This is a genomic window from Streptomyces sp. NPDC029138, assembly GCF_055564375.1.
The window spans coordinates 113851-171521 of the sequence record NZ_JBVHWM010000006.1 but is presented as its reverse complement, the minus strand read 5'-3'; the positions used below and the strand labels follow the sequence as shown (position 1 = coordinate 171521).

At 69.3% G+C, this 57671-nt stretch carries 49 protein-coding genes and 1 tRNA gene (2 of these 50 only partly in view); 27 read left to right on the top strand and 23 right to left on the bottom strand.

Annotation, left to right across the window (positions count from 1 at the left end):
- Positions 1-197: the end of an NUDIX domain-containing protein gene (locus tag ACZ4WH_RS09055; RefSeq protein WP_468178164.1), read on the top strand. Its footprint begins 286 nt before the window's first position; only the last 197 of its 483 coding nucleotides appear in the window; its start codon lies beyond the left edge, outside the window; it ends in the stop codon at positions 195-197.
- A gap of 6 nt (positions 198-203) precedes the next feature.
- Here the strand turns inward: ACZ4WH_RS09055 and ACZ4WH_RS09050 are convergent, their stop codons facing one another.
- Both ACZ4WH_RS09050 and ACZ4WH_RS09045 read right to left on the bottom strand, forming a co-directional pair.
- The gene (locus ACZ4WH_RS09050) at positions 204-1754 is read right to left on the bottom strand and encodes a globin domain-containing protein (protein WP_468178162.1); all 1551 of its coding nucleotides are present in this window, start codon (positions 1752-1754) and stop codon (positions 204-206) included.
- 55 nt (positions 1755-1809) lie between these two features.
- A complete protein-coding gene (locus tag ACZ4WH_RS09045; RefSeq protein ID WP_468178160.1) occupies positions 1810-2442 on the bottom strand; it encodes an HAD family hydrolase in 633 nt (210 codons plus the stop codon).
- Positions 2443-2590: 148 nt separating this feature from the next.
- On the opposite strand from ACZ4WH_RS09045, the gene ACZ4WH_RS09040 reads away from it, so the two are divergent.
- Positions 2591-3457: a GNAT family N-acetyltransferase gene (locus ACZ4WH_RS09040; protein ID WP_468178158.1), complete on the top strand. Its 867-nt coding sequence runs from the start codon at positions 2591-2593 to the stop codon at positions 3455-3457.
- Between the two features lie 72 nt (positions 3458-3529).
- Here the strand turns inward: ACZ4WH_RS09040 and ACZ4WH_RS09035 are convergent, their stop codons facing one another.
- On the bottom strand, positions 3530-3949 hold the full coding sequence (locus ACZ4WH_RS09035; protein WP_468178156.1) for a GlcG/HbpS family heme-binding protein: 420 nt from the start codon (positions 3947-3949) through the stop codon (positions 3530-3532).
- A gap of 101 nt (positions 3950-4050) precedes the next feature.
- A complete protein-coding gene (locus ACZ4WH_RS09030) occupies positions 4051-5259 on the bottom strand; it encodes an MFS transporter (RefSeq protein ID WP_468178154.1) in 1209 nt (402 codons plus the stop codon).
- Positions 5260-5401: 142 nt separating this feature from the next.
- On the opposite strand from ACZ4WH_RS09030, the gene ACZ4WH_RS09025 reads away from it, so the two are divergent.
- Together ACZ4WH_RS09025 and ACZ4WH_RS09020 are read left to right on the top strand one after the other, a co-directional pair.
- On the top strand, positions 5402-5860 hold the full coding sequence (locus ACZ4WH_RS09025) for a MarR family winged helix-turn-helix transcriptional regulator (RefSeq protein ID WP_468178152.1): 459 nt from the start codon (positions 5402-5404) through the stop codon (positions 5858-5860).
- A gap of 9 nt (positions 5861-5869) precedes the next feature.
- Positions 5870-6322: a GNAT family N-acetyltransferase gene (locus ACZ4WH_RS09020; protein WP_468178150.1), complete on the top strand. Its 453-nt coding sequence runs from the start codon at positions 5870-5872 to the stop codon at positions 6320-6322.
- Positions 6323-6443: 121 nt separating this feature from the next.
- Here the strand turns inward: ACZ4WH_RS09020 and ACZ4WH_RS09015 are convergent, their stop codons facing one another.
- Positions 6444-7829, bottom strand: a complete 1386-nt coding sequence (locus tag ACZ4WH_RS09015; RefSeq protein WP_468178148.1) for a serine hydrolase domain-containing protein — start codon at positions 7827-7829, stop codon at positions 6444-6446.
- 106 nt (positions 7830-7935) lie between these two features.
- Positions 7936-9414, bottom strand: a complete 1479-nt coding sequence (gene dnaB / locus ACZ4WH_RS09010; RefSeq protein WP_468178146.1) for a replicative DNA helicase — start codon at positions 9412-9414, stop codon at positions 7936-7938.
- 481 nt (positions 9415-9895) lie between these two features.
- On the opposite strand from dnaB, the gene ACZ4WH_RS09005 reads away from it, so the two are divergent.
- The gene (locus ACZ4WH_RS09005) at positions 9896-11233 is read left to right on the top strand and encodes an MATE family efflux transporter (RefSeq protein ID WP_468178144.1); all 1338 of its coding nucleotides are present in this window, start codon (positions 9896-9898) and stop codon (positions 11231-11233) included.
- Between the two features lie 120 nt (positions 11234-11353).
- Here the strand turns inward: ACZ4WH_RS09005 and rplI are convergent, their stop codons facing one another.
- The 4 genes from rplI to rpsF form a co-directional block, all read right to left on the bottom strand.
- On the bottom strand, positions 11354-11800 hold the full coding sequence (gene rplI / locus ACZ4WH_RS09000; protein WP_030640106.1) for a 50S ribosomal protein L9: 447 nt from the start codon (positions 11798-11800) through the stop codon (positions 11354-11356).
- A 17-nt stretch (positions 11801-11817) separates the two neighbouring features.
- Positions 11818-12054: a 30S ribosomal protein S18 gene (gene rpsR, locus ACZ4WH_RS08995; protein ID WP_003949403.1), complete on the bottom strand. Its 237-nt coding sequence runs from the start codon at positions 12052-12054 to the stop codon at positions 11818-11820.
- Between the two features lie 81 nt (positions 12055-12135).
- Complete coding sequence (locus tag ACZ4WH_RS08990; RefSeq protein WP_468178142.1) at positions 12136-12717, bottom strand: single-stranded DNA-binding protein; 582 nt, start codon at positions 12715-12717, stop codon at positions 12136-12138.
- An 80-nt stretch (positions 12718-12797) separates the two neighbouring features.
- Positions 12798-13088, bottom strand: coding sequence for a 30S ribosomal protein S6 (gene rpsF / locus ACZ4WH_RS08985; protein WP_070028831.1), 291 nt, complete (start codon positions 13086-13088; stop codon positions 12798-12800).
- Between the two features lie 273 nt (positions 13089-13361).
- Between rpsF and ACZ4WH_RS08980 the strand changes: the two genes are divergently transcribed.
- From ACZ4WH_RS08980 to ACZ4WH_RS08970, 3 genes are all read left to right on the top strand, one after another.
- The gene (locus tag ACZ4WH_RS08980; RefSeq protein ID WP_468178140.1) at positions 13362-13676 is read left to right on the top strand and encodes a hypothetical protein; all 315 of its coding nucleotides are present in this window, start codon (positions 13362-13364) and stop codon (positions 13674-13676) included.
- Positions 13677-13796: 120 nt separating this feature from the next.
- On the top strand, positions 13797-14915 hold the full coding sequence (locus ACZ4WH_RS08975) for a lipid II:glycine glycyltransferase FemX (protein WP_468178138.1): 1119 nt from the start codon (positions 13797-13799) through the stop codon (positions 14913-14915).
- 85 nt (positions 14916-15000) lie between these two features.
- Positions 15001-16032 carry an alanine racemase gene (locus ACZ4WH_RS08970; protein WP_468178136.1) on the top strand — a complete coding sequence of 344 codons (1032 nt, stop codon included), beginning with the start codon at positions 15001-15003 and terminating at the stop codon, positions 16030-16032.
- A gap of 123 nt (positions 16033-16155) precedes the next feature.
- On the opposite strand, the gene ACZ4WH_RS08965 is transcribed toward ACZ4WH_RS08970, so the two are convergent.
- Together ACZ4WH_RS08965 and ACZ4WH_RS08960 are read right to left on the bottom strand one after the other, a co-directional pair.
- Positions 16156-17709, bottom strand: a complete 1554-nt coding sequence (locus ACZ4WH_RS08965) for a glycosyltransferase family 87 protein (RefSeq protein ID WP_468178133.1) — start codon at positions 17707-17709, stop codon at positions 16156-16158.
- A 129-nt stretch (positions 17710-17838) separates the two neighbouring features.
- Entirely contained in the window at positions 17839-20520 is a 2682-nt protein-coding gene (locus tag ACZ4WH_RS08960; RefSeq protein ID WP_468178131.1) for a transglycosylase domain-containing protein, read from the bottom strand.
- 396 nt (positions 20521-20916) lie between these two features.
- Between ACZ4WH_RS08960 and ACZ4WH_RS08955 the strand changes: the two genes are divergently transcribed.
- The 3 genes from ACZ4WH_RS08955 to ACZ4WH_RS08945 all read left to right on the top strand — a co-directional run bounded on the left by ACZ4WH_RS08955 (position 20917) and on the right by ACZ4WH_RS08945 (position 24089).
- A complete protein-coding gene (locus ACZ4WH_RS08955; RefSeq protein ID WP_468178129.1) occupies positions 20917-21600 on the top strand; it encodes a PadR family transcriptional regulator in 684 nt (227 codons plus the stop codon).
- A 43-nt stretch (positions 21601-21643) separates the two neighbouring features.
- On the top strand, positions 21644-22726 hold the full coding sequence (locus ACZ4WH_RS08950) for an inositol-3-phosphate synthase (RefSeq protein ID WP_468178127.1): 1083 nt from the start codon (positions 21644-21646) through the stop codon (positions 22724-22726).
- Positions 22727-22826: 100 nt separating this feature from the next.
- On the top strand, positions 22827-24089 hold the full coding sequence (locus ACZ4WH_RS08945) for an MFS transporter (protein WP_468178125.1): 1263 nt from the start codon (positions 22827-22829) through the stop codon (positions 24087-24089).
- A 93-nt stretch (positions 24090-24182) separates the two neighbouring features.
- Here the strand turns inward: ACZ4WH_RS08945 and ACZ4WH_RS08940 are convergent, their stop codons facing one another.
- Entirely contained in the window at positions 24183-25625 is a 1443-nt protein-coding gene (locus tag ACZ4WH_RS08940) for a CCA tRNA nucleotidyltransferase (RefSeq protein ID WP_468178123.1), read from the bottom strand.
- A gap of 257 nt (positions 25626-25882) precedes the next feature.
- On the opposite strand from ACZ4WH_RS08940, the gene ACZ4WH_RS08935 reads away from it, so the two are divergent.
- The 7 genes from ACZ4WH_RS08935 to trxA all read left to right on the top strand — a co-directional run bounded on the left by ACZ4WH_RS08935 (position 25883) and on the right by trxA (position 35721).
- Entirely contained in the window at positions 25883-28255 is a 2373-nt protein-coding gene (locus ACZ4WH_RS08935; RefSeq protein WP_468178121.1) for a DUF6049 family protein, read from the top strand.
- A gap of 45 nt (positions 28256-28300) precedes the next feature.
- Positions 28301-30676 (top strand): murein biosynthesis integral membrane protein MurJ, encoded by a 2376-nt coding sequence (gene murJ, locus ACZ4WH_RS08930; protein ID WP_468178118.1) that lies wholly within the window; start codon positions 28301-28303, stop codon positions 30674-30676.
- 118 nt (positions 30677-30794) lie between these two features.
- Positions 30795-32516 (top strand): serine/threonine protein kinase, encoded by a 1722-nt coding sequence (locus ACZ4WH_RS08925; RefSeq protein WP_468178116.1) that lies wholly within the window; start codon positions 30795-30797, stop codon positions 32514-32516.
- Between the two features lie 26 nt (positions 32517-32542).
- The gene (sigM, locus tag ACZ4WH_RS08920) at positions 32543-33292 is read left to right on the top strand and encodes an RNA polymerase sigma factor SigM (protein WP_468178114.1); all 750 of its coding nucleotides are present in this window, start codon (positions 32543-32545) and stop codon (positions 33290-33292) included.
- Complete coding sequence (locus ACZ4WH_RS08915; protein ID WP_468178112.1) at positions 33289-34218, top strand: anti-sigma factor family protein; 930 nt, start codon at positions 33289-33291, stop codon at positions 34216-34218. Before sigM ends, ACZ4WH_RS08915 begins: the two co-directional genes overlap by 4 nt.
- A 153-nt stretch (positions 34219-34371) precedes the next feature.
- Positions 34372-35340 (top strand): thioredoxin-disulfide reductase, encoded by a 969-nt coding sequence (gene trxB / locus ACZ4WH_RS08910; RefSeq protein ID WP_468178110.1) that lies wholly within the window; start codon positions 34372-34374, stop codon positions 35338-35340.
- Between the two features lie 48 nt (positions 35341-35388).
- Positions 35389-35721 (top strand): thioredoxin, encoded by a 333-nt coding sequence (gene trxA / locus ACZ4WH_RS08905; RefSeq protein ID WP_468178108.1) that lies wholly within the window; start codon positions 35389-35391, stop codon positions 35719-35721.
- 67 nt (positions 35722-35788) lie between these two features.
- Here trxA and ACZ4WH_RS08900 read toward each other — a convergent pair whose 3' ends face one another.
- The 9 genes from ACZ4WH_RS08900 to rpmH all read right to left on the bottom strand — a co-directional run bounded on the left by ACZ4WH_RS08900 (position 35789) and on the right by rpmH (position 42641).
- Positions 35789-36406 carry a GNAT family N-acetyltransferase gene (locus ACZ4WH_RS08900; protein WP_468178106.1) on the bottom strand — a complete coding sequence of 206 codons (618 nt, stop codon included), beginning with the start codon at positions 36404-36406 and terminating at the stop codon, positions 35789-35791.
- 206 nt (positions 36407-36612) lie between these two features.
- Entirely contained in the window at positions 36613-37713 is a 1101-nt protein-coding gene (locus ACZ4WH_RS08895) for a ParB/RepB/Spo0J family partition protein (protein ID WP_468178104.1), read from the bottom strand.
- A complete protein-coding gene (locus ACZ4WH_RS08890) occupies positions 37710-38783 on the bottom strand; it encodes a ParA family protein (RefSeq protein WP_468178311.1) in 1074 nt (357 codons plus the stop codon). The genes ACZ4WH_RS08895 and ACZ4WH_RS08890 overlap by 4 nt, the downstream gene beginning before the upstream one ends.
- A gap of 319 nt (positions 38784-39102) precedes the next feature.
- Positions 39103-39819, bottom strand: a complete 717-nt coding sequence (gene rsmG, locus ACZ4WH_RS08885) for a 16S rRNA (guanine(527)-N(7))-methyltransferase RsmG (protein ID WP_468178102.1) — start codon at positions 39817-39819, stop codon at positions 39103-39105.
- A gap of 117 nt (positions 39820-39936) precedes the next feature.
- Positions 39937-40449: a Jag family protein gene (locus ACZ4WH_RS08880; RefSeq protein WP_030786398.1), complete on the bottom strand. Its 513-nt coding sequence runs from the start codon at positions 40447-40449 to the stop codon at positions 39937-39939.
- Between the two features lie 15 nt (positions 40450-40464).
- Positions 40465-41736 (bottom strand): membrane protein insertase YidC, encoded by a 1272-nt coding sequence (yidC, locus tag ACZ4WH_RS08875; protein WP_468178099.1) that lies wholly within the window; start codon positions 41734-41736, stop codon positions 40465-40467.
- Positions 41737-41739: 3 nt separating this feature from the next.
- Positions 41740-42114 (bottom strand): membrane protein insertion efficiency factor YidD, encoded by a 375-nt coding sequence (gene yidD, locus ACZ4WH_RS08870; RefSeq protein WP_468178097.1) that lies wholly within the window; start codon positions 42112-42114, stop codon positions 41740-41742.
- A complete protein-coding gene (rnpA, locus tag ACZ4WH_RS08865) occupies positions 42111-42482 on the bottom strand; it encodes a ribonuclease P protein component (RefSeq protein ID WP_078611778.1) in 372 nt (123 codons plus the stop codon). Before rnpA ends, yidD begins: the two co-directional genes overlap by 4 nt.
- A gap of 21 nt (positions 42483-42503) precedes the next feature.
- On the bottom strand, positions 42504-42641 hold the full coding sequence (rpmH, locus tag ACZ4WH_RS08860; RefSeq protein ID WP_003956500.1) for a 50S ribosomal protein L34: 138 nt from the start codon (positions 42639-42641) through the stop codon (positions 42504-42506).
- A gap of 374 nt (positions 42642-43015) precedes the next feature.
- Between rpmH and dnaA the strand changes: the two genes are divergently transcribed.
- From dnaA to ACZ4WH_RS08815, 9 genes are all read left to right on the top strand, one after another.
- Positions 43016-44923: a chromosomal replication initiator protein DnaA gene (gene dnaA / locus ACZ4WH_RS08855; protein WP_468178095.1), complete on the top strand. Its 1908-nt coding sequence runs from the start codon at positions 43016-43018 to the stop codon at positions 44921-44923.
- Positions 44924-45953: 1030 nt separating this feature from the next.
- Positions 45954-47084, top strand: a complete 1131-nt coding sequence (dnaN, locus tag ACZ4WH_RS08850) for a DNA polymerase III subunit beta (protein ID WP_468178093.1) — start codon at positions 45954-45956, stop codon at positions 47082-47084.
- Between the two features lie 230 nt (positions 47085-47314).
- Positions 47315-48190 carry a phosphogluconate dehydrogenase (NAD(+)-dependent, decarboxylating) gene (gnd, locus tag ACZ4WH_RS08845; protein ID WP_468178091.1) on the top strand — a complete coding sequence of 292 codons (876 nt, stop codon included), beginning with the start codon at positions 47315-47317 and terminating at the stop codon, positions 48188-48190.
- A gap of 83 nt (positions 48191-48273) precedes the next feature.
- Entirely contained in the window at positions 48274-49431 is a 1158-nt protein-coding gene (gene recF / locus ACZ4WH_RS08840) for a DNA replication/repair protein RecF (protein WP_468178089.1), read from the top strand.
- Positions 49428-50015, top strand: coding sequence for a DciA family protein (locus ACZ4WH_RS08835; protein WP_468178087.1), 588 nt, complete (start codon positions 49428-49430; stop codon positions 50013-50015). Before recF ends, ACZ4WH_RS08835 begins: the two co-directional genes overlap by 4 nt.
- Positions 50016-50411: 396 nt before the next feature.
- On the top strand, positions 50412-52493 hold the full coding sequence (gyrB, locus tag ACZ4WH_RS08830; RefSeq protein ID WP_468178085.1) for a DNA topoisomerase (ATP-hydrolyzing) subunit B: 2082 nt from the start codon (positions 50412-50414) through the stop codon (positions 52491-52493).
- 42 nt (positions 52494-52535) lie between these two features.
- A complete protein-coding gene (gene gyrA / locus ACZ4WH_RS08825) occupies positions 52536-55130 on the top strand; it encodes a DNA gyrase subunit A (protein ID WP_468178083.1) in 2595 nt (864 codons plus the stop codon).
- 18 nt (positions 55131-55148) lie between these two features.
- Positions 55149-55898, top strand: coding sequence for a DUF3566 domain-containing protein (locus tag ACZ4WH_RS08820; RefSeq protein ID WP_468178081.1), 750 nt, complete (start codon positions 55149-55151; stop codon positions 55896-55898).
- Between the two features lie 112 nt (positions 55899-56010).
- Positions 56011-56087: transfer RNA gene (locus tag ACZ4WH_RS08815), tRNA-Ile, on the top strand.
- Between the two features lie 188 nt (positions 56088-56275).
- Here the strand turns inward: ACZ4WH_RS08815 and ACZ4WH_RS08810 are convergent.
- Positions 56276-57671: the end of an nSTAND1 domain-containing NTPase gene (locus tag ACZ4WH_RS08810; protein ID WP_468178079.1), read on the bottom strand. Its footprint extends 3239 nt past the window's final position; the window shows 1396 of its 4635 coding nt (coding positions 3240-4635); the start codon falls outside the window, past its right edge; it ends in the stop codon at positions 56276-56278.

Below are 57671 nucleotides of genomic sequence, written 5' to 3'. Positions count from 1 at the left end.
GTCGACTGGAGTCCATGGACCCTGCCCTGCGTCACGGCCCCGAAGTGGACGAGCCGACCGGTGAGTACGAGATCGTCCGCGTGCCGTTCACCCGCGTCGGCATCGCTTCCGTCCATCTCGTCCCGCTGTCCCTGCGCCACTACCTGGACGGCAACATCGAGGGGGTACGGGCCATGCACGCCCCCGACCTCGGGTAGGCACGGTCAGCCCGCGCCGATGAGCAGTTCCTCCACCGAGTCGTGCCGTATGCGGCTCGTCGGGACGCCGATGTCCCGAAGCGTGTGGATGCCGCTGCGGATCATTCCGGGCGGGCCCGAGAGATAGGCCTCGTACTCGGTCCACGGTCCATAGGCGCGTATGGCGTCAGGCAGCTGGAGATGGGCCCGCTGGTCTATGACCGCCCGGACCGACAGCCAGGGGTGGCTCTGCTGGAGCCTGAGCAGCGTGTCGATGTCGTACAGGTCGTGATCGGTCCGTGCCCCGTAGAACACCTCGACCGGGCGGCGTTCGCCGCGCTCGGCGACGTCCTCCACCAGGGCCTTGATGGGCGCTATGCCGGTGCCGCCGCCCAGGCAGAGCAGCCCGCTGTCGGTGGTGTGGTCGACGGTCATCGAGCCGGCCGGCGGGCCGAGGCGTATGACGTCTCCGGGCCGGGCACGGTGCACCAGCGCGTTGGACACCCATCCGGCCGGGACGGCCTTCACATGGAACGTCAGCAGTCCGTCCGAGCGGGGCGCGGACGCGAAGGAGTAGTGCCGCCACACCCGGGGCCACCAGGGTGTTTCCACGCTCGTGTACTGGCCGGCGAGGAAGGGATAGGGCTGGTCGGGGCGGACGGTGAGGATCGCGACGTCCGGGGTCCGCAGATCGTGCGCAACGATCTCCGCCTGCCACCAGGCCGGGGCACGCAGTTCATCGGCCGCCGCCGCGTCGATCATGACTTGGGACATCGTCGTGTAGGCCCGCACCCAGGCAGCCTCCGTCTCCGGGTTCCAGACGGTGGTGGCGTACTTGCTCAACGCGCCGATGAGGCATTCGCCCACGGCCGGATAGTGCTCGGCGCGTGTTCCGTACTTGCGGTGTCCACGGCCCAGGTTCCGCAGGTAGTCGACGAGGACCGGGGTGTTGTCCAAGTGCTCGGCCGCCGTGAGCAGCGCCTTGAGCAGGCGGTCCCGCTGGGTGTCCATCGCGGCCGGAAACAGGGACCGCAGTTCTGGGTGGCGGACGAAGAGCAGAGCGTAGAAGTAGGAGGTGACCTTGTCGGCGACGGGGGCGATCTCGGTCATCGTGCGGCGGATGCGGAGCGCGTCCGGTGACCCCTCCTCGGCGGCCGGGGCCGACCGCTGCACGGGCACACGCAACGGCTTCTCGGGCGCCTCCTGATCACCGTGCGGCGGCGGAGCCGATGACGCCTCGCGCGGCATGAACCAGCCGCCCCCGCCCGGCATGTCGTTCTTCCCCGACGTGGTGGCCGGAGCGTCCATGGTGTGCCCTCGCCTCGAACATCTTTCGGTCGGTCTGCGCACCCTCCTCCTCGGAAGGCGCATGCTTTCCCCCGGCGGGCGGCCAGCCGTAGCGCTTGCTCCGCAGCTTCTCATCTCGGTCGCTGCCACGGTCGAGAACCCGGAAACGCGGTTCTTCGGCCTCTCCGCACCATTAGGCTGCGTCCCCTGCTCTCGGCCCGCACGGGATGCCTGCGCTCCATCCCGGACGTGAACCGGAGTCGACCCTACCGGCCGTCGGCGCCCACACAAGTCCCTCCTTGCTCCGTCACGAGGAGAGCACGGTGCGAACGGTGACGTCCGTCAACTACCGGGCCGGTCCGACCAATTCATAGGCACCCCACAGATCCCGTCCCGTGTACGAGTGCGTCGCCAGTCCGGCCAGGTGCGCGTCGGCATTGACGGCCACGGAAACCGGTACGACAGCAAACAACTCCGCGTCCGACGACGAGTCGCCGTACGCCACGCAGTCGGCTCGTGCCACCCCGAACTCGGCGCAGAGCCGGTCCGCGATGGTCACCTTGGCCGCCGCGCTGAGCACCCTGGACGGATCGACAGGCTCGGTGAACGGCACGGCCGGGAAACGCGATCCATGCGCCGCGTGGGCACCCCAGTCGAGGAGGCGTTCCACGAAGAAGGAGGGCGAGAGAGACACCACCGCGCAGTACTCGCCCGCGGTTCTGATCTCCGCCCAGACCTCGCGGATCCGGGCCAGCCAGGGAGCCGCCTCGAACGCGGCTCGCACATGCTCCTCGGTCAGGTCCGCCCACAAGTCGTACACCTGCGCCGCGTACTCCGGCGGACCGATCCGGCCCTGCGCGATCGCACGGTCCAGCGCCACCGTCTCTGCCTCCAGGCCGAGCTGGCGTGAAATCTCCACTGGGGCGGTCGTTCCGTGCAGCAAGGTGCCGTCGAGATCGAAGAGATGAAGTCTCGCCATGGCCCGAGGCTAGTGGGCTGTCGACGTTTCACGTGAAACACGCAGAGCTGTCGCTGGGCTGTGCGCAGGGCCACGAGATGGCCAAAAGCACGTGCGTCTCATCGAAACGGGTGGACGGCGGGGGTGCCGGTCGGACAGCCTGACCTGCGTGCCAACTCCTTCCCTCACCGCTCTGCCCATTCGCCGCCTGACGCCTCGCGATCTCACTGCCTGCGCCGACCTGTCCGAGGACCGGGGGTGGCCACGCGAGGAACACAAGTGGGGCTTCCTCCTCACAGCCGGGAAGGGCTTCGGCATCGACGACCCCGAGGGCGGCCTCGTCGCCGCGTGCGTGGTCACGGAGTACGGCGCGTGGGGGCGGCCGGATCTCGGCGCTATCGGCATGGTTCTGGTGGCCGAACGCCATGCCCGCCGGGGCGTCGGGCGTCGCCTGATGCGGCATGTCGTGTCGAGCATGGGGACCACTCCGCTGACCCTGCACGCCACGCCGTACGGACGCCCCCTCTATGAGGAGCTGGGCTTCAAGGTGACGGGCCGGGCGGAGATGCTGATGGGCCGTTTCACCCCCAGTGGCCCGGAATCCGGGGTCGTGACGCGTGCCGCCACCGCAGAGGATCTGCCGGCGATCCTGCGCCTCGACGAGGAGGTGTTCGGCACCGATCGCACCCCTCTCATCACCCGCCTGCCCGCCTTCGCCGATCAGCTGCGGGTGGCCGAGGAGGACGGACGGCTCATCGGCTACACCGCCGCGTGGCCCAACATGGACACCCATGTCGTCGGCCCGCTGATCGCCCGGGACACGGAGACCGCCAAGGCGCTGATCGCCTCGCTGGCGGCCCGTACGGACCGTCCGCTGCGGACCGACATCGATGTGCGCCATGAGGAGCTGCTGGCCTGGGCGAGGGAGCGGGGCCTGGCCTCCGTGGCCTTCAACTCGGTGATGACCTATGGCATCACGGACCTGCCGGGGGACTGGACCCGGCGGTTCGCACCGCTGACCGTCGCCGCGGGCTGAATCCTCGCACGACGCACGCCGGCCCCGCCGCTCGAAGCGGCGGGGCCGGCGTCATGAGGTCCGGGTTGTGGCTCAGACGAGCGCCTGCACGGCGGCGGTGGCGAAGCCGTGGTCCTGGTCCGGAGCACCGCCGCCGACACCGATCGCACCGATCAGCCGGCCGTCCCGGTGGACCGGGATACCGCCCGCGATGAACAGCAGGGGCCGGTCGAGGGCCGTGGGCAGCGTGTGGAAGAGGCCGCCGGGCTGGACGGCGTCGACGAGGTCGGCGGTGGGCGCGTTCAGCTGGAGGGCCGTGTAGGCCTTCCGGGTGCTGGTCTCGCCGGAGATCAGCACGGCGCGGTCGTCCCGGCGGAAGGCCAGCAGGTGGCCCCCGGCGTCCAGGACGGTGACGCTGACGGCGACTCCGGTGTCCTCGGCCGCCCGGCGGGCGGTGGCGACCAGCAGCTCGGCGTCCTCGATGGTGAGTGGGGCGACGGCGGTGGTGGTCATGGAGATGTCTCCTCGGATGGTGCTGTGGTGGGTGCTGCCGTAGCGGGAGGGTCCCCGGTACGGACGTCTGTGGGTGGTGCGGCGTCCGGGATGCGGGCGGCTCAGTGGTGGACCGGCGTCCGCTGCTCCGCCGGCGTGCCGGAGGCGGTCACGCTGCCGTGGGCGCCGTCACGGCGCTCCAGGGCAGCCGAGAGGAAGGCGAGGACCAGGGCGGCAGCGGCGAGGGCGGCACCGACCCAGTTGGGGGACGTGTAGCCGAAGCCGGCCGCGATCACGAGGCCGCCGAGCCAGGCGGACAGGGCGTTGCCCAGGTTGAAAGCGCCGATGTTGACGGCCGAGGCGAGCGTCGGGGCGCCGTGCGCCTGGTCGAGGACGCGCTTCTGGAGCGGCGGCACGGTGGCGAAGCCGAGGGCGCCGATCAAGGCGATGGTCACCGCGGCCGCGATCTTGTTGTGCGCGGTGAGCGTGAAGAGAGCCAGGACGACGGCCAAGGCGCCCAGGGAGACGTACAGCATCGGCATCAGGGCGCGGTCGGCGAACCTGCCGCCGATGAGGTTGCCGCCGACCATGCCGAGGCCGAACAGGACCAGCAACCAGGTGACGGAGCCGTCGGCGAAGCCGGCGATGTGGGTCATCATCGGGGCGATGTAGGTGATGGCCGCGAAGACACCGCCGAAGCCGAGGACGGTCATCGCCATGGCCAGCAGGACCTGGGCGTTCTTGAAGGCGGCCAGCTCGTGGCGCAGGTGTACGCCCTCCGGCCGCGGCAGCTCGGGAACGAGCTTGGCGATGCCGACGAGGCCGACGACACCGAGGGCGGCGACGATGCCGAAGGTGACGCGCCAGCCGGCGCTCTGCCCGATGAACGTGCCGAGCGGGACGCCGACGACATTGGCGATGGTCAGACCGGTGAACATCATGGCGATGGCGCCGGCCTTCTTTTCGGGAGCGACCAGCTCGGCCGCGACGACCGAGCCGATGCCGAAGAAGGCACCGTGGGCGAGCGAGGCGACCACTCGTCCGATCAGCATGACCGCGAAGGCCGGGGCTACGGCCGAGAGCAGGTTCCCGGCGATGAACAGGCCCATCAGCAGCATCAGCATGCGCTTGCGCGGGACCTTGGTGCCGAGCACGGTCATGATCGGGGCGCCGATGACCACGCCGAGCGCATAGCCGGTCACGAGCAGACCCGCCGTGGGGATGGAGACCCCGAAGTCGCCCGCGACCTCGGGCAACAAGCCCATGATCACGAACTCGGTCGTTCCGATTCCGAAGGCCCCGATCGCGAGGGCCAGAAGCGCGAGAGGCATGGGGGTAACCTTCCCAGAAGATTGCAGGAGCGCTTTGCGTTCGTCCACAATAGTTGCAGACGCGGGCTATACGCAAGCGACGACTATTGCGGTGGTGCTCTACTCTTGTGATGCAGCCACTCCGGGACGGAGGAAAACGCCAATGACAGCGACGGACCCCGCGCTCACCGCCCTCGCACAGGGCTGGTGCGCCCTTTCTGCGCTGCACGGACGGATCGAGGCGCACATCGAGCGCGCTCTACAGGCCAAGCACGACCTGAGCGTCCGCGAGTACTCACTGCTGGACGTCCTCAGCAGACAGCACGAAGGCGAGGGCGGGCATCTCCAGATGAAGCAGGTCGCCGACGCGGTCGTGCTCAGCCAGAGCGCCACCACACGCTTGGTGACGCGCCTGGAGGACCGCGGCCTGCTGGAGCGCTATCTGTGCCCCACCGACCGGCGCGGCATCTACACCAACGTCACCCCGGCGGGCCTGCGCCTGCTGGAGGAGGCGCGACCCACCAATGACGCCGCCCTGCGCGAGGCCCTGGACGACGCCGCCAAGAACCCTGAACTAGCCCCGCTGGTGAGAGTGGTGGAGTCCCTGAACGTACCCGCATAGGGTGCGTCCATGGGAGATCTTGAGATACGTGCCGCGACCGCCGACGACCTCCCGGCGATCGTGGCGATGCTCGCCGACGACCCGCTCGGGGCCCAGCGCGAGTCGCCCGGCGATCTCACGCCGTACCGGAACGCGCTGGAGCGCCTCGCCGCCGACCCCCATCAGCATGTCGTCGTCGCCGTGCGCGAAGGACGCGTCGTCGGCACCCTCCAGCTCACGATCATCCCTGGGCTCTCGCACAAGGGAGCCACTCGTGCGCTCATCGAGGCCGTGCGCATTCACGCCGACGAGCGGGGCAGCGGACTGGGCAGCCGGCTGATCGAGTGGGCGATCGACACCTCCCGGCAGCTCGACTGCCGGATGGTGCAGCTCACGTCCGACAAGACACGGACCGACGCCCACCGCTTCTACGAGCGGCTGGGTTTCCGCGCTTCGCACGAGGGCTTCAAGCTGCGCCTTTGACTGCGTCCCGGAGGGCGGATCGGCCGCAGTTGCCGAATACCAGAACAGGACAGTGAGTGTGTTCGGGGACATGCACAAGGGGTGTGTTTCACGTGAAACACACCCCTTGTGCATGTCCGGGCTAGCCGATGCCCCGCCACCCCTCCGGGTCCACGCCACCGGGCACCGGGGCCTCGGGGTCGTACGGCTGCCGGGTGAACACGAACGAGCCGAGGTCGAGGTGGCTCACCGACCCGTCCGGGCGCCGTACGGGCCGCAGCAGCTCTCCGGCGTAGTAGCCCTCCAGCCCCGTCCAGGTGCCGTCGCCGTTCGCACGGAAGCGGGCCCTCCGTCCCCCGCCGGTCAGCGGTGCCAGCGCGATCAGGCCGTCGGCGGTCGCGCGCAGGCCGAAGGCGTGGGTGCCCCAGTACCACTGCCCCACCAGCTCCAGCACCGCCGGTTCGACCTCACGCAGCGGCCGCCAGGGCTCAGGGATGCGCGGCTCCGCCTCCGCGACGATCCGGACGAGGTCCGCTCCCACGGCACCCAGCAGCGGACCGCTGGTGCAGTTGGCGAGCACCACCGCCGCCACGTCGTCCTCCACGCTGATGGTGAGGTTCGCCAGAAAGCCCGGCAGGGAACCGGAGTGCCCGACGAGCAGCCGGCCGTCCCGGCGCTGGATCTGCATACCCAGGCCGTACGTGACCCCGTCCACCACGTCCGCGGCCTCGGCGGGCGCCGCCGGGGTACGCATCTCCCGTACCGACTCCGCACTCAGGACCCGGTCATCTCCCCGGGCCAGAAACGCGGCGAACCGCGCCAGGTCCCCGGTGGTCGACCAGAGCTGGCCGGCCGGCGCCATCCGGCCCAGGTCCTCCGTCGGTTCGGGGAGCATCGCGTCGGCCCAGGGGTGCACCGCCCATCCGCCCGCGTGCGGGGGTTCCGGCTGCGCGCTCGTCCGGTGCAGGCCCAGTGGCTCCAGGATCTCCTCGCGCAGCACCTCCTCCCAGGGGGCGCCGCGCAGTTCTTCCACCAGGGCACCGAGGACCGTGTAGCCGGGGTTGGAGTAGTGGTGCCGCCGGCCGACGGGATGCAGGAAGGGCTGTGACCCGAGCACATCGCTCAGTTCGGGCCGCAGAGAGCCGGGCGTCCGTTCCCACCAGGGCCCGGGTGATTCGGCCGCCAACCCCGCGGTGTGCGCGAGCAGTTCCGCGATCGTCGCCTCCCCCGCACCGGTGCCCGGCAGATGCTTCTCCAGCGGATCACCGAGATCGAGGACGCCCTCGTCGCGCAGCCGCATCACCAGTACGGCGGTGAAGGTCTTGGTGATGGACCCGATCCGGTACTGGACGGTCTCGTCCGGTCCGTGCCCGTCCACCGAGGTCCGCGCCCCGTGCCACACGGCCTGCCCGTCCCGCACGACGGCGGCGACCAGTGACGGAGCCCGTCCTTCGGCCTGCGCGACGGCGATCCGGTGCAACAGGGCACGGCGGGTGGCGGGGAGCAACGGTTCCTGAGTTGTCGTCATGGGCCCAGTCCACCTGCTGCGGAGGCGGGCGTCGAATGCATTTGCCGCGCCCTGCCCACCGTACCCGCCCGCACCCCTGTCCGTGGCCGCGGCCGTGCCCGGTGGATCAGGTCTGGGCCATGTCCACGAACCGGGAGTAGTGGCCCTGGAAAGCGACCGTGATGGTGGCCGTCGGACCGTTTCGGTGCTTGGCGACGATCAGGTCCGCCTCGCCCGCGCGCGGGGACTCCTTCTCGTACGCGTCCTCGCGGTGCAGCAGGATGACCATGTCCGCGTCCTGCTCGATGGAGCCGGACTCGCGCAGGTCGGAGACCATCGGCTTCTTGTCGGTGCGCTGCTCGGGGCCACGGTTGAGCTGCGAGAGCGCGATGACCGGGATCTCCAGCTCCTTCGCGAGCAGCTTGAGGTTACGGGACATGTCCGAGACCTCCTGCTGACGGCTCTCGGCGCGCTTGGAGCCACCGGACTGCATCAGCTGGAGGTAGTCGATGACGACCAGCTTCAGGTCGTTGCGCTGCTTCAGGCGCCGGCACTTGGCGCGGATCTCCATCATCGACAGGTTCGGGGAGTCGTCGATGTACAGCGGCGCGGCCGACACGTCCGGCATACGGCGGGCGAGCCGCGTCCAGTCCTCGTCGGTCATCGTGCCGGACCGCATGTGATGGAGGGCGACCCGGGCCTCGGCGGACAGCAGACGCATCGCGATCTCGTTACGGCCCATTTCGAGCGAGAAGATGACGCTCGGAAGGTTGTGCTTGATGGAGGCCGCCCGCGCGAAGTCCAGGGCGAGGGTCGACTTACCCATGGCGGGACGCGCCGCGATCACGATCATCTGGCCCGGATGGAGACCGTTCGTCAGCGAGTCGAAGTCGGTGAACCCGGTGGGCACGCCCGTCATCTCGCCGCTGCGCGAACCGATCGCCTCGATCTCGTCGAGGGCGCCTTCCATGATGTCGCCGAGCGGGAGGTAGTCCTCGCTGGTGCGCTGCTCGGTGACGGCGTAGATCTCGGCCTGGGCGCGGTTGACGATCTCGTCCACGTCTCCGTCGGCCGCGTATCCCATCTGCGTGATGCGCGTACCGGCTTCGACCAGCCGCCGCAGGACGGCCCGCTCGTGGACGATCTCCGCGTAGTACTCGGCGTTGGCCGCCGTCGGCACGGTCTGGACGAGGCTGTGCAGATACGCGGCGCCGCCGACCTTGTTGATCTCACCGCGCTTGGTGAGTTCGGCGGCGATGGTGATCGGGTCGGCCGGCTCACCCTTGGCGTAGACGTCCAGGATGGCCTGGTAGATCGTCTCGTGCGCGGGCTTGTAGAAGTCGTGGCCCTTGAGGATCTCGACCACATCGGCGATGGCGTCCTTGGACAGCAGCATGCCGCCCAGCACGGACTGCTCGGCGTCCAGATCCTGCGGCGGCACCCGCTCGAACGACGAACCCCCGCCGTCCCAGGCGCCGTTCTCCCGGCCCCGGTCGTGCTGTTCGTCACGACTCCGGCCGACGTCACCGCGCCGACGGGAGGCCGGCAGACGATCACTGGGCCCGCTGTCGGCCCACGGATCGTCCAAGGGCTCGGAAATGCTCACCGAGCCACCTCCTCCCGTCCGCACGGCGGACCTCGCCGTGCCCTCTTTTGTACGGCACGACACTGACAAATAAGACGCCCAACTCCGGTTCTGGCGCGTCGGATTTGTGACGGTTCCCGGGCCGGACGAAGGACGCTTGCCGGGCCCGGGGAAGGAGCGGGCGCCGGACCACCGTAGGCCCGTCGGCACCGTCAGCCAATCTGGTTATCCACAGGCCATGTGGACGACGGCCCGGATGCTGTGGAGAACTCGCCGAAACCTGTGCACGACCCGGTGGAAAGCCCTGTGAACAAGCCCTCGATCCCTTCGACAGGAAGCCTCTGACCTGCGCTTCTTCGATCCACCGGCTGTGCAGAGAAAAAACTTCCCCAGTCGGGCCAAGATCGCTTCGAACGGCGGGCGAAAGGACGCGCCCCGCACCCAAAAGTAAGGACCACTCGTCAGTTGCATCTCTTACCTGTGGACGATTAGATTGATGCTCATGACACAGGCTCCAGAGATCCCCAAGGCCACCCGGCGGCGGCACGACCGAGAAATCGTCGCGCTGGCCGTCCCGGCCTTCGGCGCCCTCGTCGCCGAGCCTCTCTTCGTCATGGCGGACAGTGCGATCGTCGGCCATCTCGGGACCGCTCAGCTCGCCGGTCTCGCGGTTGCCTCGGCCCTCCTCACCACCGCCGTGAGCGTGTTCGTCTTCCTCGCCTACGCCACCACGGCCGGCGTGGCCCGCCGCGTCGGCGCCGGTGATCTCCCGGCGGCCATCCGGCAGGGCATGGACGGCATCTGGCTGGCGCTGCTGCTCGGCATCGCCGTCATCGCCGTCGTTCTGCCCCTCGCCCCCGGCATCGTGGATCTCTTCGGCGCCTCCACCACCGCGGCCCCTTACGCCATCACCTATCTGCGCATCTCCGCGCTGGGCATCCCGGCCATGCTCATCGTCCTGGCCGCTACCGGGGTGCTGCGTGGCCTGCAAGACACAAGGACCCCGCTCTATGTCGCCGTCGCGGGATTCATCGCCAACGCCGCGCTGAACGCGGGGCTCGTCTACGGCGCCGGGCTCGGCATCGCCGGTTCGGCCTGGGGCACGGTCATCGCACAGTGCGGCATGGCCGCCGTCTATCTCACCGTCGTCGTCCGTGGCGCCCGTCGACATGGCGCGTCACTCCGGCCGGACGCCGCCGGTATCCGAGCCTCGGCTCAGGCCGGCGTCCCGCTGCTGGTCCGGACGCTGTCCCTGCGGGCGATCCTCATGATCGCCACGGCGGTCGCGGCCCGTCTCGGTGACGCCGACATCGCCGCACACCAGATCGTCCTGTCCCTGTGGAGCCTGCTGTCCTTCGCGCTCGACGCAATAGCGATCGCGGGACAGGCCATCATCGGCCGCTACCTCGGAGCGGACGACGCCCATGGAGCACGCGAAGCCTGCCGTCGCATGGTCCAGTGGGGCATCGCGACCGGTGTCGTACTGGGCCTCCTCGTGGTGGCCGCGCGACCGCTCTTCCTGCCGCTGTTCACCAGCGACTCCCTGGTGAAGGACGTTGCCCTGCCGGCCCTGCTGCTGGTGGCGCTGTCGCAGCCCGTCTGCGGGATCGTCTTCGTCTTGGACGGGGTCCTGATGGGCGCGGGGGACGGCCCGTATCTGGCCTGGGCCATGGTCGTCACCCTGGCGGTGTTCGCTCCGGCGGCCCTGCTCGTTCCCACGTTCGGCGGTGGCCTCACCGCCCTTTGGGGGGCGATGACGCTGATGATGACGATCCGCATGCTGACCCTGTGGCTGCGGACCCGTTCGGGCCGCTGGATCGTGACGGGCGCGACCCGCTGACCGTTTCACGTGAAACATGCCGTCCCGGTCACGGGAGCCCCGGCCATGTGAAAGGGGCCGCACCCCTGAAGGGTGCGGCCCCTTTCACCGGCTCAAGCGAGCACGGCGATCACGCGGCGATCAGGCCGCGACGACCTCGACGTTGACCTTGGCGGCCACCTCGGGGTGCAGACGCACGGACGTCTCGTGGGCGCCCAGGGTCTTGATCGGAGCGGACAGCTCGATGCGGCGCTTGTCGACCTCGGGGCCACCGGAAGCCTTGATCGCGGACGCGATGTCGGCCGGGGTGACGGAACCGAAGAGACGGCCGGCGTCGCCGGAGCGGACGGCCAGGCGGACCTTCACGCCCTCGAGCTGGGCCTTGACCTGGTTGGCCTGCTCGATGGTCTGGATCTCGTGGATCTTGCGAGCACGGCGGATCTGCTCGACGTCCTTCTCGCCACCCTTGGTCCAGCGGATAGCGAACTTCCGCGGGATCAGGTAGTTGCGAGCGTAACCGTCCTTGACGTCGACGACGTCGCCCGCGGCACCGAGGCCGGAGACCTCGTGGGTGAGGATGATCTTCATGAGTCGGTCACCCTCCCTTAGCGCGCGGTGGACGTGTAGGGCAGCAGCGCCATCTCACGGCTGTTCTTGACGGCCGTGGCGACGTCACGCTGGTGCTGCGTGCAGTTGCCGGTCACGCGGCGGGCACGGATCTTGCCGCGGTCGGAAATGAACTTCCGCAGCATGTTCGTGTCCTTGTAGTCCACGTACGTGACCTTGTCCTTGCAGAAAGCGCAGACCTTCTTCTTCGGCTTGCGCACAGGCGGCTTCGCCATGGTGATTCTCCTGTGTGATCAAGAAGTTGGGATACGACCCGCCCTCGACCCGGACCGGCCCAGAAGGCCTGGCCCGAAGGCTTAGAAGGGGGGTTCGTCCGAGTAGCCGCCACCGCCGCCGGAGCCTCCGCCCCAGCCGCCGCCACCCTGGTTGCTGCCACCGGCGGGAGCGCCGGTGGCCCACGGGTCGTCGGCCGGAGCGCCGCCGCCCTGCTGGCCGCCGCCGGGGCCACCGCCCCAGCCGCCGCCACCCTGGCCGCCACCGCCGCCGTAACCACCCTGGCCACCGCGCGCGCCACCGGCGGTCTTGGTGACCTTGGCCGTGGCGTTGCGCAGGCTGGGGCCGACTTCCTCGACGTCCAGCTCGTAGACCGTGCGCTTGACGCCCTCACGGTCCTCGTAGGACCGCTGCTTCAGCCGGCCCTGCACGATGACGCGCATGCCTCGCTGGAGCGACTCGGCGACGTTCTCCGCCGCCTGGCGCCAGACCGAGCAGGTCAGGAAGAGGCTTTCGCCGTCCTTCCACTCGTTCGTCTGGCGGTCGAAGGTGCGGGGAGTGGACGCGACGCGGAACTTCGCGACCGCCGCACCGGACGGGGTGAAGCGCAGCTCGGGGTCGTCGACAAGATTGCCGATGACCGTGATGACGGTCTCGCCTGCCATGGGGGAACCTCTCGGCGGGTTTGCTGCTCTGGCTGCTTGTTGCTGCTACTCGAATCCCGAGATCAGCTGAGCGGGAGAGCTCAGTGGGTCTCGGGGCGGAGGACCTTGGTCCGGAGGACCGACTCGTTCAGGTTCATCTGGCGGTCGAGCTCCTTGACGACCGCAGGCTCGGCCTGAAGGTCGATGACCGAGTAGATGCCCTCGGGCTTCTTCTTGATCTCGTAGGCGAGACGGCGACGGCCCCAGGTGTCGACCTTCTCAACCTTGCCGCCGCCGTCACGGACGACGGACATGAAGTTCTCGATCAGCGGGGAGACAGCGCGCTCCTCGAGATCGGGGTCGAGGATGACCATCACCTCGTAGTGACGCATGTGGAACCCACCTCCTTTGGACTCAGCGGCCACGGTCGTTCCGTGGCAGGAGGGTTGTGATGCGTACGCAACGGTATCGGCCACCACTGACAATCGGGGTTCCCTCAGGGAAGCCGGCAGTGTGACCTGGGCAGGTCTGGGCAGACACCAGTGCAGAGGGTACAGACTACCCGCACACACGCTTCCGGTTGAAATCCGGCCGTCGACACCGACAATCTGTACACATCGGGTGTGTACGGCGCTACCATGCGCCGCCTTCCGCAGGAGGTGCCCATGGCACAGGCATTGCGATCCAACACCGCCGGTTCCCTCTTCGCCACGGACGGCAAGCCCCATCCGCTTCAGGACGCCCTGATGGCGGTGACGCTCGTCCTGGGCCTGCTGTCCTTCATCACGTGCTTCTTCCACAGCCTTCACCTGCTGACGTCATGGGCGGGCCTGGTGGCACTGCTCACCGGCGTGTACGGACAGTGGATCTCGGTGACCACGCGGCAGCGGTTCGGCCTGATCCTGGGTCTCGGCGCCGCGGGCGTCGGCTTCCTGATCGGCATGGCACACGGCGGCCTGTTCGGCGGGCTCTTCAGCTGACCCTGCCGGGTTCAAAGGCCCCTACGCCCAGTCGGGGCGCTCGCAAGGCGCAGTAGGCTTCGGCGCGAGAGCCGGAGCCCCTGTACCCATGGGGACACACCAGCCCGAGGAGCGCCCCGAATGAGCCTGACCCTGAGGACCATCAGTCGCGAGCAGCATCTGGCCTTCATCCAGAGCCTGCCGGCGGCGAGCCACATGCAGGTCCCGGCATGGGCAGATGTGAAGGCGGAGTGGCGTTCGGAGAACCTCGGCTGGTTCGACCGGAGCGGCCAACTGGTCGGCGTGGGCCTGGTGCTCTACCGCCAGCTGCCCAAGATCAAGCGCTACCTCGCCTATCTGCCCGAGGGCCCGGTCATCAACTGGTACGCGCCCAACCTGGACGACTGGATCCAGCCGATGCTGGCGCACCTCAAGCAGCAGGGTGCCTTCTCGGTGAAGATGGGCCCGCCGGTGATCATCCGCCGCTGGAACGCGGACACCATCAAGAGGGGCATCCAGGACCCGGACGTCAAGCGACTGCGCGACCTGGAGGCCGACTTCATCGAGCCGCGCGCCTTCGAGGTGGCCGACAAGCTGCGCCGCATGGGCTGGCAGCAGGGCGAGGACGGCGGCGCCGGCTTCGGCGACGTGCAGCCCCGCTACGTCTACCAGGTGCCGCTGGCGAACCGCTCCCTGGAAGAGGTCCACAAGAACTTCAACCAGCTGTGGCGCCGCAACATCAAGAAGGCCGAGAAGGCCGGCGTCGAGGTCGTCCAGGGCGGCTACCAGGACCTGCCCGAGTGGCAGCGGCTGTACGAGATCACGGCCGTCCGTGACCACTTCCGGCCCCGCCCGCTGTCGTACTTCCAGCGCATGTGGACGGCCCTCAACACCGAGGACCCCAACCGGATGCGGCTGTACTTCGCCCGCCACAACGGCGTGAACCTTTCGGCAGCGACCATGCTGATCGTCGGCGGGCACGTCTGGTACTCCTACGGCGCCTCCGACAACATCGGCCGCGAGGTCCGGCCGTCCAACGCCATGCAGTGGCGGATGCTGCGCGACGCCTACGCGCTCGGCGCCACCGTCTACGACCTGCGTGGCATCTCCGACTCGCTGGACGAGACCGACCACCTCTTCGGCCTGATCCAGTTCAAGGTCGGCACGGGCGGCCAGGCCGCCGAGTACCTCGGCGAGTGGGACTTCCCGCTGAACAAGCTGCTCCACAAGGCGCTCGACATCTACATGTCGCGCCGCTGAGCCGCGCGGGCGTTTGATTCCATAGCCTTCACAGCTCTCACACCTCTGATCCACCGCAGCCACGAGAAAGGTTCCGGGTCCGGCCATGGCGCTCACGCTCTACGTCGACACCGCGCGCTGGCGGGCGCACCACAAGCACGTGCAGGAGCAGTTCCCGGGACTCGTCCCGGTCTGCAAGGGCAACGGCTACGGCTTCGGGCACGAACGGCTGTCGGAGGAGGCCACGCGGCTCGGTTCCGACCTGCTCGCCGTCGGCACGACCTACGAGGCCGCGCGCATCAAGGACTTCTTCGGCGGTGACCTGCTGGTGCTGACGCCGTACCGGCGCGGCGAGGAGCCGGTCCCGCTGCCCGACCGGGTCGTCCGCTCGGTGTCGTCCATCGACGGTGTGTACGGCCTCGTGGGCGCCCGTGTCGTCATCGAGGTGATGTCCTCGATGAAGCGGCACGGCATCAGCGAGCACGACCTGCCGCAGCTGCACCAGGCCATAGAGAACGTCCGGTTGGAGGGCTTCGCCATCCATCTGCCGCTGGACCGCACCGACGGCTCGGACGCCGTCGAGGAGGTCATCGGCTGGATGGACCGGCTGCGCGCGGCGCGCCTGCCGCTGCACACGATGTTCGTCAGCCATCTCAAGGCGGACGACCTGGCCCGGCTCCAGCAGCAGTTCCCGCAGACCCGGTTCCGCGCCCGTATCGGCACGCGGCTGTGGCTGGGGGACCACGATGCCACCGAGTACCGCGGCGCCGTCCTGGACGTCACACGCGTGACGAAGGGCGACCGGTTCGGCTACCGGCAGCAGAAGGCGGCCTCGGACGGCTTCCTGGTGGTCGTGGCGGGCGGAACGTCGCACGGGGTGGGTCTGGAGGCCCCGAAGGCCCTGCACGGCGTCATGCCGCGCGCCAAGGGCGTCGCCCGGGCCGGGCTCGCCACGGTCAACCGGAACCTCTCCCCGTTCGTCTGGGGCGGCAAGCAGCGCTGGTTCGCCGAGCCGCCGCACATGCAGGTGTCGATCCTGTTCGTGCCCTCGGACGCCCCCGAGCCGAAGGTCGGTGACGAGCTGGTGGCCCATCTGCGGCACACCACGACCCAGTTCGACCGTCTCGTGGACCGCTGAGCCGGTCCAGAACGCCGAGAAGGCCGTATCCGGGGCTCCCGGATACGGCCTTCTGCGTGCGCTGCCTCGTGCGGGACGGTCGGCTCGCCGTGCCGCGTGCCGACGAGGCGGGCGGGCGTTCGCTCAGAGCGAACGGTCGTCGTGGGACAGCGTCTCCGGTCGGCCCCAGTCCACCTGAGGTCCCTCGAAGTGGGCGGCGTGGCGCGGCGGATGGGCGCCCGTGCCGAGCACGAACGCGTCCTCGGCTCCGTCGAGCACCCCGCCCGACGGATCGTCGTCGCCGGGCCGGCGCACCACGTCCCGCTCCGGCATGAGGATGTCCCGTACGACGACGGCGCACAGGTACAGCGTGCCCAGCAGGTGAAGGACGATCGCCCAGTGGTAGCCCTGCGTCGGCAGGCCCTTGTGGGCGTCTCCGCTGGTCGTGTAAGCGAGGTACAGCCAGATGCCCAGGAAGTACGCCACCTCGCACGCCTGCCAGATCAGGAAGTCCCGCCACTTGGGCCGGGCGAGCACCGCCAGCGGCACCAGCCACAGGACGTACTGCGGGGAGTAGACCTTGTTGGTGAGGACGAAGGCGGCCACCATCAGGAAGGCCAGCTGGGCGAAGCGCGGCCGGCGCGGGGCGGTGAACGTCAGCGCGGCGATGCCGAGGGAGCAGAGCCCCACCAGCACCGTGGCGGCTGTGTTGACGAACTCGGTGGTGGGCGGATTGCTGGAGTTCTGTGCCCAGATCAGCCAGAAGGAGCCGAAGTCGACGCCGCGCTCCTGGCTGAAGGTGTAGAACTTCGCCCAGCCCTCACGGATGTGGAAGCCCGTGGCGTCGTGGGCGATCATCACGGGCAGGTTCACCACGAGCCAGGCGACCACCGCGCCGCAGACGGCCTTGAAGAACGCGCGCCACTTGCCGGCCCGCCAGCACAGCACCAGCAGCGGCCCGAGAAGCAGGACGGGATACAGCTTGGCGGCCGTGGCGAGCCCCAGGAGGACACCGAAGGCGAGGGCGCGGCCCCGGGACCACATCAGCATCGCGGCGGCCGTCAGCGCCACCGCCAGCAGGTCCCAGTTGATGGTCGCCGTCAGCGCGAAGGCGGGCGCCAGGGCGACCAGCAGGCCGTCCCAGGGACGTCGGCGGTGGGTACGGGCCACACACACGGCGATGACGGCGGCGCACACCATCAGCATCCCGGCGTTCACGAACCAGTACCACTGCTCCTGGTGCTGGATGCTGCCGCTGTGCGGGGTCAGCCAGGAGGCCACCTCCATGAACACGCCGGTGAGCACCGGGTATTCGAGGTAGTCCATGTCGCCGGGGAGCTTGTCGAAATACGGCACGAGATGGTCGGCGAACCCGCGGCCCTGGTAGAGGTGCGGGATGTCCGAGTAGCAGGCGTGCGTGTACTGGCTGCTCGCGCCGAAGAACCAGGCGCTGTCGTAGCAGGGCGCCTTCTGGACCAGGCCGAGGGCGAACATGCCGATCGCCACGAGCGCCACGACCCGTACGGGGGTCCACCAGGACGTCCCGAGCAGGGCGTGCCGCCCCAGGGGACCGCCGATCAGCTCACTGCCGGCGGCGGCGACCTCGTCCTCCCTGGCCGGCTGCACCGGTTCTGCCTCGGCGGTCCGCACGGGCTCGGGCTCGTGCACGCTCGCTGGCGTCATCTCTGCACTGGGCATGGGGCACATCCTGCCGTACCTGGCTAGGAAAACGCCGAGGGCCGCCGCACCCGGTGGGTGCGGCGGCCCATGTTTCACGTGAAACACCCCTGGCGGGCGATATGGCCGCCAATCGGTCAGATCACCGGGCTAGCCGGTCTGGCCTCCGAAGAAACCTCCGTTGCCGTTTCCTCGGGTGGTGCCGGTGCCTGTCGTGTCCGTGACCGTGGGCGACGGTGACTCGCCTCCGCCCCCGTCGACGCCGCCCGTGTCCACGCCCCCGCTGCCGTTGCCATTGCCGTTGCAGTTCGTGCCCCAGCCGAGCTGGCAGGACTCGCTCGCCGACGGAGACGGCGTGGTGGTCGTCTTGCTCGGCGTGGGGGTCGGAGTGTCGCTCGGCGTCGGGCTCGGCGTGATGGTGACGCTGGGGGTCGGGGAGGGGGCGCCTGCCTCGTTCTGGACCGTGCCGATCTCGGTGGCCTTCGGGAAGCCGAGGTCGTTCGCGCCCCTGAGTGCTTCCTTCATGTACTCGGTCCACACGAGCGTCGGGATGTCACCACCGTGGATCGAGTCCACACCGGCCGTGCCGTTCATGGACAGCAGCTTGTGGTCCTTGGGATTCTCACGGAACATCGCCACAGAGGTCGACAGCTGCTGGGTGTAGCCGACGAACCAGGCCGACTTGTTCTCGTCGGTGGTACCGGTCTTGCCCGCCGCCGTACGACCGAGGCTCTTGGCCTTCTGACCCGTACCGTTCTGGATGACGTTCTCCAGGACGTCCGTGACGTTGTTGGCGATGTTCGGGTCCATCGCGTCCTCGGGTGCCGGCTTCGGCTTGACGAAGCTGGGCGCATTCACGCCGTTGATCTTGACGGCGGTCACGGAGTACGGGTCCGTCTGTTTGCCGGAGGCGGCGAAGGTCGCGTAGGCGTCGGCCATACGGATCGCGCTCGGCGTGGACGTACCGATGGCGAAGGACGGATTGAGGTCCTGCGACATGCTCTGGTCGAGGATGCCGGCCTCCCTGGCCACGTCCCGGACGTGCGTCATACCCACGTCGACACCCAACTGCACGAACGGCGTGTTGACGGACTGCTCCATGGCCTTGCGCAGGGTGATGTAGCCCCAGGGGTGATCGCTCTCGTTGTTCTGGTAGAAGAACGAGTTGTCCTTGTTGAGGTAATACTCCCCGTTCGGCTTGCGGACCTTGAGATGGTCGTTGCCGTTGTACTTGCTCAGCGGAGAGACGCCCTCGCCCTCGGACTTGTACGTGCCGTACTCCATGGCGGCGGCGAGGACGAAGGGCTTCCAGGTCGAACCCACCGGGACACCCGAGGTGTCCGCGTTGTTGGTGAAGTGCCCGTTCTCGTAGCCGTCACCACCGTACAGCGCGACGATCGCCCCGTCCTTGGGCTTCACCGAGGCCGCACCGAACTGCACGTACTTGTCCAGCTCGCGGTGCTTCGGGTCGAGGCGATCCTTCTGGACGTTCTTCACGGCCTTCGCCAGGGCGTCGACCTTGCTCTTCTCGAAGGTCGTGTAGATCTGGTAGCCACCCTTGTCGAACTGCGCCTCCGTGATGTCGGAGTGGGCGAGGACGTACTTCTTCGCCGTGTCGGCCAGGTAGCTGATCTGCCCGGTCATGCCCTTGGTCGCCTTGCGGCCGTCAGGCATCGGGTACTTCTTGGTGGCCTCCTGGTACTGGGCGTCGGTGAGGTGCTTGTCCTTGTGCATCTCGCCGAGGATCCAGGCCCAGCGCTCCTTGGAGCGCTTCTCGTTGGCCTGCGGGGTCGCCGACTTGTCGAGGTCCTGATTGCCGGCCGGGTCGTAGTACGTCGGACCCTTGAGCAGGGCCGCGAGGACGGCGCACTCGCTCGGCTTGAGGTCGACCGCGTTCTTGCCGTAGTAGGTCTGCGCCGCGGCCTGGATGCCGTAGGCGCCCCGGCCGAAGTACGAGGTGTTCAGGTAGCCCTGAAGGATCTCGTTCTTGTCGAGCTTCGCGCCCACCTTTATGGAGATGAACATCTCCTTGAACTTGCGGGTGAGCGTCTGGTCCTGGCTCAGGTACGTGTTCTTCACGTACTGCTGGGTGATCGTCGAGCCACCCTGCGTCTGGCCGCCCCGCGCCATGTTGGCCACCGCGCGTGCGATACCCATGGGGTCGACACCCGAGTCCTGGTAGAACGACTTGTTCTCGGCGGAGATCACCGCGTACCGCATCGCCTCGGGGATCTGGTCGATGCTGACGTTCTGCCGGTTCACCCCGGTGCCCGTGGCCACCATCTGGCTGCCGTCGGCCCAGTAGTAGACGTTGTTCTGGGACTTGGCCGCGTCGTTCTCGTTCGGGATCGAGACCATCGCGTAGCCGACGCCGACCATCACCACCAAGCTGCCGACGAAGCCGATGAACAGCCCGCTCACCAGCTTCCAGGACGGCACCCAGCGTCGCCAGCCGTACTTGTCGGCCCTGGGGTAGTCGATGAACCGCTTCTTGCCGGGTGCGGTCGTCGCGCGGCCCTTGCCGCGCCCGGGACCGGTCGGCCCGCCCGGGCCGCCGCGCCGGCCGCCGGGGCCGGCGTTGTCGGCCGCTCTGCGTCGGCCGCCTCTCTGGGCAGCACGGCGGGCCTCGGCACGGCCGCCGTAGGAACGCTCCTCACCTCCCGGGTCAGTGGACTCCGACCCCGGGGAACGGGACCCATAGGAGTCGGCAGGGGACCCGGTGGCGCCTCGCGGTGCCGCACGGCGGCCGGAGGACGAGCCGGACTGGCCGCGTCGGGCCGCGGCACGTCCGCCTCCCTGCGGCTGCGGCGGTTTGCGACGGTGCTCGCTCATCGAACGATTACTCCTCGGGCAGGCGCACCCGTGCGCGCCTGGAACGGCGGCTGGTTTCCGGTCCCCCCGAAGTACGGATGTGGTCGGTCCTGCATTCACCCGTACTGCACCAGGGACGACGACGCTCCCCAGGCATCACGCGGTTCCCGGTGGTGTGCATGCCGCACAGACTACGCACCACCAAAACCCGCCGAGCCCCGAAGTTCACCCCAAAACAGGCAACTTGCCTCCTACGAATCGGTGATGTGATCCCGTTCACCACCGCCCCTCTTGTCGCATGGGGTAGGCCGTTCTATCGTCGTGATGTATCGAACCGATACATCAGCACGAGATAAAGACGCTGACAGGCAGTGCGAGACCTGCGGGGCTGACCTGCGGGACCGAGAGGAGGCGACGATGAGCCGGCGCTCCGGCATCCTTGAGTTCGCCGTGCTCGGCCTGCTCCGGGAGTCCCCGATGCACGGCTACGAGCTGCGCAAACGACTCAACACGTCACTGGGTGTCTTCCGTGCGTTCAGCTACGGGACGCTGTACCCCTGCCTCAAGGCGCTGGTCACCAACGGCTGGCTGATCGAGGAACCCGGAAACACCCACGACGACGCACTCGCCGCTCCCCTCGCCGGACGCCGCGCCAAGATCGTTTATCGGCTGACGGCGGAAGGCAAGGAGCACTTCGAGGAACTGCTTTCGCAGACCGGCCCCGACGCGTACGAGGACGAGCACTTCGCCGCACGGTTCGCCTTCTTCGGGCAGACCTCGCGCGATGTACGCATGCGCGTCCTGGAGGGCCGGCGCAGCCGCCTGGAGGAGCGCCTGGAGAAGATGCGCGCCTCGCTGGCGCGCACCCGGGAGCGCCTCGACGACTACACACTTGAGCTCCAGCGCCACGGGATGGAGTCCGTGGAGCGCGAAGTGCGCTGGCTGAACGAGCTCATCGAGAGCGAGCGGGCCGGACGGGACCTGAGGGGTTCCGCGTCCGGGGGGTCCGCTCAGCAGGACACCACCACTGGATCGACGGGCGGCCTGCCCCGTCCCGGGGACACCCCCCGGACGGATACGCCCGACGACACCGCCACGTGAGTCCCAGTCAGGGCCTCACTCGTACACACAGGGAGCAACCGGAATGGGTTCGGTTCGCGTAGCCATCGTCGGCGTGGGCAACTGCGCCGCGTCGCTGGTGCAGGGAGTCGAGTACTACAAGGACGCCGACCCGGCGTCCAAGGTCCCCGGCCTGATGCACGTGCAGTTCGGTGACTACCACGTCCGCGACATCGAGTTCGTCGCCGCGTTCGACGTCGACGCCAAGAAGGTCGGCCTCGACCTCGCGGACGCCATCGGCGCCTCCGAGAACAACACCATCAAGATCTGCGACGTGCCCACCACCGGTGTCACCGTCCAGCGCGGCCACACCCTCGACGGCCTCGGCAAGTACTACCGCGCCACCATCGAGGAGTCGGACGCCGAGCCGGTCGACGTCGTCCAGATCCTGAAGGACAAGCAGGTCGACGTCCTGGTCTGCTACCTGCCCGTCGGCTCCGAGGACGCGGCGAAGTTCTACGCCCAGTGCGCCATCGACGCCAAGGTCGCCTTCGTCAACGCCCTCCCGGTCTTCATCGCCGGCACCAAGGAGTGGGCGGACAAGTTCACCGAGGCCGGTGTGCCGATCGTCGGTGACGACATCAAGTCCCAGGTCGGCGCCACCATCACGCACCGCGTCATGGCGAAGCTGTTCGAGGACCGCGGCGTCGTCCTGGACCGCACGATGCAGCTGAACGTCGGCGGCAACATGGACTTCAAGAACATGCTCGAGCGCGAGCGCCTGGAGTCCAAGAAGATCTCCAAGACGCAGGCCGTCACCTCCCAGATCCCCGACCGGGACCTCGGCGAGAAGAACGTCCACATCGGCCCGTCCGACTACGTGGCCTGGCTGGACGACCGCAAGTGGGCCTACGTCCGCCTGGAGGGCCGCGCCTTCGGTGATGTCCCGCTGAACCTGGAGTACAAGCTGGAGGTCTGGGACTCCCCGAACTCCGCGGGTGTCATCATCGACGCCCTGCGCGCCGCGAAGATCGCCAAGGACCGCGGCATCGGCGGCCCGATCCTGTCGGCGTCCTCGTACTTCATGAAGTCCCCGCCGGTCCAGTACTTCGACGACGAGGCCCGCGAGAACGTCGAGAAGTTCATCCGTGGTGAGGTCGAGCGCTAAAGCGCCCGGCGCCGCTCGCACGAGAACGCTCCTGCCAGGGCTGTGAAGGTCCCCGGGTTCCGCGACCCGGGGACCTTCCGCATGTGTGAGGGTGTGATCCATGCCCGTCGTCAGTGACCTGCGCGTCCTGCTGCGCCTGGGGAACTTCCGGCGCCTGCTGTACGTGCGCCTCCTGTCCCAGGGCGCCGACGGCGTCTACCAGGTCGCACTCGCCGCGTACGTCGTCTTCTCCCCGGAGAAGCAGACCTCTGCCGCCGCGATCGCCTCGGCGATGGCGGTCCTGCTGCTCCCCTACTCACTGGTCGGCCCCTTCGCCGGTGTCCTGCTGGACCGCTGGCGCCGCCGGCAGGTCTTCGTGTACGGCAATCTGCTGCGCGCCCTGCTGGCTGCGGCCACCGCCGCGCTGATGCTCGGCCACGCCCCCGACTGGCTCTTCTACGTGTCCGCGCTGTGCGTCACGGCCGTCAACCGCTTCGTCCTCGCCGGGCTGTCCGCAGCCCTGCCACGAGTCGTCGACAGTGAGCGCCTGGTGCTGGCCAACTCACTCTCCCCGACCGCCGGCACCCTCGCCGCGACCGCCGGAGGAGGCCTGGCCTTCGGCGTGCGGGTCGTGGCGTCGGACTCCGACGCGGCGGTAGTGCTGCTCGGTGCCTTCCTCTACCTGTGCGCGAGCCTCGCGTCCCTCCGTCTGGCCCTCGATCTCCTCGGCCCCGATCGGCACCCGGCGCGCCCCCGCCTCGGTGCCGCGCTCGCCACAACGGCACGTGAGCTGCTCGCGGCCGTGCGACACCTGGCCGCACCCGGACGCAGGGAGGCGGCCTGGGCTCTGGGTGCGATGACGCTGATGCGCTTCTGCTACGGCGCCCTCCTCGTCCTGCTGCTCATGCTCTGTCGCTACGCCCTCGCCGACACCCCTGAGGAAGGGCTACGACTGCTCGGGCCGGCACTGGCACTGTCCGGCGCGGGATTCTTCGCGGCCGCCGTGGTGACGCCGTGGGCGGCGGGGCGGCTCGGCCCCGTGCGCTGGATCGTGGTCTGCTCCGGCACGGCCATGGTGCTGGAACCCGCCCTGGGTCTTCCCTTCGCCGCCGGACCGCTCCTGGTCGCGGCCTTCGTTCTGGGCCTGATCACCCAGGGCGCCAAGATCGCCACGGACACGATCGTCCAGTCCTGCGTCGAGGACGGCTTCCGCGGTCGGATCTTCTCCGTGTACGACGTGCTCTTCAACGTCGCTTTCGTAGGCGCGGCGGGAGTGGCGGCCCTGATGCTTCCGCCGGACGGCCGCTCCGCAGTCCTGGTGGTCCTCGTCGCCGTCATCTATGGCGTGATCTCCGCCGGGCTGGCCCGCTTCGCACGCCGGTAGACAGAGCGAGGGGCGATGTTTCACGTGAAACATCGCCCCTCGGTGTTCCTCGTCCCCGGCGGGTGTTTCACGTGAAACATCGCCTGGGCCGGCTCAGCTCTGCTCGGCCCACCACTCCTTGAGCGCCGCCACCGCGGCGTCGTGCTCCATCGGGCCGTTCTCCAGGCGCAGCTCCAGCATGTGCTTGTACGCCTTGCCGACGGCCGGGCCGGGACCGATCCCCAGGATCTCCATGATCTGGTTGCCGTCGAGGTCGGGGCGGATCGCGTCCAGCTCCTCCTGCTCCTGAAGCTGGGCGATGCGCTCCTCCAGGCCGTCGTAGGCCCGGGACAGCGCCACCGCCTTCCGCTTGTTGCGCGTCGTGCAGTCGGAGCGCGTCAGCTTGTGCAGGCGGCCCAGCAGTGGGCCCGCGTCACGGACGTACCGACGGACCGCCGAGTCCGTCCACTCCCCGGTTCCGTAGCCGTGGAAGCGCAGGTGAAGTTCGACCAGCCGTGAGACGTCCTTCACCAGCTCGTTGGAGTACTTCAAGGCAGTCATGCGCTTCTTGGTCATCTTGGCGCCGACCACCTCGTGGTGGTGGAAGGAGACCCGGCCGTCCTTCTCGAAGCGGCGGGTGCGCGGCTTGCCGATGTCGTGCAGCAGCGCGGCCAGGCGGAGGGTGAGGTCCGGGCCGTCCTCCTCCAGCGCGATCGCCTGCTCCAGGACGATCAACGTGTGCTCGTAGACGTCCTTGTGCCGGTGGTGCTCGTCCCTCTCCAGCCGCAGCGCCGGCAGCTCGGGCAGGACATGCCCGGCGAGCCCGGTGTCGACCAGCAGCGTCAGACCCGTGCGCGGCCGCGCGGAGAGGATGAGCTTGTTCAGCTCGTCCCGGACCCGCTCGGCCGAGACGATCTCGATGCGCCCGGCCATCTCCGTCATGGCGGTGACGACCTCGGGGGCGACCTCGAAGTCCAGCTGGGCGGCGAACCGGGCGGCCCGCATCATCCGCAGGGGGTCGTCCGAGAACGACTCCTCAGGAGTGCCCGGCGTCCGCAGGACACGCGCCGCGAGATCCTCCAGTCCGCCGTGCGGATCGATGAACTCCTTCTCCGGCAACGCCACAGCCATGGCGTTGACCGTGAAGTCGCGGCGAACCAGGTCCTCCTCGATGGAGTCGCCGTACGACACCTCCGGCTTGCGCGAGGTGCGGTCATAGGCCTCGGACCGGTAGGTGGTGATCTCGATCTGATAACCGCCCTTGTGCGCGCCGACCGTGCCGAAGGCGATTCCCACCTCCCAGACGGCGTCCGCCCAGGGCCGGACGATCTTCAGTACGTCCTCGGGGCGGGCGTCGGTGGTGAAGTCCAGGTCGTTGCCGAGCCGGCCGAGCAGCGCGTCGCGGACCGATCCGCCGACCAGGGCGAGCGAGAAGCCGGCCTCCTGGAATCGGCGGGCGAGGTCGTCGGCGACGGGCGCCACCCGCAGCAGCTCGGTGACCGCGCGCTGCTGCGCCTGGCTCAGGGCGGAGGGAGTGTCTTCGTTCGGGTTCGGCACAACAGAAGAGGGTACGTGCCCCGGGCGCCGAGGGGCGCCCCCATAAAACGGTACGGACAGCTCCCGGCATACCCGCCGCAAGCGCTGCTCTTGCGGCGTACGGCCGCTCTCCCCTCGATACTGGATATAGGGGACGGGTCACGGTTGTCCTTCGATCTTGTGGAGGAGACCGCGGCACTTCCCTTCAGCGCGCATCGTTACCATGCGTGGACGCACATTCCGACGACCACTGACGACGACGAGGGACGGGCGAGCGCGTGGCCGAGGCGGCTGACTTCCAGGGGACCAGTGCCTCACCTGCCCGCCGGTGGCTGCGGCGCGCCGGAGCACTGCTCGCCGGGGCACCACTGCTGGCCGGTCTGCTCCAGCTGCCCGCCGCCGGGCCCGCGCAGGCCGCCTCCAGCGGCACCGTGTCCGTCTCCCTGGACTCGCTCAGTCCCAGTGCCCCCACGGACGGCGACACGCTGACCGTGTCGGGCACGGTCACGAACACCGGCAAGCAGGCGGTCACCGACGCCCATGTGGGTCTGCGAGTGGGCCCCCAGCTGACTACTCGCTCGGAGATCGACTCCGTGGCCCGGCACTCCGACGAACCGCAGGGCAGCACCGGCGCCGAGGTCGGCGACAAGTACGAGGAGAAGTTCGACAAGCTGGCCCCGGGCGTCGCCGAGCACTTCACGATCTCCGTGCCCGTGGACAAGCTCGACCTCGGCGACGACGGCGTCTACGAGTTCGGGGTCACCCTGTCCGGCCAGACCTCCGCCCAGGCCTGGGACCAGGTGCTCGGCATCCAGCGGACGTTCCTGCCGTGGCAGCCGTCGGAAGCCGACACCAAGACGAAGACGACGTTTCTGTGGCCGCTGCTCTCCACGGTCCACATGACGGCCAAGACGGGTGCGGGCGAGCTCCAGACGCCGGAGTTCCTCGACGACGACCTGGCCAAGGAGCTGGCCCCCGGCGGCCGGCTGGCCCAGATGGTGGATCTCGGCAAGGACCTCGACGTCACCTGGGTGATCGACCCGGATCTGCTCGCCTCGGTCGACGCGATGGCAGCCGGAAACTACCGGCTCCAGGCCGCGGACGGCACCAGCACACCCGGCTCGCGGGAACACCAGGCGGTCGCCAAGCAGTGGCTGGCGGCCCTACAGAAGGCGGTGGCCGGCAAGGAGGTCGTCGCGCTGCCCTTCGCCGACCCGGACCTGGCCTCCCTGGCGCACAACGGCACCAGCGTCACCGGCTCGCTCAGCCACCTCAAGGACGCCACCGACGTCGCCGCGATCACCGTGAAGACCGTGCTCCATGTCACACCGAGCACCGACTTCGCCTGGCCGGTGGACGGCGCCGTGGACCGGTCGATCATGAAGGTCGCGACCTCCGCCGGCGCCGACCGGGTGATCGCCCGCAGCGACAGCCTCCAGGAGACCGGCGGGCTGCCGTACACGCCGTCCGCCGCCCGCCCGGTCGGCGGAGGCACGACGGCGGTGGTCGCCGACGCCCGGCTGTCCACGGCGTTCGAGGGCGACCTCACGAAGGCGGGCTCGGCCACTCTCGCCGTCCAGCGGTTCCTGGCCCAGAGCCTGGAACTGAACACGCAGACGGACAAGCAGCGCAGCATCGTCGTCGCCCCGCAGCGCATGCCCACGGCGAGCCAGGCGCAGGCGATGGCGGCGGCGCTGAACGCGCTCCAGGGCGGCACCTGGTCCCAGTTCCAGGACCTCACGGCGGCGGCCAAGGACAAGCCCGACCCGGGCGCCACCACGCGCATCCCGTCGACGTCCGCCTACCCCTCCTCGCTGCGCCGGCAGGAGCTGCCGAGGGCGGTCTTCGAGCAGATCGCCCGCACCCAGGACAAGCTCGACAACTTCCGGGTGATCCTCTCCGACCAGTCCCGCGTGGTCACGCCGTTCGGGCGGGCCATAAACCGCGAGATGTCCACGTCCTGGCGGGGCCGGGGCGCTCAGGCGGAGAGCTATCGCGACGGCGTCGAGGCCTGGATCGACGACCTGACCGAGCAGGTCAAGCTGATCGACAAGTCCGAGACCAAGCTCTCGGGCCGGAGCGCCACCATCCCGGTGACCGTCCAGAACAACCTGGTCCAGCCCGTGGACCACCTGGTGCTGCGCCTCACCTCGACCATGCCGACGCGCCTGAAGATCCATGGCAAGGCGTACGCAGAGCAGCCCGTGGAGGTCTCCGGCGGGCACAGCCAGTCGGTGAAGTTCACCACCTCGGCCAACGCCAACGGCCGGGTCACGGTCATCGCCCAGCTGTACACCGAGGACGGCCAGGAGTACGGCGACCCCGTCAGCTTCGACGTGAAGGTCACCGAGGTCACGCCCACCGTGATGCTGGTCATCGGCGGCGGCGTCCTGCTCCTGGTGCTCGCCGGCTTCCGGATGTACACCCAGCGCAAGCGCGCGGCCGCCCGGCAGGCCGACGAGGACGGCCCCGGCACGGCGGGGGAGGACGCGGGCGAGCCCGGGAACCCGGGAGCGCCCGGCGACCGTCTCCCGGAGGAGTCCGACTCCGCCTCCGGGGCAGACGACCCGGAGCACCCGAGTGACCCTGCGCCGGACACCGCACCGGAAAGCGCCGACCCGTCCGGGACGGGTGAGAGAGTGGACCGTTGAGCGATGTCGTGGCCGGTGGGCCCGGGACGATGAGGTGGGGTAAGCATGAACGCGCCGTACGACGGTGACCGCGGTCAGGGCGCGGCCGGCTCGGGCTACCCCGAGCCGCCGCCCGAGCCCGGCCAGGTGCCGCCGCAGCACGCGGCGGACATGTATCTCCAGGACGCCTACGAGCAGGACCCGTACCGGGCGCGCGACCTGGCCGCCCAGGACCCGGTCGCCGAGGCGCTGTACGACCGTGCCGCGCATCCGCCGCCGCCCCCGGGCACGTACGACCAGCAGCAGCCGCTGTACGCCCCGCCCGCCCAGTCGCCCTACGCCCCCGACCCGAACGTGTGGGCGCAGACCCCGGCGCCGGAGCCCGGGAGCGCGGCCCAGTACCTGCCGTACGGCGAAGACCCGCGCACGACCCAGTTCGTGGGCGTGGACGACCTGGTGTCGCACTCCGGCGAGGAGTACCACGAGCCGGACGCCTTCGCGCACCTCTTCAAGGACCAGCAGCACAGCGGCGGCCACGCGCCCATGGACCCCCCGGCGTTTCCCGGCCCCGCCGCCGCGCCGGGCGGTGGGCACGGCCCCGCCGGGCAGTACCCGCCGCCGCACGGCCACAGCCCGCAGCAGAGCCACCCGTACGCCGGCACCGGCTACCCGGCCGGTCCGTCCGCCACCGGATACCCGGCGCAGTCCCAGGTGCCCGCCCCGGCCGCCGCTCCCGACCCCGCCGGTCCGCCCGGGACCGTCGAGCCGGAGGCCACCACGGCCGGTGACACGGCCGCTCCCGCCAAGAAGGGCGGGCGGGCCGCCGGACTGCTGAAGTCCAGTGCGGTCATGGCGGCGGGCACGATGGTCTCCCGCCTCACCGGCTTCATCCGCTCCGCGCTGATCGCCGCCGCGCTGGGCCTCGGCTTCCTCGCCGACTCCTTCCAGGTGGCCTACCAGCTGCCGACGATGATCTACATCCTCACCGTCGGCGGCGGCCTGAACTCCGTGTTCGTGCCGCAGCTGGTGCGTTCCATGAAGGAGGACGAGGACGGCGGCGAGGCCTTCGCCAACCGGCTGCTGACCCTGGTGATGGTGGCTCTGGCCGCCCTGACCGGACTCGCGATGTTCGCCGCGCCGCTCCTGGTGCGGATGCTCGCCAACCCGGTGGCCAGCAACCCGGCGGCGAACGAGGTCGCGGTCACCTTCACCCGCTACTTCCTGCCCTCGATCTTCTTCATGGGCATCCACGTGGTGATGGGTCAGATCCTCAACGCGCGCGGCAAGTTCGGCGCGATGATGTGGACCCCGGTCCTGAACAACATCGTCATCATCGTGACGCTCGGCATGTTCATCTGGGTCTACGGCACCGCCGCCAACTCCCACATGGACGTCACCAGCATCCCGCCGGAGGGCCAGCGCCTGCTCGGCGTCGGCGTGCTGCTCGGCCTGGTCGTCCAGGCACTGGCGATGATCCCCTACCTGCGCGAGACCGGCTTCCGGGTCCGGTTGCGCTTCGACTGGAAGGGCCACGGCCTGGGCAAGGCCGCGATGCTCGCCAAGTGGACGGTCCTGTTCGTCCTCGCCAACCAGGCGGGCGCCATGGTCGTGACCCAGCTGTCCACCGCCGCCGGCAAGGACTCCGGCGTCAAGGGCACCGGTTTCGCCGCCTACGCCAACGCCCAGCTGATCTGGGGCCTGCCGCAGGCCATCATCACCGTCTCCCTGATGGCGGCCCTGCTGCCGCGCATCTCGCGCTCGGCCGCCGAGGGCGACGCGGGCGCCGTCCGCGACGACATCTCCCAGGGCCTGCGCACCACCGCGGTCGCCATCGTGCCGATCGCCTTCGGGTTCGTCTCGCTCGGCATCCCGATGTGCACGCTGATCTTCGGCTCCGCCGGCACCGGCGCGGCCACCAACATGGGCTTCATGCTGATGGCCTTCGCCCTCGGCCTGATTCCCTACTCCGTGCAGTACGTCGTCCTGCGCGCCTTCTACGCCTACGAGGACACCCGCACGCCCTTCTACAACACGGTCATCGTGGCGGTGGTCAACGCCGGCGCCTCGGTCCTCTGCTACTTCCTGCTGCCCCCGCGCTGGGCGGTCGCCGGCATGGCCGCCGCCTACGGCCTCGCCTACGCCATCGGGGTGGGCGTCGCCTGGCGCCGGCTGCGCAAGCGGCTGGGCGGGGACCTGGACGGCTCCCGGGTGCTGCGGACGTACGCACGGCTGGGTATCGCCTCGGTCCCGGCGGCCCTGCTCAGCGGCGCGGCCTGCTACGGCATCGGGCACACCCTCGGCCTGGGCGTCGTCGGTTCGTTCGCGGCGCTGGTCGCCGGCGGGGTCGTCCTGTTCGGCGTCTTCTTCGTCGCCGCCCGCCGGATGCGGATCGAGGAACTCAACTCGCTCGTGGGAATGGTGCGCGGGCGTCTGGGGCGTTGAGGCGGGGGTAGGCGCACAACCATCGTCCGCTGCTGTGTGTCGTGCATAGCGGCGGACTGTGGGCACAATTGGTTTCGGCGTCGGACAGCGTGCAACGGATGGGGAGGCAGGGACGACGGTGGCGGAACGGAGCACGGCTGCCGTCGACGTGGCAGACAACAGCGGTGAGCAACCGCTGACCGCCAAGGCGGACCAGTCCACGGCCGACGGGGTGGCCAAGAACCCGGAGCGGGACACGGACAGCGAAGAGGCACAGGGGAGCGGCGGAACCGAAGGTCCCGGACGGAAGGCCTCGCCTCCGGAGTTGCACAGCGGTCACAAGCTCGCCAGACGCTACCGGCTGGAGGAGTGCGTCACCCGTCTGGACGGATTCAGCAGTTGGCGTGCGGTCGACGAGAAACTCCGTCGTGCCGTCGGCGTCCATGTACTGCCCGCGGACCACGCCCGGGCCCGCTCCGTCCTCGCCGCCGCCCGGTCCTCCGCGCTTCTCGGCGATCCACGTTTCGTCCAGGTCCTCGACGCCGTTGAGGAGAACGACCTGGTCTACGTCGTCCACGAGTGGCTGCCCGACGCCACCGAACTGTCCACGCTGCTCGCCGGCGGCCCGCTGGAGCCGCACGACGCCTACCAGATGGTCAGTCAGGTCGCCTCCGCCATGGCCGCCGCCCACCGGGAGGGTCTCGCCCATCTGCGGCTGAACCCGAACGCCGTGCTGCGCGCCTCCACCGGACAGTGGCGCATCCGCGGCCTCGCCGTGAACGCCGCCCTGCGGGGCATCAGCTCCGCCACCCCGCAGCGCGCCGACACCGAGGCGATCGGCGCCCTCCTGTACGCCGCGCTGACCCAGCGCTGGCCCTACGAGAGCGACGCCTACGGGCTGTCCGGTCTCCCCAAGGACATCGGCCTCATCGCCCCGGACCAGGTGCGGGCCGGTGTGCACCGCGGCCTGTCCGAACTCGCCATGCGCGCTCTCGTCAACGACGGTGCCACGGCGTCCCGTCACGAGGCTCCGTGCACCACGCCGGAGGAGTTGGTGAAGGCGATCGGCGAGATGCCGCGCATCCGCCCGCCCGAGCCGGCGTTCACGGCCCCGCCGGAGTACCAGCGCACGACCTACCAGCAGGGCACCTACGGCCGCCCGGCCCCGCACCCCGGGGCCACACAGCCGATCGCTCCCCCGCCGCCCCCGTTGCAGAGCCGCACCGGAAAGGCCCTGAAGTGGGCGGTGTCGGCCCTGCTCATCGCCGCCCTGGGCCTGGGCAGCTGGCAGCTGGCGGACGCTCTGATGGACCGGGGCGACAAGTCGGACGACACCAACAAGAGCCAGACGACGGACGGCGGCGACAAGAACGCCGCAAAGCCGAAGCCGACTCCGATAAAGATCCAGAACGGCCAGGAGTTCGTGGCCAAGGGTGACGCCCAGAGCCCCGGCAACGTCCCCAAGACCTACGACGGCGACGCGTCGACGTACTGGAAGACCAAGAGCTTCAACGAGGGTCCGACGATCGCGCCGTTCAAGCCGGGCGTCGGCATCGTGTACGACCTCGGGTCGGCCAAGAAGCTCAGCGCGGCCACCATCGACCTCCGCTACGGCGGTGACCACACGACGGTCGAGCTGTACTCCGCGGACTCGCTGTCACCGGCCTCGCTGGACTCCATGACGAAGATCGGCAGCACCACGACGGCGGGCACCACCGCCACGGTGAAGGTCACCAAGGCGGTCAAGACGCGGTACGTTCTCGTCTGGCTGACGGCCGTGCCCAACTCGGGGTACGACTCCACCCTGTACGCCAGCGCCGGTTACAAGCAGGCCATCGGCGAAGTGAAGTTCACGGGCTGACGTCTCACCCGGACCGGAGGGGGCAGATGGCGGAGGGCGCCGGATACGACGGAGTGGGCGACCGCGACCTGCTCGCCCGCCACGTGGAAGGCGACCCCGAGGCCTTCGGTGAGATCGTGCGGCGGCACCGGGACCGGCTCTGGGCGGTCGCCCTGCGGACGCTGGGGGACCGCGAGGAGGCCGCTGACGCGGTCCAGGACGCCCTGGTGTCGGCCTACCGGGCCGCCCACACCTTCCGGGGCCAGTCGGCCGTCACGACGTGGCTGCACCGGATCACGGTGAACGCCTGCCTCGACCGCGCGCGTAAGGCTGCCTCACGGAAGACGGCTCCGGTCGACGACACCGAGCGGCTGGAGCAGCTGCTGGAGCCGTACGAGTCCGCCTCGGCACCGGCCGAGCGGAAGGACGTGCACCGCCAGCTCCTCGAAGCGCTCGGCACCCTTCCGCCGGAGCAGCGGGCCGCTCTGGTCCTGGTGGACATGCAGGGCTACCCCGTGGCGGAGGCCGCGCGAATCCTCGACGTCCCGACAGGGACGGTGAAGAGCCGGTGTGCCCGCGGCCGGGCCAGGCTGTTGCCGCTGCTCACGCATCTACGGCCGGAAGGCACCCAGGACGCGCGGTCGGCCGGTGCCGGGGGCGGGAAAGAGACCGGTCCGGAACGGAACCGGGGGCAGGGGTCATCCGTCCCACCGGCAACGGGGTCACCGAGCGGAGATCCCGGGGACGCGGGACCGAGCGATTCAGCCGTAGTGAAGGGCGGAGGTGGGCGAGCGTGACTTCCACGACAGACACGGCCGGGCACCCGGACGTCGCGGAGATCTCCGACCTCACCGAGGGCCTCCTTCCACCGGACCACAGCACCGATCTACGGCGCCATCTGGCCGCGTGCGAGGAGTGCGCGGACGTCTATACGTCGCTGGAGGAGATCCGGGGCCTGCTGGGGTCCGTGCCGGCGCCGGTGCGCATGCCGGACGATGTGGTCGAGCGCATCGGCGCCGCCCTGGCGGCCGAGGCACCACTGAACGCGGGCGGCGAGGACACCGCAGGTCATGTTTCACGTGAAACATGGCCTCCCACTGCACACCCCGACGCGCACCCCACCGTTCCTGCCACTGATCACCCCGCCGACCGCCCCGCAGGGCATCCGCGCGCGAGGACCGGACCCGGGCGCAAGGGACCCCAGCGTGGGCGGCGCCGCGGTCGGCTCGTCCTGGGCGCCGTTCTCACCGCCGCGGTGCTGGGCGCCGGAAGCCTGATCGTGAAGTCGCTCGGGGACACCAGCGACCAGACGACGGCCCACGGGACACCGACCGCCTCCGCCGACACCTTCTCCGGCGACAGCGTGCGGAACCAGGTGCACGGCCTTCTCACCAACAAGAAGGCGCTGCCCCCGGACAGTGTGAAGCCCCGGCTGGGCGGCGACAGCGGTTCGGACACGCCCGGCTCGACCGAGGGTCCCAACACCCTGCTTCAGACCGCGGTTCCGGTGCCCGACTGCGTCCGGCAAGCGCTCAACCAGAGCGCTGACGTCCTGGGCGCCAAGACGGGGACGTACGCGGGGAAGGCCGCCTACCTCGTCGTCGTGGCCGACGCACACGACAGCAAGCGGGTCACCGCCTATGTGGTCGACGCGGCTTGCGTACATCAGCAGACGGCTTCGGCCGGCAAGGTTCTGCTGAAGCAGTCCGTCGCGCGTCACTGAGTCGGCTGGAACACTCCTTCGGTCGTTCCTGGGCACGCGTGTGCCGGGACACACCGGGAATGCGGGCCCCGTAGGATCCGTTGGGTGGGGTGAGAGTCCCGAAAGGGTCTCCCACCGGTCGACTGATGCAGACCAGAGACGAGGAATCAAGCCGTGAGCGACGTCCGTAACGTGATCATCATCGGCTCCGGGCCCGCAGGCTACACGGCGGCGCTCTACACCGCCCGTGCGTCGCTGAAGCCCCTGGTGTTCGAAGGCGCCGTCACCGCGGGTGGTGCGCTGATGAACACCACCGAGGTGGAGAACTTCCCGGGCTTCCGCGAGGGCATCATGGGCCCCGAGCTCATGGACAACATGCGTGCCCAGGCCGAGCGCTTCGGTGCCGAGCTGATTCCGGACGACATCGTCTCCGTCGATCTGACCGGTGAGATCAAGACCGTCACCGACACCGCGGGCACGGTCCACCGGGCGAAGGCCGTCATCGTCACCACCGGCTCCCAGCACCGCAAGCTGGGACTGCCGAACGAGGACGCGCTCTCCGGTCGCGGTGTCTCCTGGTGCGCCACCTGTGACGGGTTCTTCTTCAAGGACCACGACATCGCCGTGATCGGCGGTGGCGACACCGCGATGGAGGAGGCCACCTTCCTCTCGCGGTTCGCCAAGTCCGTGACGATCGTCCACCGCCGGGACACCCTGCGCGCCTCCAAGGCGATGCAGGAGCGCGCCTTCGGCGACCCGAAGATCAAGTTCGTCTGGGACAGTGAGGTCGCCGAGATCCAGGGCGACCAGAAGCTCTCCGGCCTGAAGCTGCGCAACGTCAAGACCGGTGAGCTGTCCGAGCTGCCCGTGACGGGCCTGTTCATCGCGATCGGCCACGACCCGCGCACCGAGCTGTTCAAGGGCCAGCTGGACCTGGACGAGGAGGGTTACCTGAAGGTCGACTCCCCGTCCACCCACACCAACGTGACCGGTGTCTTCGCCGCCGGTGACGTGGTCGACCACACCTACCGCCAGGCGATCACCGCGGCGGGTACCGGCTGCTCCGCCGCCCTGGACGCCGAGCGATTCCTCGCCGCCCTCGCGGACGAGGAGAAGGCGGAGCCCGAGAAGACCGCCGTCTGACCTTCCCTCTCCCTCACCCCACCGCACGACCAAGGTAAGGAGCCCACCGTGGCCGGCAACCTGAAGACTGTGACCGACGACTCCTTCGATCAGGAGGTCCTCAAGAGCGACAAGCCCGTCCTCGTGGACTTCTGGGCAGAGTGGTGCGGCCCGTGCCGTCAGATCGCCCCCTCCCTGGAGGCGATCGCCGCCGAGCACGGCGACAAGATCCAGATCGTCAAGCTCAACATCGACGAGAACCCGGGCACGGCCGCCAAGTACGGCGTCATGTCGATCCCGACCCTGAACGTCTACCAGGGCGGCGAGGTTGCCAAGACCATCGTCGGCGCCAAGCCCAAGGCCGCGCTTCTCCGCGACCTCGAAGAGTTCATCACCAAGTGACGTTTCACGTGAAACATTGAAGGGGCCGACCCGCAAGGGTCGGCCCCTTCGCTTTGAGCCTTCTCCGCTACAGCGGTCTCAGGGCGGGTTCCTTCTGGACCGCTCCCAGGAGCCGGTCGAGCGCCATCTCCACGTCTTCCTTCCAGGAGAGCGTGGACCGCAGCTCCAGCCTCAGCCGGGGATGCGTGGGGTGCTGCCGGACCGTCTTGAAGCCCACGGCCAGCAGATGGTCGGCGGGCAGCAGGCAGGTGGGCTCCTTCCAGCGGGCGTCGCCGAACGCCTCGATCGCCTTGAAGCCCCGGCGCAGCAGATCCTTGGCGACCGTCTGCACCAGCACCCGGCCCAGCCCCTGCCCCTGGTAGCCGGGCATCACGAAGCCCGTCATCAGCTGCACGGCGTCCGGCGAGACCGGGCTCGTGGGGAAGGCCGTCGAGCGAGGGACATAGGCCGGCGGAGCGTAGATGACGAAACCCGCCGGCACGTCATCGACGTACACCACACGGCCGCACGATCCCCAGTCCAGCAGAACGGCGGAGATCCAGGCTTCCTTCTCCAGCGCGGCCGTACCCGCCTTCACCGCCGCTTCGCCGCTGACAGGGTCCAGCTCCCAGAAGACACACGAACGACAACGGTGGGGAAGGTCCTGAAGGTTGTCCAGTGTGAGCGGCACGAGCCGACGCCCCATGAAGGCTGATCCTCGCTTCCTTCGCCCGCCGCATCGCGAGCGGCTTCCCCCGTCTCTCCACTCACGGATGCAGATGCCCTATCTGATCGCATCGTATCCACGATCGGATTCACTCGATACCGCCTCAAAGCAAAGAGCGGACCGTGTTCCGGTACACACCGGACACGGCCCGCTCCACGGCTCCACCGGGCGGCACCGCCCGTGGATCAGTCGTGCGTCTCCTCGCCGTCGCTCTCCTGAAGGCTCTTCTGGAGGGCCAGCTTCTCGCCGGGGGCGAGCGCGCTGAGAATCCTCTCCAGATCGTCCGCGGAGGCGAACTCCACGGTGATCTTGCCCTTCTTCTGGCCCAGCTCGACCTTCACCCGCGTCTCGAAGCGGTCCGAGAGCCGCGTGGCCAGCTCGTTCAGCGCCGGGGAGGGCACCGAACCGGCCCGGGGACCCCGGGAGCGCGAGGCCTTCTGAGGCCGCGAGCCCATCAGCGTCACGATCTCTTCCACGGAGCGCACCGACAGCCCCTCGGCCACGATCCGGTGCGCCAGCCTGTCCTGCTCCTCCGAGTCCTCGACGGCCAGCAGGGCCCGTGCGTGACCGGCCGAGAGCACGCCGGCGGCCACCCGCTTCTGGACGGTCGGGGACAGCTTCAGCAGACGCAGGGTGTTGGAGACCTGCGGGCGGGATCGACCGATTCGGTCGGCCAGCTGGTCGTGCGTGCAGTTGAAGTCCTTCAGCAGCTGATCGTACGCAGCGGCCTCTTCGATCGGGTTCAGCTGCGCGCGGTGCAGGTTCTCCAGCAGCGCGTCCAGGAGGAGCTTCTCGTCCTCCGTGGCCCGGACGATGGCCGGGATGGCCTCCAGGCCGGCCTCGCGGCAGGCGCGCCAGCGCCGCTCGCCCATGATCAGCTCATAGCGGCCGGGCCCCAGCTGCCGCACCACGACGGGCTGGAGGAGACCGACCTCCTTGATGGAGGTGACCAGTTCCTGGAGCGCGTCCTCGTCGAAGATCTCACGCGGCTGGCGTGGGTTCGGCGTGATCGCGTCGAGGGGGATCTCGGCGAAGTGGGCGCCCATCGGAGGCGCGGGCACCTCGACGGCCGAGCTCGTCGGAGCCACCTCGGTTTCCTGTGCGACCGGCGGCAGCGTGGCCACCTTCGCCGCGGCCACCCCGCGGTCGGTCGTCAGCACCGGGACGGATCCGGGGGAGGTGGATCCTCCGCCCCCCATCGCCGCCGGAGTCGGCGTCTTCTCCGTCGGGGCAGCAGGGATCAGTGCGCCGAGACCACGGCCCAGACCCCTCCGTCGCTCGCTCACTGGATGCCCTCCACCATGCTCGGGTCGTTCTGAGCGCCGATATGGGCCTGGCTCGCGTCGTAGCTGACGCCGATGCCCTTCAGCGCGATTTCTCGGGCCGCCTCAAGATACGAGAGGGCGCCGCTCGATCCTGGATCGTAAGTCAGCACCGTCTGCCCGTAACTCGGCGCCTCGGAGATACGGACGGAGCGAGGAATGCTCGTCCGTAGCACCTCGTCACCGAAGTGACTGCGCACCTCTTCCGCGACCTGGGAGGCGAGGCGCGTCCGGCCGTCGTACATGGTGAGCAGGATGGTCGACACATGCAGGGCGGGGTTGAGGTGCCCCCGCACCAGGTCGACGTTGCGCAGGAGTTGACCGAGGCCCTCCAGCGCGTAGTACTCGCACTGGATCGGGATGAGCACCTCGGCGCCCGCGACAAGCGCGTTGACCGTCAACAGACCGAGCGAGGGCGGGCAGTCGATGAGGATGTAGTCCAACGGCTGCTCATACGCCTGGATGGCCCGCTGGAGCCGGCTCTCCCGGGCCACCAGAGACACCAACTCGATCTCCGCACCGGCGAGATCGATGGTGGCGGGGGCGCAGAAGAGGCCTTCGACATCTACGACGGGCTGGACGACCTCGGCGAGAGGCTTGCTTTCGACCAACACGTCGTAGATGGAGGGAACGTCGGCGTGGTGGTCGATCCCGAGGGCCGTGGACGCGTTGCCCTGCGGGTCGAGGTCGACCACCAGGACACGGGCACCGTGCAGAGCCAGCGAAGCGGCAAGGTTGACGGTCGTCGTCGTCTTGCCCACGCCACCCTTCTGGTTGGCGACCACGATGACTCTGGTCTGCTCCGGTCGCGGCAGGCCTTCGCCGGCGCGGCCGAGAGCCTCCACCGCCAGTTGGGCCGCACGACCGATGGGAGTGTCGTCCATCGGAGACGGTGTTTCACGTGAAACATCCGCCCCCATCGACTCGGTACGGGGACCGGGGACCGGATCGGTCATCGGTCCCGCGATGTTGGCGTCGGACCGCAAGGATTCACTCTCCTCGACTTCAGGCTCGCAATGAACAGAGCCTCCCATGTCTTCGGGGTCGTGAACCAGTGAGGCCTGGTCTTCTGTGGAGAAATCCACCTCTGTGGACAACTCCGTGCCCCTGGAGGGGGGCGAAGTTGCCGAAGAAGGGGACGGAGTGTCCGGGGCGGTGACCTCTCCGAGGGAACCGAGAGGTTTCCGGTCGCGAGGTTCGGCCGCAGCGCGGCCACGACTGATGATGCCGTGCAGCAGTGAGCGACGTTTCACGTGAAACACGATGCACAGCGTCTGCGACCGGACCGTCGCGACACTCCGGCTTGCGTAGGTTTGGCAGCTTGTGTGGAGTACGTCTCGTCGTCAGGACGGATCAGCGGCGTCGGCGAGTCCGTCCAGTCCGGGCCGCCTTCGCCCGCTTGGCAGCGAAGCGGACACCGCCCGGGCTCTCCCCGACCTCGACCCGCACCACCGTAGACAGCGGATCCACGATGCCTTCACCCACGTGGAGGATCGACGTCGCCACAGCGCCGAGCTTGCTGAGCGCGGCGGCGGATGCCTTCAGCTCCTCCTCGGCGGTGTCCCCCTTGAGCGCGAGCATCTCGCCGTACGGGCGCAGCAGCGGGATGCCCCAGGTCGCCAGGCGGTCCAGCGGGGCCACGGCCCGGGCGGTCACCACATGGACCGGCGGAAGCTTGCCCAGCACCTCCTCAGCACGGCCGCGCACCACGGTGACATGGTCCAGGCCGAGCAGCTCGACGACCTCGGTGAGGAAGTTGGTGCGCCGCAGCAAGGGCTCCAGCAGGGTGATGTTCAGGTCGTCGCGGACCAGGGCCAGCGGGATGCCCGGCAGCCCCGCACCGGAGCCGACATCGCAGACCGTCACTCCCTCCGGGACGGCCTCGGAGAGCACCGCGCAGTTCAGCAGGTGCCGCTCCCACAGGCGGGGCACTTCCCGCGGACCGATCAGGCCGCGCTGCACGCCCGCCTCGGCGAGCAGCTCCGCATAGCGGACCGCATCGGCGAAGCGATCACCAAACACTTCCCGCGCCTGCTCGGGCGCGGGGGGAAGCTCCGCTGCCTCCGTCACGGGGACCGTCCTTCCGTACAGCGCCGGCGCTTCGCGCACCGGCCACCAGAACTACCAGGCTGACAAAGTTCGGCCCCGCCTGCGCAACAGACGGGGCCGGTGGAATGGGAGAGCCGATCAGGCGGGCAGCACGACGACGAAGCGCTGCGGCTCCTCGCCCTCGGACTCGCTGCGCAGCCCCGCGGCCTTGACCGCGTCGTGCACGACCTTGCGCTCGAACGGGGTCATCGGCTTGAGCTTCACGGGCTCACCGGTGCTCTTGACCTCGGCGGCGGCCTTGGCACCCAGCTCGGACAGCTCGGACCGCTTCTTGGCCCGGTACCCCGCGATGTCCAGCATGAGCCGGCTGCGGTCGCCGGTCTCCCGGTGCACCGCCAGGCGCGTCAGCTCCTGAAGCGCCTCCAGCACCTCGCCGTCCCGGCCGACCAGCTTCTGGAGGTCGCGGCTGCCGGTGTCGCTGATGATCGACACGGAGGCGCGGTCGGCCTCGACGTCCATGTCGATGTCGCCGTCGAGGTCGGCGATGTCCAGCAGACCCTCCAGGTAGTCCGCCGCGATCTCACCCTCCTGCTCCAGGCGGGTGAGGGTGTCTGCACCCTCGGCAGCGGCGGAGGTGGTGCCTTCCGTCACGGGATGGGCTCCTTCTTACTTCTTGGACGGGGACTTGGGCCGCTGCGGGCCACCCTTGCGCTGGCCGGACTGGGCCTTGCTGCGGGTGCCGGCGCCGGGCTTCTGGGGCTGCTTGGCAGCGGCCGGCTTGGCGTCCTGCGGCTCGTCGGACTTCTCCAGCGAGGTGGTCTCATCGGCCTGCTTGGGCCCGGACTGGCGCTGGGCCTTGGTCTGACGCTTGGGCTGCTGGCGCCGGACGGCGGTGGCCGTGGTGGTGTCGACGGGCGCGCCGTCCTCGGTCTGCGCCGCGGCGTGGGCCGTGCTCTTCACCACAGTGCCGTCGCTCTGGGCGGCCAAGCCTGCCTTGGTCAGCGCGTTGATGAACTTGCGCTCGAACTCGTTGCGGTCGCGTCCCTTGGCGACGATCGCCTTGACGATGGTCTTCTCGCTCCGACGGCGGATCTTGCCGTGGTGCGTGACGTGCTTGGTCAGACGCTCCAGGTAGGCGGCCTGGGCCTTGGAACCCGGGGTCGGGTTGTTGTGGATGACGTACATCTGCTGGCCCATGGTCCACACGTTGGTGGTCAGCCAGTAGACGAGGACACCGACCGGGAAGTTGATACCGAAGACGGCGAACATGATGGGGAAGACGTACATCAGCATCTTCTGCTGCTGCATGAACGGCGTCTTCACCGTCGTGTCGACGTTCTTCGTCATCAGCTGGCGCTGCGTGTAGAACTGCGACGCCGACATCAGGACGATCATGATCACGGTCACGACACGGACGTCGGTGACCGAGGCGCCCAGGGCGTGGATCGTGCCGGAGCCGTCCTTGAACTTCGCGGCGAGCGGGGCCCCGAAGATGTGTGCCTGACGGGCACTGGCCAGCAGCGACTCGTTGATGACGCCGATGGTGTGGCCCGACGCGATGCCGTTGAGCACGTGGTACAGGGCGAAGAAGAACGGGGACTGCGCCAGGATGGGAAGGCACGAGGAGAGCGGGTTGGTACCCGACTCCTTGTACAGCTTCATCATCTCTTCGGACTGGCGCTGCTTGTCGTTCTTGTAGCGCTCCTGGATCTTCTTCATCTCCGGCTGGAGCGTCTGCATCGCGCGTGTCGCCTTGATCTGCTTCACGAAGAGCGGGATCAGGCAGATGCGGATCAGGATCACCAGGGACACGATGGACAGGCCCCAGGCCCACCCGGTGTCAGGGCCGAACAGGGCGCCGTACACCGTGTGGAACTGGACGATGACCCATGAGACGGGTGTTGTGATGAAGCTGAAGAGGCTGGCAATCGTGTCCACTAATCATGCTCCTTGGGCATGGGACGAGGTCTCTGCGGCCGGGCTCGGAGGAAGCTCGGAAGCAGGCTTCGCGGGCTTCGCTTCGGTGGCCGGTTCGGCGGCGGAGGTCCCGCCCCTGCGTGCGCGCCACGCGTTGCGCAGCATTTCGTGCCACCGCGGGCGCTTACGCGGCGGAACATGGTCCACACCGCCGAGCGACCACGGATTGCACCGGAGGATGCGCCAGGCGGTGAGTGCCGTTCCCTTGATCGCACCGTGCCGGTCGATGGCCGTGTAGCCGTAGTGGGAGCACGACGGGTAGTACTTGCACACCGGCCCCAGCAGCGGACTGATCGTCCACTGGTACAGCTTGATCAGAGCCAGCAGCGGGTACTTCATCGCGCGCCCCCTCCCAGCAGCCGCTGAAGGGCGGCGTCCAGGTCTCGGGCCAGCTGTGCGTGGTCTGCGTCGCCCGCTCCGGGCAGCGCTCGTACGACTACCAGGCTACCGGGGGGAAACAGGGCGACTCGGTCACGCATCAGATGGCGCAGTCTGCGCTTCACTGTGTTGCGCACGACCGCGCCACCCACGGCCTTGCTCACGACGAAACCCGCACGCGTCGGGGGAGCGCTCTCCCCAGGCGCGTGCGGGTCCGTGGCACCGCTTCGAAGGTGGACGACGAGGGTCGGGCGTCCGGCCCGACGACCTCGTCGTACCGCGGTCGCGAAGTCCTCGCGCCGCCTCAGCCGGTTCTCGGTGGGCAGCACGACGTCATGACCTGATCGGAATCAGGCGGACAGGCGGGCGCGACCCTTGCTACGGCGGGACGCGAGAATCGCGCGGCCGGCACGGGTGCGCATACGCAGCCGGAAGCCGTGGGTCTTCGCGCGACGACGGTTGTTCGGCTGGAAGGTGCGCTTGCTCACTCGGGGGCTCCAGAAAGAAATCGGTAGTGGCGGGGTGCCGTCCTGGCTGTCACCGTGCGCCCACGAGTAGCTCGCGTCACGCCCGAGTGCACCGCTTCCCGATCACCTGACGTGATCTGTGCCCATCGGAGGCAGGCGGCAGCAGCCATCGACAACTCGACCTGGTTACGGTACGCGCGGCTACGCCATCCGGTCAAACCGAGCGTCACCGAGAGACACTATCCACAGGCTGGGGACAACAACTTGAACCGCACCCGCCGCGCTGACTACCGTGGCTGAACTCCGATTCGTTCCCTTATCCCCGCCCGACCTGATTTTCATCCCGACCCGTCCCTGAACCACACGTTCGTGGGACCTGTGAGAGAGCGTGCCCTGTGGCTGACGTACCTGCCGATCTTGCCGCAGTGTGGCCACGAGTACTGGAGCAGCTCCTCGGAGAGGGCCGCGGACAGGGTGTGGAGGCGAAGGACGAGCACTGGATCCGGCGCTGCCAGCCGCTCGCGCTGGTCGCGGACACCGCCCTGCTCGCCGTACCGAACGAATTCGCGAAGGGCGTACTGGAAGGCCGTCTCGCGCCGATCGTCAGCGAGACGCTGAGCCGCGAGTGCGGCCGTCCCATCCGGATCGCGATCACCGTGGACGACTCGGCGGGCGAACCGCCGGCGCCCGCCGCGCCCCCCGCGCAGCAGACGCCCAAGTCGCGCTACGAGGAGCCGGAGCTGCCCGCCGGGCCGTACGAGGGCTACGGCCGCCACCGCGCCGACCGCCCGGGCTCCGACCCGCGCGGCGAGCAGCTGCCGCCCGCCCGCCCGGACCAGCTCCCCACCGCCCGCCCGGCCTACCCGTCCGAGTACCAGCGCCCCGAGCCCGGCGCCTGGCCGCGTCCCGGTCAGGACGACTACGGCTGGCAGCAGCCCCGGCTGGGCTTCCCCGAGCGGGACCCGTACGCCTCGCCGTCGTCCCAGGACGGCTACGGCTCCGGCGCGGACGCGTACGGCTCGCCGCCCCAGGACTACCGCCCGCAGGGCATGGACCGGCCGTCGTACGAGCAGCAGCGCGGCGATTACGACAGCCCGCGCGCGGACTACGAACCGTCCCGGACCGAGTACGACCAGCGCGACCCGGTCCGCCGCGAGCTGCCCGAACCGCCGGTGCACCGCGGTGGTCCCGGCCGCCCGGACATGCCCTCGACGGGCGCCCCCGGACCGCTGGCCGCGCAGCCCGCGCCGGCGAGCGGCCCCGGTGAGCCGACCGCGCGGCTGAACCCGAAGTACCTGTTCGACACGTTCGTCATCGGCGCCTCCAACCGGTTCGCGCACGCGGCGGCGGTCGCGGTCGCCGAAGCCCCGGCGAAGGCCTACAACCCCCTGTTCATCTACGGGGAGTCCGGGCTCGGCAAGACGCATCTGCTGCACGCCATCGGGCACTACGCGCGCAGCCTCTACCCGGGCACGCGCGTGCGGTACGTCAGCTCGGAGGAGTTCACCAACGAGTTCATCAACTCCATCCGCGACGGCAAGGGCGACAGCTTCCGCAAGCGCTACCGCGAGATGGACATCCTGCTCGTCGACGACATCCAGTTCCTCGCGGACAAGGAGTCGACGCAGGAGGAGTTCTTCCACACCTTCAACACGCTCCACAACGCCAACAAGCAGATCGTGCTCTCCAGCGACCGGCCGCCCAAGCAGCTGGTCACGCTGGAGGACCGGCTGCGGAACCGCTTCGAGTGGGGCCTGATCACCGACGTCCAGCCGCCCGAGCTGGAGACACGCATCGCGATCCTCCGGAAGAAGGCGGTGCAGGAGCAGCTCAACGCCCCGCCGGAGGTGCTGGAGTTCATCGCCTCCCGGATCTCGCGGAACATCCGTGAGCTGGAGGGCGCGCTGATCCGGGTGACGGCGTTCGCCTCGCTCAACCGGCAGCCGGTGGACCTGGGCCTGACCGAGATCGTCCTGAAGGATCTGATCCCCGGGGGCGAGGACTCGACGCCGGAGATCACCGCGACGGCCATCATGGCGGCGACCGCGGACTACTTCGGGCTCACGGTCGAGGATCTGTGCGGCAGCTCGCGCGGCCGGCAGCTGGTCACGGCGCGGCAGATCGCGATGTATCTGTGCCGGGAGCTGACGGATCTGTCGCTGCCGAAGATCGGGGCGCAGTTCGGTGGGCGGGACCATACGACGGTCATGCACGCCGATCGAAAGATCCGGGCGCTGATGGCCGAGCGGCGGTCGATCTACAACCAGGTGACCGAGCTGACCAACCGGATCAAGAACGGTTGACGTACGGCTCACGCCGGCCGTACGCCGACGCTGAGGGCGCCTTCGGGATGGGGATCCCGGGGGCGCCTCTTCGCGTTGTGGCGGGCTGTCCTGGCCCGGTGCGTGGTGCGTGGTGCCCGGTGCCTGGGGCTGGGCGGGGGTGGGGTCGCTTGCCCGCGCTGGCGGGGGGCCGCTGCGCCCACCCGTGCCGCCCCAGCGGCACGACCGCCCGCAGCTGGGCAGGTACGACGGCCGCGGCCGCGTAGACACGGCCGGTCGCCATCCGGTGTTCGATTTCTTGCCTGGTTACGGCCACTCTCCACAGATTCGGTGACTTTCTTCCGTCCACATGCTGGGGACTGTGGAGTTGTCCCGAACTGCGTCCACAGGGAAGGCTCACCCACGACGTCCGCCCAGCTCAGAGGCCTGTGGATTGGTGGACGAACGATCTCCACAGACTGTGGACAACACGGAGATCCACAGCCTGTGCACGGAGTTGTCCACCGTCGGCCCACAGGCTGGGGGCGGTTGTCCCCAGCGATCCCCAGCTTCTCCACAGCGCTGTCCACTGTTCGGCAACCCGACGCACCCGCTCACCGCGTCGAGTGAAAGCCGTCACAGGAAGCTGCCGGATTGGGCTGTGGGAAACGTGGGTATTCCTGGGGACACAGCTGGGGAGAACTGCCCTCAGCCTGTGGGCGACGTGTGCAGAACTTTCTGTTCTCCACAGACCGCCCCGGTTGTCCACTGCCTCCACCCACAGGACCGGTGGACAAAATATCCGCGCTGAGCTGGGCAAACGTGGTTATCCACGGTATCCACAGGCCCTACTACTACTCCCGACTAGAGAGAGCTCGGCAATCGTTTGGAAGCGGGGCCTGTGCACAACTCGCGGTCTCGCGCCCCGCTGCCCCTCGGTCGGACTTGACCCCGACGGGCACCTACTGTCAGTGCCGTGCGTCAGACTGGTTCTGGGTGTCCTTCCCGTCGCAGAGGGCGGTGACACCGAGTCGAAGGACTCAGCAGCAACAGCAGCAGGAGGCGGCTTACGGTGAAGATCCGGGTGGAACGCGACGTACTCGCGGAGGCAGTGGCGTGGGCCGCACGCAGCCTCCCGGCCCGTCCGCCGGCGCCTGTCCTCGCCGGCCTGCTGCTGAAGGCCGAGGACGGCCAGCTGAGCCTGTCGAGCTTCGACTACGAGGTCTCCGCGCGGGTGAGCGTCGAGGCGGAGGTCGAGGAGGAGGGCACCGTCCTCGTCTCCGGCCGGCTCCTCGCCGACATCTCCCGCGCCCTGCCCAACCGGCCGGTGGAGATTTCCACAGACGGTGTACGGGTGACCGTGACGTGCGGCCCCGCGCGCTTCACCCTCCACACCCTGCCTGTGGAGGAGTACCCGACGCTGCCGCAGATGCCGAACGCGACCGGCACCGTCCCCGGTGAGGTCTTCGCCGCCGCCGTCTCCCAGGTGGCCATCGCGGCCGGCCGGGACGACACCCTCCCGGTGCTCACCGGTGTGCGCATCGAGATCGAGGGCGACACGGTCACCTTGGCCTCCACCGACCGCTACCGCTTCGCGGTCCGCGAGTTCCTGTGGAAGCCGGAGAACCCCGACGCCTCCGCGGTCGCCCTGGTTCCGGCGAAGACGCTGCTGGACACCGCGAAGTCGCTGGGTGCCGGGGACAGCGTCACGCTGGCGCTGTCCGGGTCCGGTGCCGGTGAGGGGCTGATCGGCTTCGAGGGGGCCGGGCGGCGTACGACCACGCGGCTGCTCGAGGGCGACCTGCCGAAGTACCGCACGCTGTTCCCGACCGAGTTCAACTCCGTGGCCGTGATCGAGACCGCGCCCTTCGTGGAGGCCGTGAAGCGTGTGGCGCTGGTGGCCGAGCGGAACACTCCGGTGCGGCTGAGCTTCGAGCAGGGTGTGCTGATCCTGGAGGCCGGGTCGAGCGACGACGCACAGGCTGTGGAAAGGGTCGACGCGCGACTGGAGGGTGACGACATCTCCATCGCCTTCAACCCGACGTTCCTGCTGGACGGTCTGAGCGCGATCGACTCTCCCGTGGCGCAGTTGTCGTTCACCACGTCCACGAAGCCGGCGCTTCTGAGCGGTAGGCCGGCGATGGACGCGGAGGCCGACGGGGCGTACAAGTACCTGATCATGCCGGTGCGGCTCAGCGGCTGAGCGTCGTCCACGGCTGTCCACAGCTGTGCACAGTGCCGGTGCGTTGCGGGAGGCGCCCGGCGCTGTGGTTGAGCGGCGGGGATGCTCACGGGCGCGGCTACGGCGGTCAGCCAAGGCGGTTCTCGCAGGTGAGCGGCTATGCCCACAGCTGTGCATGAGCGTCCGGGTTTAGGCTCGGCTCGGCACTCCGGTGCCTCTCACGCCACACAGCGACCTAAGGAACACAACTGATGGAGCTCGGTCTCGTCGGCCTCGGCAAGATGGGCGGCAACATGCGCGAGCGGATCCGCCGCGCGGGCCACACCGTCATCGGATACGACCGCAACGCGGACCTCGCGGATGTCCACAGCCTGGAAGAGCTTGTGGGCAAGCTCAGCGGCCCGCGCGTGGTCTGGGTGATGGTCCCGGCAGGCGAGCCCACCCAGTCGACCATCGACCAGCTGGCCGAGCTGTTGCAGCCCGGCGACGTGGTCGTGGACGGCGGCAACTCCCGCTGGACGGACGACGAGAGGCACGCCGAGGAGCTGGCCGCCAAGGGCATAGGCTTCGTCGACTGCGGCGTCTCCGGCGGTGTCTGGGGCCTGGAGAACGGCTACGCCCTGATGTACGGCGGCGACGCCGAGAACGTCGCCAAGGTGCAGCCGATCTTCGACGCGCTGAAGCCGGAGGGCGACTTCGGTTCGGTGCACGCCGGCAAGGTCGGCGCGGGCCACTTCGCGAAGATGGTCCACAACGGCATCGAGTACGCCATGATGCAGGCCTACGCCGAGGGCTGGGAGCTGCTGGAGAAGGTCGACTCCGTCACGGACGTCCGTGAGGTCTTCCGCTCCTGGCAGGAGGGGACGGTCATCCGTTCCTGGCTGCTGGACCTCGCGGTGAACGCCCTCGACGAGGACGAGCACCTGGACGGTCTGCGCGGTTATGCACAGGACTCCGGTGAGGGACGCTGGACTGTGGAGGCCGCGATCGACAACGCGGTCCCGCTGCCGGCGATCACCGCGTCGCTGTTCGCGCGGTTCGCCTCCCGCCAGGAGGACTCGCCGCAGATGAAGATGATCGCCGCGCTGCGCAACCAGTTCGGCGGCCACGCCGTGGAGAAGAAGTAATCCACAGGGTCGCTCCGCGATCCACAGCCCTGAGATCCACAAGCCTGAGATCCACAAGCCTGAGGGAGGTCGGCGGAACAACCATGCACGTCACGCATCTGTCGCTCGCCGACTTCCGCTCGTACGCCCGGGCCGAGGTCCCGCTCGACCCGGGCGTCACGGCCTTCGTGGGCCCGAACGGGCAGGGGAAGACCAACCTCGTGGAGGCGGTCGGGTATCTGGCGACCCTCGGCAGCCACCGGGTCGCCTCCGACGCCCCCCTGGTCCGCATGGGCGCCGAGCGGGCGGTCGTCCGCGCGCAGGTCCGGCAGGGCGACCGGCAGCAGCTGATCGAGCTGGAGCTGAACCCGGGCAGGGCCAACCGCGCGCGCATCAACCGCTCCTCGCAGGTCAGGCCGCGGGACGTGCTGGGGATCGTACGGACCGTGCTGTTCGCGCCCGAGGATCTCGCCCTCGTCAAGGGCGACCCGGGCGAGCGGCGGCGGTTCCTGGACGAGCTGATCACCGCGCGGTCCCCGCGGATGGCGGGTGTGCGCTCCGACTACGAGCGGGTGCTCAAGCAGCGCAACACCCTGCTGAAGACGGCCGCGCTGGCCCGTCGGCACGGCGGGCGGAGGGGGGCACCTCCCGGGCGAGCGGATTCGAGCCTGGGGGCGGATCTGTCCACCCTCGATGTGTGGGACCAGCATCTCGCGCGCGCGGGCGCGGAGTTGCTCGCCCAGCGGATGGATCTCATCGCCGCGCTGCGGCCGCTCGCCGACAAGGCGTACGAGCAGCTGGCTCCCGGCGGGGGTCCGGTCGCGCTGGAGTACAAGCCGTCGGCGCCGGGCGAGGCGCACACGCGCGAGGATCTCTACGCCCAGCTGATGGCGGCCCTCGCGGAGGCGCGCAAGCAGGAGATCGAGCGGGGCGTCACCCTCGTCGGGCCGCACCGGGACGATCTGCTGCTCAAACTCGGTCAGCTGCCCGCCAAGGGCTACGCCTCCCACGGCGAGTCCTGGTCCTACGCCCTCGCGTTGCGGCTGGCCTCGTACGACCTGTTGCGCGCCGAGGGCAACGAGCCGGTGCTGATCCTGGACGACGTCTTCGCCGAGCTGGACGCCCGCCGTCGGGAACGGCTGGCGGAGCTGGTGGCGCCCGGCGAGCAGGTGCTGGTCACCGCCGCCGTGGACGACGACGTACCCCCTGTGCTGGCCGGTGCGCGGTACGCGGTGGCAGGCGGGACGGTGGAGCGCGTATGAGCACCGAGGAGCCCGTCCCGAACGCGCCGAACCCCCGGAACAGGAACGAGGCGCGGAACAAGAGCGACGCTCGGGACACGAAGGAGCCCTCCGGGATCGACCTCGCGCGCGTGGCGTTGCGCGCGGCGAGGGAGCAGGCACGCGCGCGTGGGGACGCGGCCCGGCAGAAGAAGCAGGCCCGGCGCGGCGGCGGCCTGCGCTCCGGTGCGCGCGCCGACGGCCGCGATCCGATGGCGCTGGGCTCGGCGATCAACCGGCTGATCACCGAGCGCGGCTGGGAGAAGCCGGCCGCGGTGGGCGGGGTGATGGGCCGCTGGCCGCAGATCGTCGGCGAGGACCTGGCCAAGCACTGTGTGCCGCAGCGCTACGACGAGGACGAGCGGGTGCTGACCGTCCAGTGCGACTCGACGGCCTGGGCGACCCAGCTGCGGGTGCTCGCCCCCACGCTGGTGGCGCGGATCAACGAGGATCTCGGGCACGGCAGCGTACGGATGATCAAGGTGCTCAATCCGGGTGGTCAGCCGCGCCGATACGGCCCCCTGCGGGCTCCGGGGAGCACCGGACCCGGCGATACCTACGGGTGATGTACCTCACGTCGGGCGGGCTGCCCGGCGTGCCGTCGTACCCCCGTCCACAGGTGTGGATCACCGCCGTACCGCGCCGTGCGGCGCCCGTGGACCGGCCTCGGAGCGCCATCTGACCCGCCAGTAGCCACGGGTTGACGGCTCGAAGCGCTGAGTGCCGCTGTGAGCCCCTTGGAGCCCCCTTCCACATATCGGGACCCGGCGGAGACCGGTTGAGGGCGGCACATGGGGGCTCAGGTGCCCGCAAACCCCCATCGATGTCAGTGCTACCGGTAGACTGGAAGACAATCCCGCCCCAACGTGGGGACCGCCCGGGAAAAGCTGAGCAACGCTGATCAAGGCTTACCAACGCAACATGCCGCAGCCGCTCCGGCAACCTGCCGACGAGCCCGGCTCGTGCTGTGCCAGAAAGGGCGCTTCGTGGCCGATTCCGGCAACCCCAACGAGAACATCCCGTCCACCGACGCCGGCGTGACCGCCGAGGCCACAGAGTCCGCAGTGGCCTCCGCGTCCTACGACGCCAGCGCCATCACCGTGCTCGAAGGGCTGGACGCGGTCCGCAAGCGGCCCGGCATGTACATCGGCTCCACGGGCGAGCGCGGTCTGCACCACCTGGTGTACGAGGTCGTCGACAACTCGGTCGACGAGGCGCTGGCCGGCTACGCGGACACCATCGACGTGACGATCCTCGCCGACGGCGGGGTGCGCGTCGTCGACAACGGCCGTGGCATCCCGGTGGGCATCGTGCCCTCCGAGGGCAAGCCGGCCCTCGAGGTCGTGCTGACCGTGCTGCACGCGGGCGGCAAGTTCGGCGGCGGCGGGTACGCCGTCTCCGGCGGTCTGCACGGTGTCGGTGTGTCCGTCGTGAACGCGCTGTCCACGAAGGTCGCCGTCGAGGTGAGGACCGACGGCCACCGCTGGACGCAGGACTACAAGATGGGCGTCCCGACGGCGCCGCTGGTCAAGCACGAGGCGACCGAGGAGACCGGCACGTCGGTCACCTTCTGGGCCGACCCGGAGATCTTCGAGACCACCGAGTACTCCTTCGAGACGCTGTCCCGGCGTTTCCAGGAGATGGCGTTCCTCAACAAGGGCCTGACGATCCGGCTCACCGACGAGCGCGAGTCGGCGAAGGCCACGAGCGGCGCGGACGAGGCGGGCGCGGACGAGAAGGCCGAGGTCAAGACCGTCACGTACCACTACGAGGGCGGCATCGTCGACTTCGTGAAGTACCTCAACTCCCGCAAGGGAGAGGCGGTGCACCCGACGGTCGTCTCGCTGGAGGCCGAGGACAAGGACAAGAGCCTGTCCCTCGAGGTCGCCATGCAGTGGAACAGCGGCTACAGCGAGGGTGTGTACTCCTTCGCGAACATCATCCACACCCACGAGGGCGGTACCCACGAAGAGGGCTTCCGTGCCGCGCTGACGTCGCTCATCAACAAGTACGCCCGCGACAAGAAGCTGCTGCGCGAGAAGGACGACAACCTCACCGGTGACGACATCCGCGAGGGCCTGACCGCGATCATCTCGGTCAAGCTGAGCGAGCCGCAGTTCGAGGGCCAGACGAAGACCAAGCTGGGCAACACGGAGGCCAAGACCTTCGTGCAGAAGGCGGTCTACGAGCACCTCAACGACTGGCTGGACCGCAACCCGGTCGAGGCCGCGGACATCGTCCGCAAGGGCATCCAGGCGGCCACCGCGCGCGTGGCGGCCCGCAAGGCGCGCGACCTGACGCGTCGTAAGGGCCTGCTGGAGTCGGCGTCCCTGCCCGGCAAGCTCTCCGACTGCCAGTCGAACGACCCCACCAAGTGCGAGATCTTCATCGTCGAGGGTGACTCCGCCGGCGGCTCGGCCAAGTCCGGCCGCAACCCGCAGTACCAGGCGATCCTCCCGATCCGCGGCAAGATCCTGAACGTGGAGAAGGCCCGGATCGACAAGATCCTCCAGAACCAGGAGATCCAGGCGCTGATCTCGGCCTTCGGCACGGGTGTGCACGAGGACTTCGACATCGAGAAGCTCCGGTACCACAAGATCATCCTGATGGCGGACGCCGACGTCGACGGCCAGCACATCAGCACCCTGCTGCTGACCTTCCTGTTCCGCTTCATGCGGCCGCTGGTCGAGGCCGGGCACGTGTACCTGTCCCGCCCTCCGCTGTACAAGATCAAGTGGGGCCGGGACGACATCGAGTACGCGTACTCGGACCGTGAGCGCGACGCGCTGATCGAGATGGGCCGCCAGCGTGGCAAGCGCATCCGCGAGGACTCGATCCAGCGCTTCAAGGGTCTCGGTGAGATGAACGCCGAGGAGCTGCGCGTGACCACGATGGACCAGGAGCACCGGGTCCTCGGCCAGGTCACCCTCGACGACGCCGCCCAGGCCGACGACCTGTTCTCGGTCCTCATGGGCGAGGACGTCGAAGCACGCCGCGCGTTCATCCAGCGCAACGCCAAGGACGTCCGCTTCCTCGACATCTGAGTCGGTCTCAGCTGACCGCACCAGGAAGGATCTTCACCAGCAATGGCCGACGAGAACACTCCTGTCACCCCTGAAGAGGGCGGCGAACTCGTGATGCGTGTCGAGCCCGTCGGGCTCGAGACGGAGATGCAGCGCTCGTACCTGGACTACGCGATGTCCGTCATCGTGTCCCGTGCGCTGCCCGACGTCCGGGACGGCCTCAAGCCCGTCCACCGGCGCGTCCTGTACGCGATGTACGACGGCGGCTACCGCCCCGATCGCGGCTTCTACAAGTGCGCCCGTGTCGTCGGCGACGTCATGGGCAACTACCACCCGCACGGCGACTCCTCGATCTACGACGCGCTGGTCCGCCTCGCGCAGCCGTGGTCGATGCGGATGCCGCTGGTGGACTCCAACGGCAACTTCGGCTCCCCGGGCAACGACCCGGCGGCGGCGATGCGCTACACCGAGTGCAAGATGGCGCCGCTGTCGATGGAGATGGTCCGGGACATCGACGAGGAGACCGTCGACTTCACGGACAACTACGACGGCCGCTCCCAGGAGCCGACCGTCCTGCCGGCCCGCTTCCCGAACCTGCTGATCAACGGCTCCGCCGGTATCGCGGTCGGCATGGCGACCAACATCCCGCCGCACAACCTGCGCGAGGTCGCGGCCGGTGCCCAGTGGTACCTGGAGAACCCCGAGGCCTCGCACGAGGAGCTGCTGGACGCGCTCATGGAGCGCATCAAGGGCCCCGACTTCCCGACCGGCGCGCTCGTCGTGGGCCGCAAGGGCATCGAGGAGGCGTACCGCACCGGCCGCGGCTCCATCACGATGCGCGCGGTGGTCGAGGTCGAGGAGATCCAGGGCCGCCAGTGCCTGGTCGTCACCGAGCTGCCGTACCAGGTGAACCCGGACAACCTGGCGCAGAAGATCGCAGACCTGGTGAAGGACGGCAAGATCGGCGGCATCGCGGACGTCCGCGACGAGACGTCGTCCCGCACCGGCCAGCGCCTGGTGATCGTGCTCAAGCGCGACGCGGTCGCCAAGGTCGTGCTGAACAACCTGTACAAGCACACGGACCTCCAGACGAACTTCGGCGCGAACATGCTCGCGCTGGTCGACGGCGTCCCGCGCACCCTCTCCCTGGACGCGTTCATCCGCCACTGGGTGACGCACCAGATCGAGGTCATCGTCCGCCGGACCCGGTTCCGGCTGCGCAAGGCCGAGGAGCGGGCGCACATCCTGCGCGGTCTGCTGAAGGCCCTGGACGCCATCGACGAGGTCATCGCGCTGATCCGGCGCAGTGAGACCGTCGAGATCGCGCGGGGCGGCCTGATGGGCCTCCTGGAGATCGACGAGATCCAGGCGAACGCCATCCTCGAGATGCAGCTGCGCCGGCTGGCGGCCCTGGAGCGGCAGAAGATCGTCCAGGAGCACGACGAACTCCAGGCGAAGATCAACGAGTACAACGAGATCCTCGCCTCGCCGGTCCGCCAGCGCGGCATCGTCAGCGAGGAGCTGGCGGCGATCGTCGAGAAGTACGGCGACGACCGCCAGACCAAGCTGATCCCGTACGAGGGCGACATGTCCATCGAGGACCTGATCGCCGAGGAGGACATCGTCGTCACCGTCACGCGGGGCGGCTACGTCAAGCGGACGAAGACGGACGACTACCGGGCGCAGAGGCGCGGCGGCAAGGGCGTGCGCGGCACGAAGCTGAAGGAAGACGACATCGTCGACCACTTCTTCGTCTCCACCACGCACCACTGGCTGCTGTTCTTCACCAACAAGGGCCGGGTGTACCGGGCGAAGGCGTACGAGCTGCCCGAGGCCGGCCGGGAGGCGCGCGGCCAGCACGTGGCGAACCTGCTCGCCTTCCAGCCGGACGAGGCGATCGCGGAGATCCTGGCGATCCGTGACTACGAGGCGGCGCCGTACCTGGTGCTGGCCACGAAGTCGGGCTTGGTCAAGAAGACGCCACTGAAGGATTACGATTCGCCCCGCTCCGGCGGTGTCATCGCGATCAACCTGCGGGGGCGCGAGGACGGTTCGGACGACGAGCTGATCGGCGCGGAGCTGGTCTCGGCGGACGACGATCTGCTGCTGATCAGCAAGAAGGCGCAGTCGATCCGGTTCACCGCCTCGGACGAGTCCCTGCGCCCGATGGGCCGCGCCACCTCCGGCGTCAAGGGGATGAGTTTCCGGGAGGGCGACGAGCTTCTCTCGATGAATGTGGTGCGACCCGGTACGTTCGTGTTCACTGCCACCGACGGTGGGTACGCGAAGCGGACCGCCGTCGACGAGTACCGCGTCCAGGGTCGCGGCGGCCTCGGCATCAAGGCCGCCAAGATCGTGGAGGACCGTGGTTCGCTCGTCGGCGCGCTGATCGTCGAGGAGAACGACGAAATCCTCGCGATCACCCTCTCCGGCGGTGTGATTCGCACGCGAGTCAGCGAGGTCAGGGAGACGGGCCGTGACACCATGGGCGTCCAACTGATCAATCTGGGCAAGCGCGATGCCGTGGTCGGTATCGCACGTAACGCCGAAGCGGGGCGCGAGGCGGAGGAAGTCGACGGCGACGTGGCCGTGGACGAGACCGCCGAGGGTGCCGCGACCACCGGCACGGACGAGGGTGAGGCACCCTCGGCCGAGTAGCACGAGGAGTGAGTCAGCGTGAGCGGAGCCACGGGCGCCGGATCGGCCGGTACCTCCACGGGTACGGAAACGGACGGCGGCGGCCGTGGCTCCGCCGCGAACGGGGTGACTGCGGGGAGCGTGCCCGCAGGTGGTGCGCACGACCCGCAGACGACGAACCTGAAGCCGGTGAAGGTGTCCGAGACGGACTCTTCCCGCACGTCTGGATCCCAGGGGGGAACTGTGACGGACACCCGAGGCCCGGCCGCGTCCGGTGAGGCGCGGCCGGCGTCGCCGCTTCCCGGGGAGCGGCGCCCGGAGCAGCCCGACGGGCCCTACCACCCGCCGCAGGCCTACCCGGCGCAGGCGCCGGCCGACGCGGTGCGCAAGCCGCGCACGGGCGTGCGGACGGCGCCGCGGACCCGCAAGGCGCGGCTGCGGGTGGCCAAGGCCGACCCGTGGTCGGTGATGAAGGTCAGCTTCCTGCTCTCCATCGCGCTGGGCATCTGCACGATCGTCGCTTCGGCGGTGCTGTGGATGGTCATGGACGCGATGGGTGTCTTCTCGACGGTCGGCGGCACGATCTCGGAGGCGACCGGCTCCAACGAGGCGAACGGCTTCGACCTCCAGGCGTTCCTGTCCCTCCCCCACGTGCTGACGTTCGCGGCGATCATCGCGGTCATCGACGTGGTCCTGGCCACGGCGCTCGCGACGCTCGGCGCGTTCATCTACAACCTCTCCGCGGGCTTCGTGGGCGGCATCGAGCTGACGCTGGCGGAGGACGAGTGACCCCCGGACCAGCGGCGTTCTGACGGTCCCCCGACAACCGATTTTGGGACTGGCGCGGTCGTGCGCTAATCTTCAGGAGTCAGCGCGCGGGAGACACACCGCAGAGCGCGGCGGGGCTATAGCTCAGTTGGTTAGAGCGCATCCCTGATAAGGATGAGGCCACAGGTTCAAATCCTGTTAGCCCCACCAGCGAGAAGACCCCCGGTCCAGCAGGGCCGGGGGTCTTCTGCTGTCCCGGGGCGGTGGGGTGTTTTGGGGAAGAAAAACGCCCGACCGCTGGCGACGGGGGATGCACCAGCGATCGGGCTATGGCCAAGGGTAACAAGGTTGTCGGTTGTGTGGGGCCAAGTCAGCGGGGAAACGGGCAGGTTGGCCGATCATCGACCGCACGGGGGGTCGTAGGAGAGGCGTGGCAGGTACTCCTGCCAGCGTCGGGGGGTCAGGACGTCCCGGGTGACCGAGCAGATGTGCCGGATCGCCGTGTCGGCGTCCAGGCTCCACAGGCGGACCGTGTCGGTGCCGCTGGAGACGCCGAGGACATGGCTGTTGGGGCTGAAGACGAGGAAGTTGCCGGTCTTGGCGTTGGGGCTCATCGACTGGCCGATGGGAGTAGCCGAGGCGGGGTCGGTGACGTTCCACAGGCGGACCGTGTTGTCGTTGCCGCCGCTGGCCAGGGTGTGACCGCCGGCGCTGAACGTCAGGGACGTGACCGCCTCGGTGTGGCCGGTGAGCGGCTTGCCCAGGGGTTCGGCGTGCGCGGGGTCGGTGACGTTCCACAGGCGGACCGTGTCGTCGTCGCTGCCGCTGGCCAGGGTGTGGCCGTCCGGGCCGAAGGCGAGCGCGTTGACCGGGCCGGAGTGCTCGGTGAGGGGCGTTCCCAGCACGCGGGGGTGCGCGGGGTCGGTCACGTTCCACAGGCGGATCGTGCTGTCCGCGCTGCCGCCGGCCAGCGTGTGGCCGTCCGGGCTGAAGGCGAGGCTGTTGATGTAGCCCCGGTGACCGGTGAGGGGCGTGCCGAGCGGGGCCGGGCGGCTCGGGTTGCGTACGTCCCACAGCTGGACGGTGCGGTCGTCGTAGGCGGTGGCCAGGGTGCGGCCGTCCGGGCTGTAGGCCAGCGCGTCGGGGCCCATGAAGCGGGTGCGCAGGCGCAGCGGCGGGCCGGCGGCGACCGGGCGGGCGGGGTCGGTGACGTTCCACAGGTGGACAGTCCGGACGCCGGTGAGGACGGCGAGCGTGCGGCCGTCGGGGGAGAACACGAGGGAGCGCTGGTCGCCGTCGGCCCGCATGAACGGCTCGCCGAGCAGGACGGGCCGGCCGGGCCGCGTCACGTTCCACAGCCGCAGCCTGCCGTCCCGGGCGGCCGTGGCCAGCACCCGGCCGTCCGGTCGGAACGCTCCGCTCCGGCCGATCATGTCCGAGGTCGGGACCGACCACAGACGCACCTTGCCGTCCCCGCTGCCCGTGGCGAGGGTGCGGCCGTCCGGGCGGAAGCCCAGGGCGTACATCTCACCGCTGCTGCCCGCGAGCGGCTCGCCGACCTGGGACGGGGAGGCCGGATCGCTGACGTTCCACAGGCTCGCCGTGCTGTCCGCGCTCGCGGCGGCGAGCCGGCCGCCGTCCGGGCTGAACGCCACCGACCAGATCGGGCCGGTGTGGCCGGTCAGCGGTGGGCCGACCGCCCTCGCGCGGGCGGGGTCGGTCACGTTCCACAGCCGGATGGTGTCGTCCGCGCTGCCGCTGGCCAGGGTGCGCCCGTCCGGGCTGAAGGCCACC

Bases quoted from the DNA above. Each gene is read 5' to 3' on its own strand.
- ACZ4WH_RS09045 (WP_468178160.1), bottom strand. From the start codon at position 2,442: ATGGCGAGACTTCATCTCTTCGATCTCGACGGCACCTTGCTGCACGGA.
- ACZ4WH_RS09035 (WP_468178156.1), bottom strand. From the start codon at position 3,949: ATGACCACCACCGCCGTCGCCCCACTCACCATCGAGGACGCCGAGCTG.
- ACZ4WH_RS09030 (WP_468178154.1), bottom strand. From the start codon at position 5,259: ATGCCTCTCGCGCTTCTGGCCCTCGCGATCGGGGCCTTCGGAATCGGA.
- ACZ4WH_RS09025 (WP_468178152.1), top strand. From the start codon at position 5,402: ATGACAGCGACGGACCCCGCGCTCACCGCCCTCGCACAGGGCTGGTGC.
- ACZ4WH_RS09020 (WP_468178150.1), top strand. From the start codon at position 5,870: ATGGGAGATCTTGAGATACGTGCCGCGACCGCCGACGACCTCCCGGCG.
- ACZ4WH_RS09015 (WP_468178148.1), bottom strand. From the start codon at position 7,829: ATGACGACAACTCAGGAACCGTTGCTCCCCGCCACCCGCCGTGCCCTG.
- ACZ4WH_RS09005 (WP_468178144.1), top strand. From the start codon at position 9,896: ATGACACAGGCTCCAGAGATCCCCAAGGCCACCCGGCGGCGGCACGAC.
- rplI (WP_030640106.1), bottom strand. From the start codon at position 11,800: ATGAAGATCATCCTCACCCACGAGGTCTCCGGCCTCGGTGCCGCGGGC.
- rpsR (WP_003949403.1), bottom strand. From the start codon at position 12,054: ATGGCGAAGCCGCCTGTGCGCAAGCCGAAGAAGAAGGTCTGCGCTTTC.
- ACZ4WH_RS08990 (WP_468178142.1), bottom strand. From the start codon at position 12,717: ATGGCAGGCGAGACCGTCATCACGGTCATCGGCAATCTTGTCGACGAC.
- rpsF (WP_070028831.1), bottom strand. From the start codon at position 13,088: ATGCGTCACTACGAGGTGATGGTCATCCTCGACCCCGATCTCGAGGAG.
- ACZ4WH_RS08980 (WP_468178140.1), top strand. From the start codon at position 13,362: ATGGCACAGGCATTGCGATCCAACACCGCCGGTTCCCTCTTCGCCACG.
- ACZ4WH_RS08975 (WP_468178138.1), top strand. From the start codon at position 13,797: ATGAGCCTGACCCTGAGGACCATCAGTCGCGAGCAGCATCTGGCCTTC.
- ACZ4WH_RS08970 (WP_468178136.1), top strand. From the start codon at position 15,001: ATGGCGCTCACGCTCTACGTCGACACCGCGCGCTGGCGGGCGCACCAC.
- ACZ4WH_RS08965 (WP_468178133.1), bottom strand. From the start codon at position 17,709: ATGCCCAGTGCAGAGATGACGCCAGCGAGCGTGCACGAGCCCGAGCCC.
- ACZ4WH_RS08960 (WP_468178131.1), bottom strand. From the start codon at position 20,520: ATGAGCGAGCACCGTCGCAAACCGCCGCAGCCGCAGGGAGGCGGACGT.
- ACZ4WH_RS08955 (WP_468178129.1), top strand. From the start codon at position 20,917: ATGAGCCGGCGCTCCGGCATCCTTGAGTTCGCCGTGCTCGGCCTGCTC.
- ACZ4WH_RS08950 (WP_468178127.1), top strand. From the start codon at position 21,644: ATGGGTTCGGTTCGCGTAGCCATCGTCGGCGTGGGCAACTGCGCCGCG.
- ACZ4WH_RS08945 (WP_468178125.1), top strand. From the start codon at position 22,827: ATGCCCGTCGTCAGTGACCTGCGCGTCCTGCTGCGCCTGGGGAACTTC.
- murJ (WP_468178118.1), top strand. From the start codon at position 28,301: ATGAACGCGCCGTACGACGGTGACCGCGGTCAGGGCGCGGCCGGCTCG.
- sigM (WP_468178114.1), top strand. From the start codon at position 32,543: ATGGCGGAGGGCGCCGGATACGACGGAGTGGGCGACCGCGACCTGCTC.
- ACZ4WH_RS08900 (WP_468178106.1), bottom strand. From the start codon at position 36,406: ATGGGGCGTCGGCTCGTGCCGCTCACACTGGACAACCTTCAGGACCTT.
- ACZ4WH_RS08890 (WP_468178311.1), bottom strand. From the start codon at position 38,783: ATGGGAGGCTCTGTTCATTGCGAGCCTGAAGTCGAGGAGAGTGAATCC.
- yidD (WP_468178097.1), bottom strand. From the start codon at position 42,114: ATGAAGTACCCGCTGCTGGCTCTGATCAAGCTGTACCAGTGGACGATC.
- gnd (WP_468178091.1), top strand. From the start codon at position 47,315: ATGGAGCTCGGTCTCGTCGGCCTCGGCAAGATGGGCGGCAACATGCGC.
- recF (WP_468178089.1), top strand. From the start codon at position 48,274: ATGCACGTCACGCATCTGTCGCTCGCCGACTTCCGCTCGTACGCCCGG.
- ACZ4WH_RS08835 (WP_468178087.1), top strand. From the start codon at position 49,428: ATGAGCACCGAGGAGCCCGTCCCGAACGCGCCGAACCCCCGGAACAGG.
- gyrA (WP_468178083.1), top strand. From the start codon at position 52,536: ATGGCCGACGAGAACACTCCTGTCACCCCTGAAGAGGGCGGCGAACTC.